General features: G+C 34.3%; 44 protein-coding genes and 4 pseudogenes. 19 read left to right on the top strand and 29 right to left on the bottom strand.

The window, feature by feature from the left end:
• Positions 1 to 130 precede the first annotated feature (130 nt).
• The 3 genes from ABH966_RS23265 (at position 131) to ABH966_RS23255 (ending at position 1,366) form a co-directional block, all read left to right on the top strand.
• Positions 131 to 367, top strand: coding sequence for a LytTR family DNA-binding domain-containing protein (locus tag ABH966_RS23265; RefSeq protein WP_370082621.1), 237 nt, complete (start codon positions 131 to 133; stop codon positions 365 to 367).
• A gap of 81 nt (positions 368 to 448) precedes the next feature.
• Positions 449 to 964: a hypothetical protein gene (locus ABH966_RS23260; RefSeq protein WP_370082615.1), complete on the top strand. Its 516-nt coding sequence runs from the start codon at positions 449 to 451 to the stop codon at positions 962 to 964.
• 15 nt (positions 965 to 979) lie between these two features.
• The gene (locus ABH966_RS23255; protein WP_370082613.1) at positions 980 to 1,366 is read left to right on the top strand and encodes a DUF3021 family protein; all 387 of its coding nucleotides are present in this window, start codon (positions 980 to 982) and stop codon (positions 1,364 to 1,366) included.
• Positions 1,367 to 1,476: 110 nt separating this feature from the next.
• On the opposite strand, the gene ABH966_RS23250 is transcribed toward ABH966_RS23255, so the two are convergent.
• Positions 1,477 to 2,496 (bottom strand): DUF418 domain-containing protein, encoded by a 1,020-nt coding sequence (locus ABH966_RS23250; protein ID WP_370082611.1) that lies wholly within the window; start codon positions 2,494 to 2,496, stop codon positions 1,477 to 1,479.
• Between the two features lie 239 nt (positions 2,497 to 2,735).
• Between ABH966_RS23250 and ABH966_RS23245 the strand changes: the two are divergent.
• Positions 2,736 to 2,852: pseudogene (locus ABH966_RS23245) on the top strand (RNA-guided endonuclease TnpB family protein); the annotation flags it as partial.
• 109 nt (positions 2,853 to 2,961) lie between these two features.
• Here ABH966_RS23245 and fic read toward each other — a convergent pair.
• From fic to ABH966_RS23205, 8 genes are all read right to left on the bottom strand, one after another.
• Entirely contained in the window at positions 2,962 to 3,564 is a 603-nt protein-coding gene (fic, locus tag ABH966_RS23240) for a protein adenylyltransferase Fic (RefSeq protein ID WP_370082609.1), read from the bottom strand.
• A 201-nt stretch (positions 3,565 to 3,765) separates the two neighbouring features.
• On the bottom strand, positions 3,766 to 5,004 hold the full coding sequence (locus ABH966_RS23235; protein WP_370082607.1) for a HAMP domain-containing sensor histidine kinase: 1,239 nt from the start codon (positions 5,002 to 5,004) through the stop codon (positions 3,766 to 3,768).
• A 1-nt stretch (position 5,005) separates the two neighbouring features.
• Complete coding sequence (locus ABH966_RS23230; protein ID WP_370082605.1) at positions 5,006 to 5,704, bottom strand: response regulator transcription factor; 699 nt, start codon at positions 5,702 to 5,704, stop codon at positions 5,006 to 5,008.
• Between the two features lie 85 nt (positions 5,705 to 5,789).
• A complete protein-coding gene (locus ABH966_RS23225; protein WP_370082603.1) occupies positions 5,790 to 7,769 on the bottom strand; it encodes an ABC transporter permease in 1,980 nt (659 codons plus the stop codon).
• Between the two features lie 2 nt (positions 7,770 to 7,771).
• Positions 7,772 to 8,479: an ABC transporter ATP-binding protein gene (locus ABH966_RS23220; protein WP_370082601.1), complete on the bottom strand. Its 708-nt coding sequence runs from the start codon at positions 8,477 to 8,479 to the stop codon at positions 7,772 to 7,774.
• A gap of 264 nt (positions 8,480 to 8,743) precedes the next feature.
• On the bottom strand, positions 8,744 to 8,911 hold the full coding sequence (locus tag ABH966_RS23215) for a hypothetical protein (protein WP_370082599.1): 168 nt from the start codon (positions 8,909 to 8,911) through the stop codon (positions 8,744 to 8,746).
• Positions 8,912 to 8,960: 49 nt separating this feature from the next.
• On the bottom strand, positions 8,961 to 9,632 hold the full coding sequence (locus tag ABH966_RS23210) for a lipoprotein BA_5634 family protein (RefSeq protein ID WP_370082597.1): 672 nt from the start codon (positions 9,630 to 9,632) through the stop codon (positions 8,961 to 8,963).
• A gap of 639 nt (positions 9,633 to 10,271) precedes the next feature.
• Positions 10,272 to 11,363: a CotH kinase family protein gene (locus ABH966_RS23205; protein WP_370082595.1), complete on the bottom strand. Its 1,092-nt coding sequence runs from the start codon at positions 11,361 to 11,363 to the stop codon at positions 10,272 to 10,274.
• Between the two features lie 233 nt (positions 11,364 to 11,596).
• Between ABH966_RS23205 and ABH966_RS23200 the strand changes: the two genes are divergently transcribed.
• Complete coding sequence (locus ABH966_RS23200) at positions 11,597 to 12,115, top strand: CotG/ExsB N-terminal domain-containing protein (RefSeq protein WP_370082593.1); 519 nt, start codon at positions 11,597 to 11,599, stop codon at positions 12,113 to 12,115.
• 1,066 nt (positions 12,116 to 13,181) lie between these two features.
• Here the strand turns inward: ABH966_RS23200 and ABH966_RS23195 are convergent.
• A complete protein-coding gene (locus tag ABH966_RS23195) occupies positions 13,182 to 13,550 on the bottom strand; it encodes a hypothetical protein (protein ID WP_370082592.1) in 369 nt (122 codons plus the stop codon).
• On the bottom strand, positions 13,522 to 14,007 hold the full coding sequence (locus ABH966_RS23190; RefSeq protein WP_370082590.1) for a hypothetical protein: 486 nt from the start codon (positions 14,005 to 14,007) through the stop codon (positions 13,522 to 13,524). The genes ABH966_RS23195 and ABH966_RS23190 overlap by 29 nt, the downstream gene beginning before the upstream one ends.
• Positions 14,008 to 14,503: 496 nt before the next feature.
• Here ABH966_RS23190 and ABH966_RS23185 point away from each other — a divergent pair, with 496 nt between their 5' ends.
• On the top strand, positions 14,504 to 14,626 hold the full coding sequence (locus ABH966_RS23185) for a hypothetical protein (RefSeq protein ID WP_370082588.1): 123 nt from the start codon (positions 14,504 to 14,506) through the stop codon (positions 14,624 to 14,626).
• Positions 14,627 to 14,817: 191 nt separating this feature from the next.
• Here the strand turns inward: ABH966_RS23185 and ABH966_RS23180 are convergent, their stop codons facing one another.
• Together ABH966_RS23180 and ABH966_RS23175 are read right to left on the bottom strand one after the other, a co-directional pair.
• Positions 14,818 to 15,315, bottom strand: coding sequence for a S4 domain-containing protein (locus ABH966_RS23180; RefSeq protein ID WP_370082586.1), 498 nt, complete (start codon positions 15,313 to 15,315; stop codon positions 14,818 to 14,820).
• Between the two features lie 349 nt (positions 15,316 to 15,664).
• Positions 15,665 to 16,675: a quinone oxidoreductase family protein gene (locus ABH966_RS23175; RefSeq protein ID WP_370082584.1), complete on the bottom strand. Its 1,011-nt coding sequence runs from the start codon at positions 16,673 to 16,675 to the stop codon at positions 15,665 to 15,667.
• A gap of 157 nt (positions 16,676 to 16,832) precedes the next feature.
• Between ABH966_RS23175 and ABH966_RS23170 the strand changes: the two genes are divergently transcribed.
• On the top strand, positions 16,833 to 17,339 hold the full coding sequence (locus tag ABH966_RS23170) for a MarR family winged helix-turn-helix transcriptional regulator (protein ID WP_370082582.1): 507 nt from the start codon (positions 16,833 to 16,835) through the stop codon (positions 17,337 to 17,339).
• Positions 17,340 to 17,501: 162 nt separating this feature from the next.
• On the opposite strand, the gene ABH966_RS23165 is transcribed toward ABH966_RS23170, so the two are convergent.
• A complete protein-coding gene (locus tag ABH966_RS23165) occupies positions 17,502 to 18,962 on the bottom strand; it encodes a sensor histidine kinase (RefSeq protein WP_370082580.1) in 1,461 nt (486 codons plus the stop codon).
• Complete coding sequence (locus ABH966_RS23160) at positions 18,955 to 19,617, bottom strand: response regulator transcription factor (RefSeq protein WP_370082578.1); 663 nt, start codon at positions 19,615 to 19,617, stop codon at positions 18,955 to 18,957. Before ABH966_RS23160 ends, ABH966_RS23165 begins: the two co-directional genes overlap by 8 nt.
• A 341-nt stretch (positions 19,618 to 19,958) precedes the next feature.
• Between ABH966_RS23160 and ABH966_RS23155 the strand changes: the two genes are divergently transcribed.
• Entirely contained in the window at positions 19,959 to 20,111 is a 153-nt protein-coding gene (locus ABH966_RS23155) for a hypothetical protein (RefSeq protein ID WP_370082576.1), read from the top strand.
• Between the two features lie 385 nt (positions 20,112 to 20,496).
• On the opposite strand, the gene ABH966_RS23150 is transcribed toward ABH966_RS23155, so the two are convergent.
• The 6 genes and pseudogenes from ABH966_RS23150 to ABH966_RS23125 form a co-directional block, all read right to left on the bottom strand.
• Entirely contained in the window at positions 20,497 to 20,811 is a 315-nt protein-coding gene (locus ABH966_RS23150) for a hypothetical protein (protein ID WP_370082574.1), read from the bottom strand.
• A gap of 44 nt (positions 20,812 to 20,855) precedes the next feature.
• A complete protein-coding gene (locus ABH966_RS23145; protein ID WP_370082572.1) occupies positions 20,856 to 21,542 on the bottom strand; it encodes an ABC transporter ATP-binding protein in 687 nt (228 codons plus the stop codon).
• A 10-nt stretch (positions 21,543 to 21,552) separates the two neighbouring features.
• Positions 21,553 to 22,980 (bottom strand): ABC transporter permease, encoded by a 1,428-nt coding sequence (locus tag ABH966_RS23140; RefSeq protein WP_370082570.1) that lies wholly within the window; start codon positions 22,978 to 22,980, stop codon positions 21,553 to 21,555.
• 604 nt (positions 22,981 to 23,584) lie between these two features.
• A pseudogene (locus ABH966_RS23135) lies at positions 23,585 to 24,175 on the bottom strand (IS110 family RNA-guided transposase); the annotation flags it as partial.
• The gene (locus ABH966_RS23130) at positions 24,100 to 24,537 is read right to left on the bottom strand and encodes a hypothetical protein (RefSeq protein WP_370082619.1); all 438 of its coding nucleotides are present in this window, start codon (positions 24,535 to 24,537) and stop codon (positions 24,100 to 24,102) included. The pseudogene ABH966_RS23135 and the gene ABH966_RS23130, both read right to left, overlap by 76 nt.
• Positions 24,538 to 24,744: 207 nt before the next feature.
• A complete protein-coding gene (locus ABH966_RS23125; RefSeq protein WP_370082568.1) occupies positions 24,745 to 25,167 on the bottom strand; it encodes a hypothetical protein in 423 nt (140 codons plus the stop codon).
• A gap of 415 nt (positions 25,168 to 25,582) precedes the next feature.
• Here ABH966_RS23125 and ABH966_RS23120 point away from each other — a divergent pair, with 415 nt between their 5' ends.
• Positions 25,583 to 26,038 (top strand): VanZ family protein, encoded by a 456-nt coding sequence (locus ABH966_RS23120; RefSeq protein WP_370082566.1) that lies wholly within the window; start codon positions 25,583 to 25,585, stop codon positions 26,036 to 26,038.
• 401 nt (positions 26,039 to 26,439) lie between these two features.
• Complete coding sequence (locus ABH966_RS23115; protein WP_370082617.1) at positions 26,440 to 27,219, top strand: alpha/beta fold hydrolase; 780 nt, start codon at positions 26,440 to 26,442, stop codon at positions 27,217 to 27,219.
• A 222-nt stretch (positions 27,220 to 27,441) separates the two neighbouring features.
• Here the strand turns inward: ABH966_RS23115 and ABH966_RS23110 are convergent, their stop codons facing one another.
• Together ABH966_RS23110 and ABH966_RS23105 are read right to left on the bottom strand one after the other, a co-directional pair.
• The gene (locus ABH966_RS23110; RefSeq protein WP_370082564.1) at positions 27,442 to 27,885 is read right to left on the bottom strand and encodes an SRPBCC family protein; all 444 of its coding nucleotides are present in this window, start codon (positions 27,883 to 27,885) and stop codon (positions 27,442 to 27,444) included.
• Positions 27,886 to 28,237: 352 nt separating this feature from the next.
• The gene (locus ABH966_RS23105) at positions 28,238 to 30,217 is read right to left on the bottom strand and encodes a cation:proton antiporter (protein ID WP_370082562.1); all 1,980 of its coding nucleotides are present in this window, start codon (positions 30,215 to 30,217) and stop codon (positions 28,238 to 28,240) included.
• Positions 30,218 to 30,863: 646 nt separating this feature from the next.
• On the opposite strand from ABH966_RS23105, the gene ABH966_RS23100 reads away from it, so the two are divergent.
• Entirely contained in the window at positions 30,864 to 31,712 is an 849-nt protein-coding gene (locus ABH966_RS23100) for an MBL fold metallo-hydrolase (RefSeq protein WP_370082560.1), read from the top strand.
• Between the two features lie 321 nt (positions 31,713 to 32,033).
• On the opposite strand, the gene ABH966_RS23095 is transcribed toward ABH966_RS23100, so the two are convergent.
• The 3 genes from ABH966_RS23095 to ABH966_RS23085 all read right to left on the bottom strand — a co-directional run bounded on the left by ABH966_RS23095 (position 32,034) and on the right by ABH966_RS23085 (position 36,407).
• Positions 32,034 to 33,512 (bottom strand): Lsa family ABC-F type ribosomal protection protein, encoded by a 1,479-nt coding sequence (locus ABH966_RS23095; protein ID WP_370082558.1) that lies wholly within the window; start codon positions 33,510 to 33,512, stop codon positions 32,034 to 32,036.
• 594 nt (positions 33,513 to 34,106) lie between these two features.
• Positions 34,107 to 35,846: an MFS transporter gene (locus tag ABH966_RS23090; protein WP_370082556.1), complete on the bottom strand. Its 1,740-nt coding sequence runs from the start codon at positions 35,844 to 35,846 to the stop codon at positions 34,107 to 34,109.
• 24 nt (positions 35,847 to 35,870) lie between these two features.
• The gene (locus ABH966_RS23085; RefSeq protein ID WP_370082554.1) at positions 35,871 to 36,407 is read right to left on the bottom strand and encodes a PadR family transcriptional regulator; all 537 of its coding nucleotides are present in this window, start codon (positions 36,405 to 36,407) and stop codon (positions 35,871 to 35,873) included.
• Positions 36,408 to 36,849: 442 nt separating this feature from the next.
• Between ABH966_RS23085 and ABH966_RS23080 the strand changes: the two genes are divergently transcribed.
• The 4 genes from ABH966_RS23080 (at position 36,850) to ABH966_RS23065 (ending at position 41,356) form a co-directional block, all read left to right on the top strand.
• Positions 36,850 to 37,791 (top strand): DMT family transporter, encoded by a 942-nt coding sequence (locus tag ABH966_RS23080; RefSeq protein WP_370082552.1) that lies wholly within the window; start codon positions 36,850 to 36,852, stop codon positions 37,789 to 37,791.
• A gap of 802 nt (positions 37,792 to 38,593) precedes the next feature.
• Complete coding sequence (locus ABH966_RS23075) at positions 38,594 to 39,043, top strand: LytTR family DNA-binding domain-containing protein (RefSeq protein WP_370082550.1); 450 nt, start codon at positions 38,594 to 38,596, stop codon at positions 39,041 to 39,043.
• Positions 39,044 to 39,055: 12 nt separating this feature from the next.
• Complete coding sequence (locus tag ABH966_RS23070; protein ID WP_370082548.1) at positions 39,056 to 39,487, top strand: DUF3021 family protein; 432 nt, start codon at positions 39,056 to 39,058, stop codon at positions 39,485 to 39,487.
• 567 nt (positions 39,488 to 40,054) lie between these two features.
• Complete coding sequence (locus ABH966_RS23065; protein ID WP_370082546.1) at positions 40,055 to 41,356, top strand: alpha/beta hydrolase; 1,302 nt, start codon at positions 40,055 to 40,057, stop codon at positions 41,354 to 41,356.
• Between the two features lie 394 nt (positions 41,357 to 41,750).
• On the opposite strand, the gene ABH966_RS23060 is transcribed toward ABH966_RS23065, so the two are convergent.
• Positions 41,751 to 43,199 carry an alpha/beta hydrolase family protein gene (locus ABH966_RS23060; protein WP_370082544.1) on the bottom strand — a complete coding sequence of 483 codons (1,449 nt, stop codon included), beginning with the start codon at positions 43,197 to 43,199 and terminating at the stop codon, positions 41,751 to 41,753.
• Positions 43,200 to 43,944: 745 nt separating this feature from the next.
• Here ABH966_RS23060 and ABH966_RS23055 point away from each other — a divergent pair.
• Positions 43,945 to 44,098 (top strand): annotated as a pseudogene (locus ABH966_RS23055) (MarR family transcriptional regulator); the annotation flags it as partial.
• Positions 44,099 to 44,199: 101 nt separating this feature from the next.
• Here ABH966_RS23055 and ltaS read toward each other — a convergent pair.
• The gene (gene ltaS, locus ABH966_RS23050) at positions 44,200 to 46,137 is read right to left on the bottom strand and encodes a lipoteichoic acid synthase (RefSeq protein WP_370082542.1); all 1,938 of its coding nucleotides are present in this window, start codon (positions 46,135 to 46,137) and stop codon (positions 44,200 to 44,202) included.
• A 615-nt stretch (positions 46,138 to 46,752) separates the two neighbouring features.
• Entirely contained in the window at positions 46,753 to 48,285 is a 1,533-nt protein-coding gene (locus ABH966_RS23045; RefSeq protein ID WP_370082540.1) for a thiol-activated cytolysin family protein, read from the bottom strand.
• Positions 48,286 to 48,459: 174 nt separating this feature from the next.
• Here ABH966_RS23045 and ABH966_RS23040 point away from each other — a divergent pair.
• From ABH966_RS23040 to ABH966_RS23030, 3 genes and pseudogenes are all read left to right on the top strand, one after another.
• Positions 48,460 to 48,531 (top strand): annotated as a pseudogene (locus ABH966_RS23040) (YjcZ family sporulation protein); the annotation flags it as partial.
• Between the two features lie 225 nt (positions 48,532 to 48,756).
• Positions 48,757 to 48,876 carry a YjcZ family sporulation protein gene (locus ABH966_RS23035; RefSeq protein ID WP_370082538.1) on the top strand — a complete coding sequence of 40 codons (120 nt, stop codon included), beginning with the start codon at positions 48,757 to 48,759 and terminating at the stop codon, positions 48,874 to 48,876.
• 293 nt (positions 48,877 to 49,169) lie between these two features.
• On the top strand, positions 49,170 to 49,445 hold the full coding sequence (locus tag ABH966_RS23030; RefSeq protein ID WP_370082536.1) for a gamma-type small acid-soluble spore protein: 276 nt from the start codon (positions 49,170 to 49,172) through the stop codon (positions 49,443 to 49,445).
• Positions 49,446 to 49,705 lie beyond the last annotated feature (260 nt).

Raw genomic sequence — 49,705 nt, 5'->3', positions numbered from 1 at the left:
GTCATAGGGCATTCACCTCATTCAGTATGTTAGTTTCGTCGCTACCATTATACCGAATTTGGGGAGGTGCCCGTTTTTTATTGTTTCAGAACCCCTGATGCTAAAGGGATTAGAATTATGAAATTAACTCATTTTTGAAACAAAAAGCCCTTTATATAAATTGGAGCATGATCTTCCCAATAACTTCATCAGAATCTCAAAAACGATCCTGATTAATATTCATTTTTTAAATAAATTTTCGGTTAAACCTAACGGTAATCTTGAAGCAATTCTATCGAATGAAGAGAAAGTAATTGTGTCAAGAAAATATGTATCTTCTTTGAAAAAGACACTAACAAGATATTCCAAAAGCCCACTTATGTATTGATTTTCACCACATATGTTTAGACGTATTTCTTTATTCCCTCTTTGATGCCATTATGAATAACATCAAAGGAGGCAATAAAGAATGTATAACATCATTAGAGAAGTAGTTTTAAGAACGCCATTGTCAGTATGGATATTATTAATTATTTTAACAAAAAGAGGTATCGCTATTTCCCAGGAAAGGCCAATCAATTTATCTAAAATGTTTTTAGTTCCTTTCATATTTATGATATGGGGATTTGAAAAAATGATCTCTCAATTTTCTCACTTAGAAATTTGTTTGATTAGCTATTTCTTTTTCATATTTCCTGGGACTTTAATTGGTTATTTGTTGTACAAAAAATATCAAATGTTCTTCAAACAGGAATCAGTAATCATCAGAAAGAAGTGCTATCTTCCATTAATCATTATTCTAATAAATTTTTTAGTGAAGTATCTCTTAAATGTAACTTTAGGCATCTCGCCATCATTTTATAATGACCTTTCATTTAATATCATTTATTCTGCCATAAATGGACTATCTATCGGACTTTTCTTCGGAGGAATTCTTTATACATATTATGTACAAAAAGAATTAAACAAGCCTATCTTATTTTGAGAGGAAGACATTTCGTTGCAATTAAAAAACAGACTATTTTCAGGTTTAGGCACTGGTGCATTTATTTATATGATGGTTTTACTATCGAGAAAAAATATCATTTCTTCAGAAGCTGAGATTATTAGTGTATTCATAATCTCAGCTTGCGCAGGTATTTTTACAATCATTTTTGACATTGAAAAAATGAACTATTTGTTTGCTTTAGTCATTCATTTTATCATGATGTTTCTAGTAGTCTTTTCTATATCTTTATATAACAAGTGGTCAGATCATTTTCTAAGCGTAGATTTCCTTGGTGGTTTTTTATTACTCTATTTGTTTGCTTGGATCATAACACTGATTAAGACTAAAAAAGAGGCGAATGAACTCAATTCCTTACTAAAACAGATAAGAAATTTTTAAAGGGATGCATTGGGTCACATTTAGTCTAGTGACCCCTTAATGCCCTATCACGCAAACGAATATAAACTTAAACTTTGTTTTTTCAGCATATTTTACGGTAATTAGGTAAATCAAGCTTCATTAAAACTCTCTTTAATGATTTTTTTCTTATTCGGAACTTTCGCCCAATAAGTAAAGTATCGTAATAACAATTCAACTGGCCCCATTTTAAAATACTTTAACCATACTATACTAAAAGTAATTAAAATAGCGTGGATTAAGAAACACACTATTAATGAATGAATAGGTGTCATACCAATTAGGAAGCTAAATACAATTAGTAAGGCACTTTGCGCAAGATAATTTGTTAAAGACATTTGTCCATAAAATTTTAATGGAGATAATATCATTTTTGCTCTATCCCATTGTAAAATAATAAGGAAACTGCTCATCATCATAAAAGGAACAATATAATCTTCTAGCATTTCTGTTCCTGCAGGAGTAATGTCAATTGACAGCTTTATATAAAATAAAGATACATAAGTACAAATATTAACTATAAAAAAAACCGAAATATACCTTAATCTCCCATGCATATTTTCAAAAAAATTAAATTGCCCCATCGTAAAACCTAGCATCATCGGTGCAAACCATTTACTTATGTTGGATAGTAAATCTAGCCATACTATTCTCTCACCATAATACGGTTGATAAAAAGCTGTAACAATAGATAAGGCTATTAGTGAAATCGTTATTATTAAGTTGTTCCATTTACTTCTTTTAAAAAATATTGCCATAAACAGGCCAAGTACTGCATACACCATTAATACATCGGTAATCCCTGGCGGTGCATATAATGTATGAATCAGTCCTAGTACAAATAAAAAACCGATTCTGCGGAAATACAAAAGGTATCTATTGTTTATTTTTTGTTTGGATCGATTCATAAAAAGATAACACCCAAATCCAAATAAGAAGAATAAAATAGGGTAAAATTCCCTGTTGAATATAGAATATAATACTCCGTGTAATTCATTATAGTTGGACGAATCCATAACCTGAAAGCTATTCACAAGAAGTACCCCCAGCAAGGCAAACCCTCGTAAGTAATCCATAGTGTCTATTCTTTCATACGTATTTAATTTATTCATTCAGAATCTCCTAATAGAAAACTATATTTTTTAGCATTAATACATAAAAAAGCTACTGTTTTTTTCATTTTGCCAGCTCCTTATTTTTGATACTTTAAACATAAACGTTATTTTTTGATAAATGAATGACTGTTCCCTTACAATATGACTTTTAATCTTACTAAATTGTAAAACTTGATTTTCCAAACGGGAAAGCCTACTCCTTCAGGTGTGGGATGTGAGTGAGGTCGGATACGGTTAAAAGTGTGTTTAAGAAAGTGAAGAAAAATAAATACAAGGTTGTTCCTGTGTTAAAGAAGCCAGTGTCTTTTCGGAATAACCAAAACTATTCTTTTGATTTCGCGCACATTTCAATCAAAGATACCTAACATCTTAGTTTTAATCATAAATAAAAGGAGCTATTTAGTTAGCTCCTTTTTTGCCCCTATTAAAAAGTAAAAAAGGACTGAATTTCAGCCCTTTCTATTATAAATCTTCTATATCATATTCAGTATATCCCTCATAATAGTAGCTAATATCAATACCCATCATGAAAACTTCACGGCTATTAATTTCATCTAATAATGCTTGTTGGAGCAATTGCTTAATTTCAACGTCTCTAATCGGACTACGTTCCATCGCCAACAAGTAATCTTCCTTATCAATCTTATTCCATTCAACAACCCTTTGAAGTTCTTTTTTAAAGATTAAATCTAGCCAAATTCTAGTAGCTCTACCGTTCCCCTCTCTGAAAGGGTGAGCGATATTCATTTCAACATACTTTTCAACAATTTCATCAAAAGTTGTTTGTGGCATCGTATCGATATGCTCTAAAGATGCTCTAAGATACATGATTGGAGCAAATCGGAAATTCCCTTTTGCTATATTGACCTCTCGAACCTTTCCAGCAAAGAAATAAATATCCTCAAATAGATAGCGATGAATTTCAGAAAGACCCTTGAAAGTGCCTACTTCTAAGCTATTTATTTTCCCTGAATCGTATAACTCTTTAGCTTTCTTCTTTGAAAGCCGTTCTTCTGTTCGATTCAAATCAAGTTGATTTGTGATACCTAATTTATTTTCAAGCATCGTCATACTCCCCTTAATTCTTTTTTAATTTTCGCACTTTCTAGAAAGTATAAGCAAATTATGACTGCCTACAATATTGCAGCCATAAGAGATATTTCTTTGTATGATTGTTTTTGATTATAGCATAAATAGCATAGATACCAGCTATAGCACTAAAAACGAAAATAACCCATGAGATTATTGTAAGTATACTCATTCATTCTAAAATTTTATGAAGCTTATTGTAAATTTTGTATAGGCATTTTTCTCACTTTCAACTTTTATTAAGGCTTGATGCGCTTCAATAATTGCTTTTGTTAACGCCAAGCCAATCCCCGTCGAATCATGTTTTTTAGAACTACTTGCTTTGTAGAATCGATTAAAGATATGCGGTAATTCCTCAACTGCAATCCCCTCTCCAAAGTCTTGAATCACAAGTTCCGTATAAATGGGTGTATCTTTGAGTTGAAGTGTGATTTTATCACCATTTTTGGAATGCTCAATCGCATTCTTTAACAAGTTCACCAAAGCTTCTTGCATCCATAATTTATCGTGGAAAACTACTATTTCTTCCGGCTCATCCCAGTCAATTAACAAATCTTTTTCATTGATCATATTTTCCAAACGATTTAAAACTTCATGAATCGTTTCCACCAAGTTTAACGGCTCTTTATCAAATGTAATAGCTCTGGCATCAATTTTCGCGACTTTTAACAAGTTTTGAATCAAGACATTCATTCTGCTGATTTGAACTTCATTATTTTGCAATAATTGAACTTGCTGCTGACGGGGCAAGTCTTCATTCAATAACAATTCATTGTAGATGGATATCGTCGAAAGTGGTGTTTTTAACTGATGGGATATGTCTTGTAATACTTGACCTAAAAACTTCTTTTCTTCAAGCAAATCACTCATGCTTTTTCTAATAATATCTTTCATGGAACGCAAAGAAATTACTAGTTTGGCAATATCGCCTTCTTTATTTTCATTTATTGTAACCGAGTAATCCCCTTCGATTATTTTTTTGGCAGTCGAAGTAAGTTGTTTGATTTTATTGAAGAAAATAGTGTATTGTATGTAATTTGCCAAAAACAATAGACATCCGAAAATAATCAACCCCAAAAAAATTGATTGATTATGGCTAAAAATATTGTTATTTAAAAGTGGAAAAAGTTCTGTCTCCAAATCTTCATATAATCCATATTGTTTAAAGATTTCTCTTCCTTTTTCCTGATACTCATTGGAATCAGAAGAATTGCTTGTTAAGACTTTCATAATTTCTGCTTCATTCTCAGGATTTTGTTCAACCAATCTGGCGGTAATTTCCCCCCAGGTTGTAATCGAATCACTTTTTAAATGATCGTAAAATAGTTGATGTGTCATATACTGATAGATAATAAATAGAAAAAATAAAGCGAACATTATGATCATATAGCCTTTTATCTCAGTATTTTTTATCATGTTACTGTCTGTACACATCCTTATCCCAACGATATCCTAATCCTCGTTGGGTGATGATAAACTGTGGATTTTTTGGATTATCTTCGATTTTGTCTCTTAAACGCATAATATATACAGATAACGTATTTTCATCAAAAAATACTTCATCACCTTCCGTAATTTCCAGAAGAATTTCATCTCTTTTTAATACTTTGTAAGCATTCTTCATAAAAGTTAACAGAAGCTTATATTCTAAATTCGTTACTGGGACAAGTTCTTGATTTTTATAAACCTTGACTTGATTCATATCAATTTTTATATTCTCAGATGTTAAAATCAATGAAGCTTCTTCTAACTTAGTTTGTTTACGTAATTGCACTCTTACTCTCGACATAAGTTCTCTAACTCGAAAAGGTTTTGTTATATAATCGTCTCCACCAATATCTAATCCCATTACTACATTCACTTCTTCGTCAAGGGCGGTTAAGAAAATAATAGACATGGCATCGTTTTGTTTTTTAAAGTGCATGCATAGATCATAGCCATTTCCATCTGGAAGGTTGATATCTAATATAGCCAACTTAAAAATAGTATGATCAAACTGGTTTCTCGCTTCTTTTACACTAGAAGCTCTAATCACCTCATACCCTTCGTTTCTTAATGAAAACTCGATGGCTAAACCAAGAGCCTCATCATCTTCAACCAGTAATATTTTATTCAAAAATACCCTCTCCTTCCTCTAACTCCATATTAGCAGTTACCGCCAAATCAGAATAGCCTGACTATAAATAGCCAGGCCTTTCGTATTATTCTTCCCTTATCGTATCTATAATATTATCCTGCTGGATTCTTCGGAGCGGTAGCAAAACAGATAAATAACTAATGAACAAAGCGGCAGCAAACGTAATGAAACAAGCCTCATAGGGAATCGTCCATGCAACCTTCAAGACACCGGAGGCAGCCAAATAAATAATATATGAAAGTATGCATCCGAAGAAAATGCCTTGCAAGCTTCCAGAAAAACCATAAATCAGTGCTTCATAGATAATCATTTTTTTCAAATCCCTTTGGGACATGCCTATGGATTTTAATGCAGCCAGTTCTTTTCGTCTAATCATGATACTTATAGTAATCGTATTGAGGATATTTAAACTGCCAATTAAAGCAATGACCACAATAAAAGCATAGACAAGAATTTTGGTCACGAGAACGGATTCCTTCTTGGCTTTATTCTCTTCTAAGTGATTAACCACTGTAATGGAGTGTTTATTTCCAAAAGTCTCCTGGATGTCCTCAACAGTCGCGAGAGATTGAGCTGTATCCTTCAATACAATTTCAAAACTTAAGTCCTGTTCGTAAACTTCGGATACATTTTGAATTAACTTTAACTGATCCATAATTTGCAGGTTCTCAGAAGATGCTTGATTGTCATTTGGAAGATAGATTGTAAGATCCGATTTAGTGGAAGAATCGTTCATAAAATTGGATGAAAATGCGATATCCATCAACGATGAAAAAGTAATAAACAATACACTGCTTATAATAATTGATAAAATGGTAACCATATAACGATTTTTATTTCTTTTTACATTTTTCAAGGCCATGCTCAATGGGAAAGATAAAGGCTTTTTCAGAGCGGTATTCTTTTGTTTTTTGATTGCCTCTTTTTTAATTGACAGTCTGCTGCTGATTGCTAGCAATGGAGATATTTTGCCTGCAAAAAAAGCAGGGTAATAACTAGACGCTAAAACAGTTATCAGGGTAAGAAGCGAACTAATTAAAATTATCTTCCAATCGACATTGAATATCGAAATATCCTGACCATTTTCTAATACAATCAAGAAAATAGTTTGGAGAATAGCAAGTGCCAATAAGCTGCATACAATCCCAATTGGTATAGCGATGACAGCCAGCACAACAGCTTCTTTCATAACAATTTGTCTAATTTGCTTTCGCGTAGCGCCGATGCTTCTCAGCAAGCCAAACTGCTTCATCCGCTCTACGACACTGATTTGAAAGGCGTTATAAATGACAACAATTGTAGAAATGACAACTATACTGACAACAATAACAAGAATGGCCAGGAGCGATTGATCCGATTCCGGTTTCAAAGCTTGAATCAATTGAGTATTAATATCAATGTTATTGTCTTCAGTCATTGATTTAAGTTCGTCTAAAACCTCGTTAAAGTCTGCTTTCTCGTTAATTTCAATTAATATCCTTCCTTCTCCAATAGCAAACTCACTTTTATATGTTAATAATCGTCCCTCTTTATTTTTCTGTGTAAACTCACTATTATTCAGTAAACCAACCAGTTGATATGTTTTTCCATCCAGTTCAAATGAATCACCGATTTGAAGATCTTTTTTTATATAAGATAGTACCCAGGAATCTACAGCTGCCTCATCGTCATTGGTTGGTAATTTGCCATCAAGAAGGCTATAGGTTAAAAATTTCAAGGCGTCATGATCCGCGAAATTCATTTTCACAGAAACATCTCCTACAGGAACGATGTCTCCCTTAGACATTAAACCAAACGATTCAATTTGGGGATTAAATTTGACTTTATTTAAAAGCTCTTCGTCATAATCTGAAATACCTACATGAAAAGAAACTCCGCTTAACTTCTTGTTATTCTCAATATGGGTAAGTTGTGATCCTTTCATAAAGAGGCCAATCGTTGAAATTAACGCTACAGAGAGTATGATGCCAACCAAGGTCAAAATAGTTCGTTTCATATTCTTCTTTAAATACCTGGTACCTAATTGCTGATAACTATGAATCAAAATCATTGTCCTCCAGTCTGAAACTTTTTCTCAGTCAGTCGCTGATCAGAAATGATTTTACCGTCTTGTATTGTGATGATCCGATCCGAAGCCGATGCTATCGTTAAATCGTGAGTAATCATGACAATGGTTTGATTGTATTTTTTTGCCGTGAATCTTAATAAATCCATCACTTCTTTCGTATTTCGAGTATCCAAATTACCAGTAGGCTCATCAGCAAGAATCAAATGCGGACGATTAATAAGCGCCCTGCCAATTGAAACCCGTTGCTGTTGCCCTCCAGATAGTTCGGAAGGCAAGTGATTCATACGTTCTTGAAGCCCAAGGATATTAATAATTTCATTTAGATATTCCATATCTATAGATTCACTATCCAATAATGTAGGCAAAGCAATATTTTCCTGGACATTTAATACTGGTATCAAATTAAAGAATTGAAAAATAAACCCGACTTTTCTTCTTCTGAATATGGAAAGCTCATCATCTGTATATTTATAAATATCACTGTCCCCAATGAACACCTTTCCTGAACTAGGGTGATCCAACCCACCTAAAATATGTAGTAGTGTACTTTTTCCAGAACCAGAAGCACCGACAATTGAGACGAATTCGCCTTGCTGAATTGAAAGATCAATCCCTTTTAATGCATCTACCCTGTTATTACCTTCCCCGTAACTTTTCACTACATTTTCCATACGTACAACTTCCATATAACCCAACCTCTCCTCAATCAATTATGCCTCGGATTAATTGCGTCTAGAATCGGCTTTGTGCTTAGGTCTGCGTGAGGACCGACACGATGTCGGTCATTTCGGTAATGCCACAGGACGTGGCGTTTTTACCGATGCAGGTCAGTTAGCCGTTATCGCATGGATGCGATGATTTTAGGCTAACATCCTTTATTAACTCCTATCCGATTCTGTGACATCCGCCGGAGGCTTTAACTTCTTTCAGTAGCTGATGCTTTGCTTTCGCTACCAAAACATTTGTACCTGCCGCTTCGCTTTCGCTACATAAAACATTTGTACCTGCCGCTTTGCTTTCGCTACATAAAACATTTGTACCTGCCGCTTTGCTTTCGCTACATAAAACATTTGTACCTGCCGCTTCGCCTGCCGCTTTGCTTTCGCTACATAAAACATTTGTACCTGCCGCTTTGCTTTCGCTACATAAAACATTTGCTGAAAGAAGTTAATCTTGTATGTCTACAAAATTTACTTTGTCTTCGCTATCTGGATAGACGCTCTCTATTTCTTTGAAAACTTGGTTTATCTTTTCTTTATCTTTATAATCGAATTTACTACCACCATTTAACTGAAACAATGTGAGCATAGACTCAGAATCGGCTAATTCATCATAAGTTTGGTCATTTAGAATAACAAGATCCTTGGGAATATATCCTATCCATGCTTGATGTTTAAGATAATGTACAGGTATCATTTGTCCATTCAAATCTATTTGGTTAAATTCCATATCCCCATCGCTATAAGAATAGAACAAATTCAGTGAACCGGGTAATTCTTTAATTTCATGAACAGGTTCTGAAATGATAGACGTACTGTTTGGATCTTTTCTCGCCCTAATAATTCCTTTCTTAACTAATGGTTCAGCAGTAGTTTTGTTAATAACTGCATACTTTAAATTTGATTCACCTTTTTTTGTTACTATGAACTTCATTTTGTAGTCAACTGTTTGTTTAGTTATATTTTTATACAACTGCTTAACTTTATTGACATCCTTTTCTGTGCCGATCACTAAAATTCCATTGACTGATTGTGGTGGACCTTCAATAAGACGTTTTACTCCAAATCCTATACCAATAAAAATGGCGATAACTAAAACTAAGCCTATAATTTTTTTCATTTTTTTATTTCTCCTCGTTTACTTGATGTCTAAATTATAGACTAGATATTCTTTATAATTGAATAACTGTTGTCTAACTATTTATCTTCTATGTATATTAGAAAATGTATTTATTTTTTGCAGGAGGAATTAAGATTGAAAGTGCTATTATAGATACTAACATCCTTAAGCCACTAAAAAGTTTTACTAATATCCAAACATAAAAGGCATACTTCATATCGTTTTATTTGATAAAGAGTTTCCTTCATCCTTTATTTAAGGGCAAATGCAAAAAACTCCATTTTGAAAAAAATTTAATCAAAATGGAGTTTTATTAAATTTTTATAAACGGTACGACTTTATTTTCAATTCACGGGTAGAGGTCGTATAAAAGCAAAAAAAATTGATGTGGTTATTCAGGGTACGGTACAGTTTAGTTGAAGAAAGGAAGCTAAAATGACTTCACTATTACACGGGATAACCTCCGTGTAACTCGCTTAGCTGATGAACTAAAACTAAAATTAAATAATATGACCACATAAGAAGAACACCACTTAAACGATTTTACTATATTTATAGTACAGATAATTGTGTGCTAATTCAAGGGACAACAACCCTCTTATCACATGGAAAGAGGGTTTTGTAAGATGATGTAACAACTTAATCTAATGAATCTAATTTCCCTCTTATATATTTCGCCCGTGCTTCAATATAATCCAATATATACTCTGGTTCCTTATCAAATAAATGGATATCGTCTTTTTTATAAGGATCTTTTTGAATATAAGGTCTTATTAAATTATGCATACCTTGTATTTTTGGTTTCAAATAGTTTACATTAAATTGGTTGTTTAAAATAACTTTTAGCAAGTTTTTGTATTGACGTCGAAATGTTTTTACGTCGAGAATTCTTGCGGTAAGCGTATTAAATCCTTCGATTCGTAAATAGTCTTCCTCCATCACTTTCCCGTTTACATCCCTTCCCCATGTTGCATCGTAATCCCACGGGATGACTTCGAATTGCCTAGTTTCGCTATTTTGGTATAATGCGTAATTATGAACAAAACCATCAAAATTTTGGGTGAAAACAGCGCCAGCCAACCAGCTAAGATACTGATTAACATTGAAGTATTTCACAATTTCATTTTCAAATTCTGCCCTTGAAATGGTATTAATTTCAATAATCATTTTTTGTAAATGAAATTCATCTTGTTCTGTCCCATATTTTAGTTCATAGCCAGCCTTAAGTGATTTCTTTACTTCTTTGTCAAGATCACTCATCAACGAAAAGTTAGCATCGCCATCAATCGCATAGAATATTGGCCCTTGCGGTAGTTGTCGATTCTTAAGGAAATACTCATCCACTGATTCTAATTCCAAATAAAGCCCCTCATTTTTCCCATTCAATTTCATATTTACAAATTGGGACTTTGGCGATAAGCACCCTATTTCGTTGAAAAAATCGAGCGATAGTTTATTTCTTAATAGAGAAGGATCATTATATTCTGCGTTGATATGAATTTCTTTAGTATTTCTATACGTACTTGGCTTATTAAACGAAATGTGATACGACTTCTTTCGAAAATCCCGGATATGGTTCCCACGATAGGCGATATCAATATCATACTTTCTTTTGTTAATCGTTAGCTTGGCAGCGATAGGATCGTCACACCATATATCTTTCCTAAGTTCAATTAAATCTAAAGGATGAATAAAAAGATGATATTCAGGTATTATTGTGCCGTTATCCACGCGAATTCTTTCCTTTCATTTTTAAATTATTCGTATTAAAACAAAATGTAAGATTCCACAAAAAGATATAGAGTTTATATTTTCCTTTCGAAAACTATGTGATTGACTCTAACGTCTTTAGTGCAACCTCATATATTACGATTAGGGAAAGAATGTGCAGAGGCATGGGTTTGATTCTTTTTGAATAAGGAATCTACCTTCTTTCTCTAATAAAGTTGAAAGGAGGTTTGAATATGTCACTTATACAGAATGCAGTAGAAATGGCTAACAACTCAGGGTTAGGTCACTTCATGCACCAAGATCCTATTAGTAACGAACGATGCACGAGCAGGAGACGTCGTACTTCGCGAATCCAGCGACGCTCTAGCAAGGTATTTCATCCTTCACGAAACCAGCGTCGCACAAGTAGAGTTCGTCGTACTTCGCGAATCCAACGACGCACAAGCAGGGTTCGTCGTACTTCGCGAAACCAGCGTCGCACGAGCAGATTACGTCGTACTTCGCGAAACCAGCGTCGCACGAGCAGATTACGTCGTACTTCGCGAAACCAGCGTCGCACGAGCAGATTACGTCGTACTTCGCGAATCCAACGACGCACGAGCAGATTACGTCGTACTTCGCGAATCCAACGACGCACGAGCAGATTACGTCGTACTTCACGAAACCAACGACGCACGAGCAGATTACGTCGTACTTCGCGAATCCAACGACGCACGAGCAGAAACTCCTTTTGGAATGACTTATTTTTTTAAAAACTTCAGGTGATTTTCCGCTATCTGAAGAGTATGACACTTAATGTTATTCAATGGACTATTGAGTGCGTCTGTATAAAAAGTTAACTAGTCTTACTAGTTAACTTTTTATATGTTATTCCTATCGAAGTCCAAGGTTGAAAGAAAAGTGAAAGGGACAGCTGGGGTGGGTTCCGTCTGATCTTTTCTTTTATGTATATTCTTCGGGGTGAATTGTTATCGTTGTGTATTACATAGCATCTATCAGAATTGTTTAACCGTCACGGGATCCTCCTATTCCTTTGTATCTATGAAAACCGGGAAACATTTGATGTCCTATATTAAAATGCATTGAATTTAACACTTTTCACCTCCATTCTGAGGATTTAGTAAAGGATATGTTTAATTAATGAAGAGGCTTAGACTAAGACCCATATTTGAGATCTTTGCATGGTTTGTATGTAATGATTTTGGAATGTTCCTCAAATCGCTACCTATATAACTACTCTCCAATTGGCATCTAGAACCAAGTATTCATTACCATGTCTGTTGTTATGTAAACTAAAAATATATGCGATTTCGATTATAGTTGAAAATTCTTCCTGAACGAAGGGGCAGCATTCCTGTAATAAATAAAACTAAAGAAGATATGCATATAGAAGAAATAAATGAATTATTACACTTAAACTCCAATGAAAGAACTTTTCCTGTGGTGAAGTGCTTATTTTTGCGCTTCATGGATGGCTAATGGTGGCTTTATTCCTTACATACACATTCGTTAATAAACCACTTCATGTTTTATATATATTGGATTAGCATGTGTTGCAGCATATGTTCTGATGTGGCGAAATCTTAACTTGATCTTGCAATACCCACTACTGCAATGACGCTAGTAGCTACCATAATTTTCCATACAACTTAACTAATTAGTAATAACGGTGTAATGTACTTTTTGCAAGTTGCTATAGGCAATACTCAACAAAAGAGCCTGAGTCGATTCAACCTCAGGCGCTTAACATAAATAAAAGAGTTTTAATACATAGCATCCGTCTTTGCGAATTTATCTAGCACCAAATTTAGAATACTATTAATGATAAAAACCTGCGGCAATTTCAAGTGCTTTTAGTGGCTCTTTGATTGAATCAAGCGTATAGACAAGTTTTTCGTCCTGCCAAACAATTGTATTTCCTGATTTATAAACATCTAAGCGCGCAAAACCATTTTGTTTTGGAATAGGAAGCATATGTGTTTCTAAAAATTGGACTGCCTGTTTAGCAAGCTTCACACCTGCTTCTGGATTGTCTGTTCGTGTATGTGTCGCTAATGCCCATCTTCCCACATTCCAACCAGTCCATAACGAACCCGCTCCAGCATCCTGATAACCTTTAATGTTATAGCCAAGATCAACCTTTTGACCACCATTTTGACTAAAGTTCTGATATAAAATTTTGCTCATTTGCTTCTTTAGCATTCGGATATTGCTTTACTACTAGTCTTGCAATAATCATAGCTGTCTGTGAATTGTTAAGCTTCTTATCATTGATTGGCAAAACCTCTTTACTTTCAAAAAATTGTACTTCAACTTGATTAGCTTCTTTCTTCGTTGTTGCCGTTAAAAATGTACCTTTTGTTATCGGAAGCCCTTTTGGTAAAATTATAGGTAAATTAGTTTTAAGCTGGTCCTTAATATTTTTTAATGCCCCAGCCTGTGTATTAGATGCTACTGTGTTTCCCGTATTTGTTTTGGACGGTTCCTGCTGTTTTTCATGTGATGGACGCTCTTCTTCTTGTGGCTTGTTTGGCACGTTAAGTTGTTGTTCTTCTTGTGACTTGTTCACATGCTCTTCTTTATCAGAGCATGCACTTATTATACTGAAACTTAAAAGCATGAAAGTGAATAGTATTTTTTTCATGGCATTAGCCCCCTTCAATTTTTCCCTATCCTTAATCAACTAAAACTTTTTGTTATTTTAAACTTTTGGCCAAGCATATCGTAATACTTATCCTTTGCGGTAAGAAAACTAAGCTTACCTTTTATTTTCAAGCCAAGAAAAGCAGCTTTGTCATCAATTAATCTATTAAACACTGAAGTTGTTAGATTTTTTTAATTCACATTTTTACCTCCTAAAATTATGATTCGGTTAGTAGACGCGAATTATTACAATAAGTTTCATCGTTTTTCAAAATATTCCAATTTAAGGATAATCACTGATACCTCGGCATATTACGCCCGGAATCGGCTTTGTACTTAAGCCGGCAAATGTTTTTTGTGCGGAAGCGAAGCCTCAACAACAACACGATGCAGATCAATTAGATAAAACTAAATCTATAATTTTTTTCATTTGATTTCTCTTCTAATACTTTGATGTCTGAATTATAGACAAGTTTTCCTTTACAGGTGAATGACTATTGTCTAACTATTTATTATTCTATTCTAACTATTTCGTAAGAGTAGAGATTTACGGCTTACCTTTAGATTTAACTGAATTCCCGATGATAATCAGCGAGCAGTTGAAGTCGTTAGGTAAATAAACAAGGTTGTAAAAAAATTTAGAAAAAGTCGATCCTTGCTCCATGTAAACAATTGATATTGAACTATTCAAATAGCCATTAAGATTGAATGACTCTACCCTGTTACGATATCTCCTTCACTCAAACAAAAAGGTCACAACCGTGTAGGGAATGTCTCCCTTCACCATGTTGCGACCTTGAAAAAAATTTATTTAGTCAATGAAAATGGAAATACGTTCGCCCTTTGACAATATTGTACTAGGTTTAATGATTTGATTATTTAATTGAATCGTTCCATTTTCAATTTTCTTTATGATCTGTGATCGACTCCAATCCTCTATTTGGATTGCAAGCACTTTATCAATTCGATGTTTTCCAATCACATCATCTAATACAATGTGTATCACCTTTATTCCTCGTTCTACTAAGCTGATTATCGGAATCGTTGATAATATTGAAGATTCTTCTTTCTGCTCCTCAACTTCAGCCACATGCTCTGAGAACGTTTTATAAATAGCTAACTTTTTATTCCACGTATGATTTTTTTCGCATTTATATATTGCAAATTGGTATATATTTTTTCCGTTTGCGTTATGCCTTCGTACATTTGTATCCATAAAAACAGATAATTTCCCACACATTTTGCAGTGCTTCTTGACAGTTCGTTCTGGTATTTGAGAAAGCCTCCAGCGGAATGTAATATTTAACATTAATCCTTCACCTCTTAAGATAAAGGTACGCAAGCATCTATTTGGATATCTCGCAGTACAATGTAAAATTTATTGTATAAATAAAAAAGAAGATCCTACACAAGGACCTCCTGACGCATTGAGACTACAGGGTTGCTCGGTTCCTTTGTAATGAGAAAAATGGGCATACTACCCCCTTGAAAAAAACATTGTTTTTTTGAGGGCAATGCTATCCAGTTTATTGATCATCACAAAGTAAATGTTGGCATACGTGTTCTCCTGTATCCTTTCCATCCAAATAGATTTATCCTATATTACCATATAATTACACAAAAATACAAATGGAATACCCTATTTCATTATCAATTACTTAAGGCTTTAACAAAATTCGCCCAACCGAGTTTCTATCTTCCATTTCAGAATGTGCCTTAGCTACATCTTTTAAGGCATACACATGGTCTATTTTTATTGAAAAATCGTCATTTGCTACCCACTTTTGGAAATTCTCCATATATTCGGGCCAATATTTCATATACGGAAGTCCATTTGTTCTTGTTAAAAACAGAGATCCTTTTTCTTGAAGTTTCATTATATCAAGTGGCGGAACATATCCACTTGACTGACCATACATCACTAGATAACCTCCTAAACCAAGACTGTTCAAATTTGATTCAAAGGTATCCTTTCCAACCCCATCATAAACTACACGGACACCCTCTCCATTTGTTATTTCTCTTACTCTCTCAGGAATGTTCTCTTTTGAGGAAATCAAAACGATATCTGCACCAGCTTCAAGCACAAATTTCGCCTTTTCTTCTTTTGATGTTACACCAATTACTTTTCCTCCTCGAAGCTTCGCCATTTGACATATTAAACTTCCAAGTCCGCCAGCTGCTGCTTGAATTAAACACCATTCTCCTTCTTGGATAGGATAAGCTTTATGTGTAAAGGCATAGGCCAAAAATCCCTGTGTCAGTCCGGCTGCTGCTTGTTGATCAGGAATATCTATATTTATTGGAATCATTCTCTTTGCTGAAGAAATTACATGGGTTGCATAGGTTCCCGCGCCTCCACAGATTACCCTATCTCCAGGTTTTAAATGGTCAACATTTTCACCTACCGCTTCAACAACGCCCATACATTGACTACCAATCGTAATCGGCAGGTTACTATTGAAACCTGCTTCCTTTCCGTAAAATTTTTGCTTTATCAGGTCACCCCGTCGCATCTGAATATCAAGGAAATTCACAGAGGCAAACTTTACTTTGACGAGCGCCTCATCTTTACCTATTTCAGGGATATCAAGCCATTCTAATTGCATTTTTTCGGGACCGCCATATTCATAAATACGAACAACTTGCATCTTTTCTTGATCTCTCATTTTATCCTCTCCCCCATATTGTTTCCTAGAAACCATATTACCATTTTATGAATTAATGTCAATATTGTTTCTAGGAAACTTTGTGAGATTGCTTTTTTCTTGTATACTATAGAAACAGGCTTATTTCTTAATAAATTTATGAAAAGGTGAATAAACGATGTACGATAACACAGAAAAGGATGCTCTTGTTTTTCAAATCATTAAATTAACAGAGCAAATTTCGAAAAGATTTACAGACGGAGATGACGAGGAAAAACAGTGGATGGCCCAAAAGATTAAAAATCCAATTTTAAGACAACTTTTGCCGAATATAACGATAATGATGTTACATGTTTTAGAAGCAGTTGGAAAATTCGGGCCTGTCAATGGCATTACAATTTCCAAAGAAATGGAAATCCCAAAAGGAACCGTTTCAAAAATTACGCGCAAGTTAGAGAGTTTGAACCTCATAAAAAAAGAGCAGTTGCCCGATAATAAAAAGGAAATTCTCTTTTCTATTACGCCACTCGGATATGAATTGTTTGAGGTTCACAAGGACCTCCATGAGCATATAGAAAAGAATGTAATTCATTTTTTAAATAAATACCAATCTAATGAATTGGATTTTTTAACTAGAGTATTAGAAGATATCTTAAAACAGTCATTGGTTCAAATAGAGGAGTAAACTCCCCTGACTTCCCTTCCTTATGGCTACCAGAAACGATTATGCGGCTTGAGTCCTTTAGAATTAGGACTCAAGCCGTTTAAAACATCTTTATTATTCTCGTTGTCTAATGAAGCAGTTCAGTGCCTGGTTATGTTGATAGAAAATTCCTCTATTTACGTCTTAACCTTTACAATCGAAACGAGGTATATGAACTAAAAATTGAACGCCATTTTCGATATTACTTATTGAACAGGTGACAGATAGAGCTTCAAAAATTTGTTTTACAATATATAGACCTAGTCCGCTTCCACCTGTATTTCGATTCCTTGACTTTTCGATTCGATAAAATGGCTCGAATAATTGTTGGATTTCTTCTTCTTTAATTTTAACACCTGTATTAATCACTTTTATTTCAATCTGACTTTCTTTTGAAAGCTCAGTTACCTCTATAAAGACAGTTTCTCCTTGCGGTGAATACATAATCGCATTATGAATTATGTTTTTAAAGGCTTTTTCTAATAAGTCATGATCTGTACGTATATTCATGTAAGAAGAAATTTGTTTTATTATCTGAATGTCTTTTTTAGAAGCAAAAAAACCGAGATCTTTCGTTATTGCATCAAATAATTCTAAAAGATTAACTTCTTCCAATTGCAGTTTAAAGGTATCTTGTTCAAGCTTTGACATACTTAAAATTTCTCGAACCAATTGCTCCATTCTCTCGATTATTTCGTGGTTTTTTTCTAAATAGAAGTCTCGATTTTGATAAGGACCGATATTATAAATCATCCCTTCTAAATATCCCTTCATCACAGTGAGAGGAGTTTTTAATTCATGTGCAACAGTTGCGAAAAATTCTCTACGTTTTGTTTCGATTTTTCGTTCTCTTTCAATATCGTCTTTTAATTGCTCATTTACTTTTTGTAGATCTTGCATTGTTTGTTGCAAATTATTCGACATTTCATTCAAGCTACTGGATAGTTCCTCTAATTCGTCATTTGAACGAACTACAATGTTTTCGGAAAAATCCAGGTTCGCCATCTTTTGCGCCCCCTCATTAATGTAGATGAGAGGCTTTGTAATGAACCTTGAATATAAATAGGCACTCCCCAATCCAATAACTACTACAATGATACTTATAAAAGGTAGAAAACGTACTAAGACCTGCGACGCTTCATCAATAGGTTGAAATGTTGCGAATACAGTAACCGTTAAATTACTTTCATCTAGAAATTGAATCGGCAAAGTAACAAAATATGCATTCTTAGGTGTTTCTTCATTCTGTATTAATGCAGTTTTTGCAATTGCATTCGGTGGTTGCGAAATTCCCTGCATCAAAAAATTAGGCGAATATATAATAGTTCCTTCTTTAGTTTGTAGGTAAATGAAGGCATTGTTATTTTTGATGTAGTCGTCAAAAAGCGGTATCGCATTTGTTAATGTTAAATTTTTAGAATTATGGATTATTTCCTCTATTCCCGATTGGAGCTGATTAGTTTTATATTGTTCATGAAATGTTGGAAGGAAGAAATATAAAGTTAAATAAATCAAGACTGCAAAAGATAACAAAATGAGAGAAGTGATCATAAAGAGTTTATAGGTTATTTTTTTCATCTTCATGATGTTAACAATCCTATTCATCGATTTTGTATCCAATACCCTTTACTGTTTTAATGTAGGGTATATTTAATTTTTTTCTTAAATTTTTTATATGTGTATCAATCATTCGTGTTTCTCCTGAATAATCATATCCCCAAATTTTTTCAATGATGATTTCTCTAGTAAGCACCTTCTTTTCATTATGAAGTAGTAGTTGTAGAATTTCGAATTCTTTTGTTGTTAATGGTACTTCAATCTTATTTACAAAGGCTTTATATCCATCACGATCGACATTTAGTTCATTAAAACTTAAATGATTCTCCTTATTATTACAATAACTTCTTCTTAGAACCGCTTGTACTCGTCTAATCAATACATGAAATGAAAATGGTTTTGTTATATAATCGTCAATCCCTAGATCAAAACCTTTCATTTGATCTTGTTCTTCTTCTAAAGCTGTTAACATAATAATTGGAATACTTGACTCACTACGAATCATTTTGGCAACTTCAAACCCGTTAAGGTTGGGCATCATTACATCAAGAAGAATTAAATCAAACGATTGTGTATTAAATCGCTTCATTCCCTCTAACCCATCTGATGCAACCTCTATGGAATAATTTTGTGTCATTAAAAACTGTTTAATTAATTCTTGAATTTCTAAATCGTCTTCTACTACAAGAATATGATAGTTCATCGATAGATCCCCCTTGTAGCCATTATAACCGTTCAATTTGTAGTTTATGTGAAGATGCCTCACCTTTTAAAATTATATTAGACAATCTCATTTACAAATATGGAGGTTCTTTGCGACTTTGTTTTGTAACATCAATGTGATTACCACAATCGACTGGAAGGAAAGCTTTTGAGTTTAATTTCTCTACATAAACACCTCAATATCTTCACACAAATACCAGATTGGTCATGTAAATTAGTTGTTAGGAAGAAAATTGATACTTTCAACAGGATGGGCACGTCTAGATTTATATGTCTATTCAACAGTTTTCTTTCAACTTATTCAACTAAGGAGAAGCTTTTATGTATAAAATTGATCTACGTCCATTGATGTTATTGGCCGTTTTTACATTGTTATTGTGTTCGTGTTTAACATACGTATCGCTTAAAGCATTAGGAGCAGAGGATATCTTCTTTAAGAGTATGAAGTCACTTATCAATATGATTAATGATTAAAAACTCTTAAAAACTTTATTAATATGATAATGATAATAATAAGAATCCATTTTGAAAAAAGATGGATTCTTATTTTGTAATTTAAAGATTTATTTATAAAATTAATAAGGATTATAATTCCAGCCTTTATCATAGATTTTTATACATCCTCCTTCATTGCTTTCCTACCGATAAGGATATTGTCTTTTTAAGAGCTTCAATTCTAAAAATCTCTACTGGTAGATTTCTTAGAGAAATTTTGATTAAAACAAAAAGTTCCCCCTAAGATAAACATGTTTTAATCTTCACCTGTTTATCCTAGGGGAAACGTTATTTATAACCGATATTTAGGAGGCAGTTCATTTCTACCTGAAGGTAAATCTGTCGGGCCACGCATGCAAGAATTTCAAATAGGAGATGTAGAACCTTGTATCATATCTTCTTCTGAATTAGATGAGAAAGGATCCCGCTGATCTGGTGTACGTTCACCTGGTTTTGATGTGAACTCCTCCCACTGCTCTGGCGTCATTTCTCCTCTTGGATTTGGAGATTCCCACTGCCGCTGATCGGGAATCTTTTCTTCTGAATACGTGTTTTTGTCTTGAAACATATTGGTTTCATTTTGATCCGAGTCACCACCTAAATTCGCCAAATTTGCAAATAAACCAATTGCTATTCCGATAGATACTAAGCCAATGGATGCTGCTATTTTTGTCCACATTTTTTCCACTCCAATTTTAATATTTGACTTCACATTTTTACAAACTATTTCTTCTTCACATTTTTACAAACCAAATTTCGTTGTTCAAGATAAACTACCTTATCAGACTGTTTAGCGACTTCCTGGGAATGAGTGACAACGATGATACATTTATTTTCTTTATGCGCTAGTTCTTTGAACAATTTTACAATTTCATCCGAAGTTTTCTCGTCTAGATTACCAGTCGGTTCATCCGCAATTAATAAATCTACCTCACAAGATAATGCACGGGCTATGGCTACACGCTGTTGTTGACCGCCACTAAGCTGTAAAACCTTTCTTTTTGCTTCGAGTTCTGACAAGCCTACCATTTCTAATAAATCAAGAGCTCTTCTCTTTTTATCTTTTATGTTAACCCCTGTAATTTCCATTGCCGTGACGACATTTTGAAGAGCCGTCATATACGTAATCAGATTATAAGATTGAAAGATTATTGAAACATATTTATTTCTATATTTATCTAAACCAATTTTCCGTATATCTTTTCCTTTGTAGAGCACATGTCCTTCTTTAGGGTTATCTAATCCACTTGCTAAAGTAAGTGCTGTTGTTTTTCCTGAACCTGATGGACCTAAAATGCTATAGAAACATCCTGTTTCAAAGGTAAAGTTAACATTCTCTAATAAAGTGTTCTTCCCATTATTACTTTGATAATAGTAATTTAAATTTTTAAATTGTAATATGATGTCCATATGACTCCTCCTACTCATCTTTTAATAGTATTTCTTTTGGATTTAAACGAAGTATTGATAATGCTGGTAGCAGTGTTGATAAAATCGCAATTAATAGCCCTAATCCACCTAAATTCAACACATCTTGAGTTGATATACTTACATCAATATTGTCGATAGGTTCAACATCTTTATTTTGTTTATTCATCATTCCAAACGAGAATCCTAAAGTATTTGATTCTTGTTGTTGATCTTCAGCAGCAATAACTTCTTGCTGTAATAAACTGTCTCCCATTTTTTGCGACACTGTTTTACCTGTAATGATAGAAATGCCAAATGCTAGTACAGCTATACAAAGTACTTCTACTAACAGTTGTCCTATTAATTTCCTCTTTTTTTCACCGATAGCCAATAGAATACCTAATTCCTTACGTCGCTCTTTTATGGTCAACATAATAATAAGACCTAATATAATGGATCCTGCAATGGATACTAAATAGACAATCATTTTAGAAGTAGCGGCAATATTCTCGATAGGGCCTACCATTTTTTGATATAAAGCGTCATGCGCATCTAACTTAAATAGATTGAAATCAATATTTGTTTTCTTTGCGTCTGCTTTAAAATCCTCAATATTTTCTGGATCATTTAAATAGTAAATTACTTCGTTAATAGATACATCCTTTTTATCATTTTCTTTCTCCATTTCTTTCGTCGAATCATAAGTAGTGTATATTTTATTCGATGGATGCATCATAGCTGGTAAGTTTTCCTCGAAGTCAGTTATCCCGGAATTTTTGTATATCCCTATTATTTCTAAGTCAACCTTCGCTGTTTCATCAGGTGATTTAATCTTTAACTTATCACCAACTTGAAGCTCGTTTTGTTCGGCTAACCGTTTTTCAATCAGAGCTACTTTCTTATTCGCATCCTCTGATGTAACTGGACGACCGTCAATAATTTCATTCGTTCCATCTGTAAAATCTTGCATTAAATCAGAACTTCTTACACCTTGGATAAATGTATTAGGCATTTTCATATTTCCAGGGTTACTACCACCTACTGTTCCAATTACCCCTTCTTCATCTTTTTCACTATTAATAGGTGCAAAATCATCTGCTACAAGCATGTCACTTTTTAAATAGTTGTAGTCTATTACATAGGGCGATTTAGCTAACTGGTCTGCTTCTTCTACCAAAAGTTCCGGATGCTTTATTTTTCCACTCGGATTCTCTTCTCGCTGTTTTGCCACATTTTCCATAAGCTTCTCTTCATCGATTCTAAGACTTACGTCTACACCTAATGTTTGTCTAGCATGATCATTCGCCTTTTGTGAGACATTTTGAATTGCAAAACCCGCTAATACTAGATTAGAAACTACTAGAAATACAGTAAATAATATTAGCGATTTCCCTTTCCTTGCTTTTACACTTAAAAATGCACGTTTGATAAAATTCATTTTTTATTACCTCCTTGATAGTTCAACTATAGAAGGATAATCTGTAGTTTATATGGAGATACTGCGAAGTTTATCTAGAGAAATACGGGAGTTTAAGTGAATCAATTTCCGAGCTATATTTTGGGAGAAACGATTATATATAATAAAAAAGTAGCAATTCGATTTTATTAAAAGTCAATAGTTAACGTATTATCTATACACCAGTATTCTTCATAAAATGTGTAACATTATAATAGGTATTTTTAGGCTGAATAATTCAAACAAATTAGTTCAGCTTTTTTATGAGCAAAAATGAAAATTGGAATATTTAAGTGTAGCTTTGTAAAAAAGTTTGATTGTTTATAATAAAGTTTGATAATTTTAATAAAGTTTGATAAAAATGACCTCTTTAGTTGTTCTTAGAGGTGATTCATTACTGGATATTTATGTTAAAGTTAATGTAAATATTGTGAAGAAATGTACTTAAACTAAACCAGCTAATAGTTTGTCAATAATTTTCTGTTAAAAGTTTAATAGGCACGTGCTATACTAAAAAGTGCATGACAAATAACCTTCCTAAAGTTTGTTTTTGGAAGGTTTTGTTTGATTTAGTTGTACTTACTTATCAAGCTAAATCTTGGTACGTAGTTCTATTTTTTAATAAGGGAAAAATCCAATGTAATAGTTTATTAATACAAGCTACTATCGCTACTTTAAAAGGTTTTCCTTCGTCACGTTTTTTATCATAAAACTCACGCAATTGCTTGTTTCGAGGAATGATTTTATCGTCTGTTTTAGTTTTCCTGCAATCTCGTATTGCACAACGAACAGCCATGAACAAGGCATGACGAAGTCTACTTGAACCTCGTTTTGTAATTCGATTTTTGGTCGCTGAAAACTTACCTGATTCGAAAACACTTGGGTCAACTCCAGCGAAAGCCACAAGCTTTTTAGGGTTGTTAAATCGATCTATTTCACCAATCTCAGAAATAATCGTTGCAGCGATTTTTTCACCGATACCGGGAATAGATTTGATAATACTATATTCTTCAATTTCTTTTGCGAGGGCATCTATTTCTGACTCTAACTTTGATAGATGCTCTTTGTATTGAAGAAGGATCTTTATATACATATCAAGACTTAAAATATGACTCTGGTAAACGGTCTTTTCAAAAGGATTACGAGCTGCAGCGGCTTTAAGCTGTAAAGCTTTTTCATGTTTCCGGTCACCTGGCCGTCGCTTAGGGTAAGGGTGGAGCCACTGGAGAAGTAAATGCCACCGCCTTGATTTGAGCCGGCTATAACACTGACTGCCTTATTTTCAGTAATTAAGCAGTTTGTAATTGAAAATTCGCCTAGAACACCCTGTACCCTAATACCTCCGCCGAAATTTCTTATACTGTTGCCAATTATTGTGCTGTTCATGATAACAAGCGCATTTGCATTGCTACCCAAAGATTGTGGCATTGAATAGATGCCGCCGCCATTGCCGTCGGCCGAATTGTTGCTTATTTCACTGTTTTGAATTGTAACGATGGTGTCAAACGCGTTTATACCTCCTGCGTCACCGAAAGCCACCACGGTAGAATTAGCGGTGATTATTCCTCCGTCAATGGTAAGGGTGGAACCCAGTCTGTTCCCTCCCGCTATTGGTAATACCGCCACCGCTGTTGTTCGCACGGTTGCCTGTTATTTCCCCACCGTTCATCACGATGTCACAGTCAGCACCAAAGACACCGGCACCACTACCAGCAAAACAGTTTTCTATGAGCGCGGCGTTCATGATCAGACTGCTTCTACTAATATTGCCCTGAACCAGGATGCCGCCACCTTGCCACTACTCCTGCAATTGGTAATTGTGCTGCCATCAAGCGTTAGGGAACAATTGGAACCGAAAATTAATATACCTCCGCCCGTCCCTCCGCCATCAAGGATGATACCTACACCTACATTCATCGACACTCCGGTTAAACTGCCGTTTGTTAACGTTGAAAAGTGACGAAAGCTTCCTCCACTTGTAATCGCAAGTGTAACACTACTACTGCCGCTGCTATTTATCAGGTTAATTGTGATATTTTTTTGTATCAAAACAACACTACTGAAATTGATATCATTTATAATAAAAAAATTGAATACATCTCCGTCTTGTGCGCTCACTAATGCTGTTGTGATATCAGTAAAGTTGAAAACATTAACATCTACAATCATATATATATCCCCTTTATATTGCTTTTTATAAAATAACCTTATTAAAATTATATGCCAGAGTGGAAAAACGTGGCTGGGTTAAGGGGACGGTTCTTGTCGTTGGGGTTGGAACAAGGGGCTCTAGCGGTTTACTTTGTATAATCCGCCTTGGGGTACAATGTCCCTCCGAAAATTAACTTCTCTTTTTAAGCTAATGGGTGCTTTACTTAAAGATGGGATTCCATAGAGATTCCATCTTTTTCTAATTCAACTAACGGCGCAGGATAGTTGAAGAGTGTTTTTTAACTTGTTGTTCAACAATCGGGCCATATTGTTGAATAACATTTTTTTATGAAATGTTACCAAACGGCGCTTTGGAAGGTTATACTTCAACCAATGATGTAGTACATAGGCTGAATTGAGGTGGTTTCTAAGTATGAATAACAAAAATTGGAGGATTCTTTTTTCAATATACATATTATTAGTGCTAAATTTTATAGTGATTAAGTTCAATGGAGACATACAAGATGTTATCAATACTATACAATCGAATATGGAGCGTAGGGACCAATGGGGATTAAGTGCAAACTTAGTTCCTTTTAGAACAATCGAAACTTATATAAGTGATTTGAGTTTTAGTATAGCTTTTATGAATATTTTTGGTAATATCATTCCTTTTATACCAATGGGATTTCTAATACCAATGGCTTTTACCTCTCAAAGAAATATAATCAAAACGATGACTTCTTGCTTTTTACTCATACTCAGTGTAGAAATCCTCCAACTAATCTTGTTTTTAGGTAGTTTTGATATAGATGACATTATTCTAAACCTACTAAGTTGTTTTATAGGATTTATACTTTTTAAAGCGTATAAGAATATCTTAGAGTAGTTTCTTGAATTTAGTTAATCTTCTTATAAAGTTCTTGATTTTAACTACAGGGGCTTTAGTTGAATGACGATCTTCAACAATCGGGCGCGATTATGTAACAAGAATCAGCGCTCGTTTTCTGGTTTGTTGCTTAACCTTTTGAAGCGAATTCAACTGTTGAAATCGCGTTATTATAGAGCGAAAATATCAATACTAATATGCTGCTTCAACGAGGAAAGGGGCTTTCCGCCATTGCATTAAAAATCGAAAAATCCCCCTACCATCCTTGGGCGTTTCTTAAGTTTGTATTCATCAGAACTTCGCACTAGCTCAACAAAGTTTAACGCCGATATTAGGCATACACTCTGCCTTAGGTGAATATCTTAATGGGAAATTACTTTTTAATAAATGGGGTGATACACTTGGGATACTTTGTAACTGTCGAACCAGGCGTCAACGTATTTATCGAGGACATCAATCCAAAGGGAAACAAAACGATTCTGTTTATTCATGGGTGGCCGCTAAACCATAACCAGTTCGAATATCAGTTCAATTTCCTTCCAACGCTTGGATATCGTTGTATTGGAATGGACTGGAGGGGATATGGCAAATCGGATAAACCTTTTAGCGGGTATTCTTTCGATAGATTAGCAGATGATGTCCGCATGGTCATCGAGACGTTACAGCTAAGCAACATAACACTGGTAGGGCACTCTACAGGAGGTGCAATCTCGATCCGTTACATGGCTCGTTACAAAGGGTATAGGGTATCTAAACTCGTCCTGGTCGACGCTGCCTCTCCATCTAGCGTTCCAAAAGAATTTACAAATAAAATCATCGAGGATACAAATCATGACCGACCGCAAATGCTGCAAGACCAAACGCGAATTTTTTTCTTTCAGTATATTTCCGAACTGAAATCCGATTGGTTCGTTTTAATGGGATTACAAGCGGCGAATTGGGCGACTTCCGCCATTATGGTCACGCTTAGGGATGAAAATGTTTACAACGATCTTGGTCAGATCGATGTACCCACATTAATTATTCACGGAATTCACGATAAAGTCGTTCCGTTTACTCAAGCTGAGGAAACAAATAAGCTGATCAAAAATTCAACGCTAGTTCCGTTCCAAAACAGCGGCCATTGCGCTTTTTTAGAGGAGCGCGATAGATTCAACCAATTATTATCTTCTTTTGCATAACGACTCGGAATAGCAACATTGTCGCAAATAATTCGTAAGCGTCAAATAGCCCCCATCTTAAATAGATGAGGGCTAATTTGAGGAGCAGGTGAGATTATTCGGGGCTTTACTTGTATAACATTGAGTTGCATATGCAGCTCTTTTTTACTTATTGAACTCCCATGAAAGAACGTAATAATCTTTCATTTTCTGTGGTGTAGCAATGACTTTATGCAACATTTTTTAATTAAGCTCCTCCAATTTTGTAGAGATCCCAATCGTCATTTCTTCTGTTACTTTAGGAAGATAAGACTTTAATACCTCATTAACCAGCGGTCCCAATGCACCACCAGCATTGATCTCAAGAAAACCTGTTATCCTCGTTTTATTTTTAGCTATTACTTCTGCCAGGAAATAGCCACCGCCTGAAAGTTCCTCATTTAAACCCTTTAAATTAAAAGTAACCCTTGTCGGTTCAATCCATTCTTCTATAGTGGCCATTAGATTAATCTTTTTCTTTATGAATCCGATGTTACTATAAAATTCCCAAGTGGACTGGCGGTTAGTAATTTTTCGGTGTTGAATATATCCAGGAATAAGTGGAGCCCAGTTATCCATATCCTTAACAAAATCCCAAATCTTATTTATCGGTAACTCCACCTCTACCTGATGCGTTCCGCGCGGCATTGATTTTCCCCCTTTCCATCTCAATAGTAAGTACTTTATATATGTATATGTTAGTTCCAACAAAGCGGGATTTGTCCGTCATGCCTGGCTGTATGACAACCAAATAGTTTCTAATCGTAACTGAACTGAATACTATAAAAATACAATTAATCATTTGAGGTGAAATATGGATTTCAATCCTTTATGTTATCTGGGGATAGGCGATTCTCTTACGGCTGGTATCGGGCCTATCCAGGCAAAAATACCTCTGAACCAGTAGCATTACCAATTGCATTATTGACTGATTAACCGTAGCTAACTCAAAGTAACAAAACACATAAAAGCCCAGCAAATTATGCTAGGCAGTCACCATTTATTCTTCCTCTTCAAGTAAAATAACACTTTCCAAATTATTCACAAATCTTCTTAACTCTTTAGCTAATTCATTATTTATATCACCGGCCAGATACCATTCATTTATAAGATTTCTTTGTGCTTCAATGGCTATTAAAGCTAAGTATTCTTTTTGTTCTTCTTGCTCTGAAGAATCCATTTTATAAGATGAGTATTGTAAGTGACGATAGTACATTTCCACTTTTTGAGCAATATCTATAGAATATTCATTCGTTTCTTGAACATGCTTGATAATTGATGATGTCACATGATCTTTTAAATCTTTTTTTACTTTATTAATTTGTTCTACAACATTGGCTGGTAGTTTGCTCATCTTCCGTTCACGTAAAAAATGACGTAAACTACGTTTTAATAAAGTAAATGTTCGATTATTTAACATATCTTTTCTTTCTTTAAGAATATAATCAATTTCCTGTTGAATTGATTCGTTTAATCCAAGTTCAGTCATATATTGCTTCGTATAAATTATTTCTAATTCCATCCCAATTTTTCTAACTTCCAACATTTGTTGCCTATATGCTTGAAATGCTTCTTCTGACTGTTTTCGCTCAACATTCATTAACATTGCGTTATATTGATTCATTAACTTTAGAGCTATAGCAGCATTTTCTTCAACTGTTTCACGTTGAATACTACGAATCGCATGTTTTAACATTTCTCTTTTTTCATTCATTATATTTGGCTGTTGGGCTTTTTCTTGATCATTTAATAAAGGTAAAAATATGGTTGCCATTATCAAGGTGAATAAAATAACACCTGCAGCTAAAAAGATAAGTAATTGACGATCCGGAAATAATTCTCCTAGATCAGTTACTAGAGGTAATGATAATATACCTACCATCGTGATCGTACCTCGAACGCCAACAAGCGTTGTCACAATATGATCTTTCATTGTCACTGTATCTTCGTTCTTAAATATTTTTTTATCTACTACATGAAAGAACATCACCCAAACAAAACGGATGACTAACACCATCAAACCAATTGCTAGCACATATAAAATAAGGATACTATTATGAATTTCCTCGCTTACTAGTATTGAATTTGTGGCAGAAGGTAGCATTAGCCCAAGCAGGAGGAAAATAACCCCATTTAATGTAAAAGTCACAATTGACCAAACATGTTCTGTTACCACCTGTTCCTGTGCAATGAAACTTTCGGTCTTTTCTTTAACAATTGCCGCAATAATTCCACCTGTTACAACTGTAATTACCCCTGATGCATGAAATACTTCTTCTGCTATCAAATATAAAATAAATGGTGTTAGAACTTGTAGCAAGACGTAAAATGTTGAATCCACTATTCCTATACGGCGAAGATGAAGTCGAATCCAATATATTGCTAATGCACCTAAAATCCCTATAAGTAAACCAACAAAAAACATATAAAGAAAATCACTTGTTGCTGTTTTCAATGAAAAATAACCGGTTACAATCGCCGCTACTGAATATTTAAACGTGATTAACCCCGATGCATCATTGATTAAAGATTCCCCGCGAACTAAATTCATAATACGATCTGGAATATGAACTCTTTTGGCGATGCCATTTACCGCCACTGGGTCAGTAGGTGATAAAATAGCCATTAAAGCAAAGGCAGCCGCTAAAGGAATCGACGGAATCATCCAGTGCACAAACAGACCACCAACAATAGTCGTTAAAAGTACTAATACAATCGCATTGCCTAAAATCGGTAATCGCATTTTCCATAATTGTTCACGAGGAAAATGTGCGCCATCATGATAAAGTAACGGTGCAATAAACAATAGCAAAAACCATTCCGCTTCAATTTCAATGGTAAAATTCTTTGCTACTAAAGCAACTATAATTCCAACTGCAATTTGAATTAAAGCAATCGGGATGAAAGAAATATAATGTGCCAGTACATTTGTCACTAATAATAATACAAGTAGAATCAATATCGATATTAAGAGCTCCATGTACGACCTCCTTTTCTAAGAAATATTGTTTCTTAAGGTCAACCAAATTTTACTCTACTAATTATAAATAAATAAGGTTTGCTGTTCTATAAAATACAGCCTTTTCACAGTTAGTATTTGTCCACTGACTCAATTTAACCCTTATTTCATCAACAAATGAAAGATTACACGGGTGGGACGCTAACAGGCGCCGGTTTTATATGGCTGGGTTTTAGCCTCCTTATTTCCTACAAGAGTTTTGAAGCAACTAGAAATACTGCTGTCTATCAAAGATAAAATTATTCCTATAGAATAACCTCCTTCCAAACAGACCTTGTTTTTATTGGATAACGGAAAGAAATTATTTTCACATGGGGTATCCCATTCCCCCTCCCTATCCAGTGCTTATTATTACAAAATAGAGAGTGCTTGTTTTGTCTGTTATTTTGACGAAGTGTGCACTTTAAATAAAATATGGGTGCCACTATTCCGAATTTTCGCAAAAATCCGTTTATTGTGTTATACTTTTCCTTAGTAAAAAAAGGAGGTACAGTCCAATGGTAAAAAAGTAAAATGAGAAAATCTTAAATTATGTTTTAGTTTTTTACAACAAACATGTAGATTTTCTCTTTCATAGAATTAATATCTAAAGTAGAGGAGAAATAACATGTTAAATAAATTAAGTGATACTATTTATTATTTACCAAATCAAGAAGATAACGAACGGCCAACATTAGGTTTGGTATGTGGTGACCAATTTAGTCTAATTATAGATGCTGGCAATTCAACTCAACATGCTAAAGACTTTTTACTAGAAATCGAGAAACTAAGTGTACCACCTATCAAATATTTGGTAATTACACATGCGCATTGGGATCACTTCCTTGGAATGAATGAATTTGAAGCAACTGTTATAGTTAATAGTCGAACAAACGAATTGTTAAAAGAATGGCAAAGTTATAGGTTTGATGATAATTCACTGCAAAAGTATGTGAAAACTAATCAGATGAATGCTAAGTGTATAGAGATTATACAAGCTGGTATACCTAACAGAGGTAGTTTTAAATTGAATTCTCCAGATGTAATTTTTGAAAATACATTAACTATTGATTTAGGTAATAAAGTTTGCCTAATTGAAAGAATCAGAAGTACTCATACAGACGACTCTACAATTATTTATATTCCTGACGAAAAAGTTGTTTTTTTAGGTGATTCTGCATATTGTACAACTACAAATTCCCTATTTCATTTCAAGCAATCATTGTTATTGCCTATGATTAATGACATTAAAAAATATGATGCTGAAATGTTCTTACTTGGTCATGAATCGATCTGTGATTCCAATGAAATGACTATATATTGGGAAGAGTTAACAACAGCAAGTCGAGCTGTAAAATCCACCTCACTAGAAAATGCTATTAAGTGCTTTAAAGTAGAAAATAAAAGAGACCCCAATGATGATGAATTATTTTTCTTAAAAGCATTTGTTAATGACCACATCATTCAATCACAATAATTGATTAATAGCCACTTCCTTCAGCCTTTTGGTATACCAGTTTTCTCACCATACTGAATTGTTGTTAATTTGATACCTTTATCACCCATTCCTTTTATTGTTGCTTTAAAATAAAGTTTGTTCAAAAAACCTCATAATCCAGTATTTTACGATAAATAAAAGAATCCATTTTGAAAAAAAGATTGATCAAAATGGATTCTTCTCTATATATTTATGTTTAGGTCTTCACAAAGAGGTTGATTATTTTATCTACGTTCTTTAACTAATGCACCATAGTTTAATACCTGATTAACTGATTATATTTTCAGTTCTTCATATTAACTACATAGATATAATTTTGGTTGCAACTGTTTGTTGAAATGCCTGATCATGCTCAACAATCACCATTGTGGGATTAAATTCTTGAATAAGCTCTTCAATCTGCATGCGCGAATAAATATCAATAAAATTCAACGGTTCATCCCAAATATAGATATGCGCTTTTTCACATAAACTTTTGGCTATAAGCAGCTTTTTCTTTTGTCCACCAGAATAATGAGAAATATCTTTCTCAAATTGAATTCGGTCAAAGTCCATCTTACGTAGAATAGATTTAAATAACGTTTCATCAATCCCATGCTCTTCAATAAAGTCCGATAACATTCCCTTCAAATGAGAAGTATCTTGTTGGACATAGGAAATAACGAGACCTGAACCTACATACATCGAGCCTGTATGCTGTATCGGTTTTCCTAGAATTAGTTTGAGGATACTACTTTTTCCGCTTCCATTCTTTCCATCTAGCACAATTCGTTCACCTTGTTCCAGTTTAAAGCTTATTGGCTTATTCACAATTTGGTCATCGTATTTAACAGACACATCAGCCAAAACAATCAATTCATTTGAATGAAACGCCAATGATTCTAATTTTAATGACTCCGTTTTTTCCACATTTTTTAGCAGTTTTGACTTTTCCTCAATAGCTTTTAGCTGCCTTGATTCAATGTTCTTTGCTCTCTTCATCATCTTTGCCGCTTTATGTCCTACAAAACCCTTATCCAACTTAGAACCCGAATTTGTCGTCCCATTTTTGGAAGCTTCCACTTGATTTGACCAACCTGATGTACGCTTTGAAGACTGTTTTAATCTCCCTATGTCTTTTTGTAGACGCTCATTAGTTGCCTCTTCGTGTTCCTGCTGTCTATCAAAATTTAATTTCCAAGAAGAATAGTTACCACTTTGAACTTCAATATTGGCCCTATTTATAGATAGGATATGGTCAACGCATCCATCTAAAAAGTTTCGGTCATGTGAAATTAATATAAACCCTTTTTTCTTCCTTAAATATTCAGAGACCATCTTTCGTGCTTCCGTGTCTAGATGGTTAGTTGGCTCATCAATTAATAGAAACTGACCCTCCGTCAAAAAAAGTGCAGCAAGCAACACCTTTGTTTGTTCTCCATTTGACAATGTTTTAAAAGGTCGATACATGACCTCGGCATCAACGTCTAGATAGGAAATTTCACGAAGAATTTCCCAATCTTCTGCTTGGGGGCAAATTTCTTCCATGATTTCATGAGTATACTTGTTTTTATCCGAAACTGGATAAGGGAAATAATTAAATTCCACCGAAGAATTGATTTTCCCACTATACTCATAATTCCCTAATAATAAATTAAAGAATGTTGTCTTTCCTCGTCCATTTCTACCGATAAATCCAAGTTTCCAATCCGTATCTATTTGAAAGTTTACATTTTCAAAAATATTGTCAAAGCTACTTGGATAAGAAAAAGTTAAATTTTGAACTTGTATCATTGACATGATAATTCCTCCTTTGTATATCAATACTTTTTACTTTTTATACAAAGTCGGCATATCCATCCATTCTAAATTTCTCCGTATAAGTGATGGATATTAACGACTTGTACGGAGTAATACATGCGTAACAATAGTGTCTGAATCGCTCATTTTCCACTCCCCTTTATTTATTAAATTAAGGTACAGAAATCAATAGATTTTAACCATGAGAGAATAAAAAATCCTCCCAATTTGTAAATTGGAAGGATTAGTCTTTTACTTATATTAAATAAGCTCTTTATTTGCCATTGGAACCATGACAAATAAAGTGTAAACTGATTTATAAAAATGGACAGACTAATCCTATATTTTGTAGTTTGAAGTTTTTCATTTCAAATAAAAATACAGATTAGTTAATCATGTCCATCCATCAGTCCTCTCATCATTGTATTTGTATATTAACAAATTTTTCCCTGAAATACAATTCAAACATCATCTTTACCCAAAAGTACTGTTTCTGACACAAGTAGCATCTATATCGATTCCAAATTATTTCTGTAACCCCTTTAAAGTTATAAGATTGAAACTTCGTTGCAAAATCATGGGGCAACAATTTTACTATACATTTTGTCTTTTTCTGTTATTAACTTCAAATTTTCTATTGCGAAACATAAAAGACACTAAACTACAGAGCAAAATAATTGGTACACTTACTTTATATAAATCTGTGAAACTTTTTGCCATCTCTTTTTCAGCATAATGACTAATATCATTCGAGAATGTATTAATTTCTCTATTTATGTCCTCTATTTTTTCTCCAACCGCTTTTGTTACTTGGTTTGTAATTTCTACCCGTTTTATTTCTCTGTATTCTACCGGAACCTCATTTAAAGCATTATTTACTTTCTCTTTAATCATGCTTTCCTTTTGTTGTTGATTTATGCCAATATGATCAGCTCCCTGATTCTTTTCAATATTCGACTCTAAGTCTTTGTTTTGTATTTTTTCCTTTGTTACTGTTAATATTTGCTCTTGCTCCGCTTGATCAACATGAAGTTCATGCACCTTTTTTTCCGCATAGTGATAAACATTTTCTTTATTTATGGATAAATTATGAGTTAAGCCTGAGACAAAAATAGCCACAGCCAAGACAATTCCAATTTGTCTGAGCATGGATACAACACTTTGAGAAGCGGTTAATAATTCCCCCTCAAATGTGGAGGCTGTTAACATAGTAATTGGCCCAACAATTAAACCAAATCCAACACCTAAAATCATACACGGAATGATAATTTCTTTATTTGTTGATTCAGCTCCTATCATCTGTAAACAATAATAAGCAAAACTCATAACTATAAACCCCACTAAAATAACCTGAACCTTGCCAAGTTTCTTCATAGCGAGTGAAGCAAACGGAGAAACTAAAAATATCATAGCAGAAATAGGTGTCACTAAAAAAGCTGCTTCCATTTCTGTTCGGTGTTGTATTTTTGTGAGAAACGTTGGAAGCAAAACAGTTACACCAATTAAAAATAAATTACTAAGTATAACTACAATAGAAGCTCCAACAAAAATTCGATCTTTAAATAGCTGCAAATTTACCATCGGTGATGTAACTTTTCTTTCAACTAAGATAAATAGAATAAAAGAAGTAGCACTGATGATATAGCACATCCATGCAAAGTTACTCATCCACCCCCATGTATTCCCTTTAACTAAAACAAGTGTGAAAAAGAAAATAGCAAAACTAGAAAGTACTAATCCAGTCCAATCAATTTTAGCAACTACGCGTTCCTCATTCTTTATCTTTAACATAATGAAACATAACACAATACCAATTACACAAATCGGAATATTCACAAAGAATACCCATCTCCATCCTAAATTTTGTGTAATAACTCCACCTAGTACAGGACCTATAGCTGCCGATACCCCTTGTGTCACCCCTAAAATCCCCAACGCAACATGCCTTTTTGCCAGCGGAACTGCCGAGACGCCAATTACCATACTTGTTGGAAACAAAACAGCAGCTCCTATACTTTGAACAAAACGAGAAAAAATAAGAAAATCCCCCGTATTTGCAAATGCACATAACGCTGAACCAACTCCAAAAACTATTAAGCCTATAATATATAATTTTGCCTTTCCATAGATATCAGCGACTCGCCCTAGTGGTATCGCTAATACCGCAATAGACATCGTATAGACATTCAATATCCAAGACATTTTCTCCAAAGATGTGTTCACATCAGTCTGTATTGCTGGTAAGGCAATATTCATAATTGTCGTATCAATCATACACAAGAAAATCCCTAAACACATTAAGAAAACGATTTTGATTCCTTTTGGTTGTTCCATAAATCCCCCCACTTTCACGAAACTTTACAATTCATCTCTTTTTTCTTGTATTACTAATTGCGCTAATTTATCTTTTAATGTTTTAACTTGAGCCATATAAGATGCAATCCCAACCTCTAATGAAATCTCTTCCGCAAATGTAATGCCTTCTTTCCATTTTTCATATTTTAAGAGAAGATCTGCAACATACGCCTCTTTTCTCTCAATTTCTTCTTCAATCCACTTCTTCATTGAATTGCTATCGCTATAATTCCCAAAATACATCCTCATTAAAAAGTCAGAACGTAGAACATCCTTTTCTACATCTGTCTTCATGTATTGATAAAACTCTTCTCTTCCTTCATCTGTTATGAAATACATTTTTTTATTTGGCTTACCTTCTTGCATGACAACCTCTTTTTTTATTTTCCCCTCTTTTTCCAACTGTCTTAAAGTCGGATAAATCATTCCAAAACTGCCATCAAAAAAATGCGTGAATACATCTTCAAAAACAATTTTTATATCATAACCAGATAATTCTTTTTCCATAAGTAATCCTAAAACAACATCTCTTCCTTTCAAAATAAGCACCTCACATAATAAATATAATCAACAACCATATAAACATTGTTAATATGATTGTTGATTATATATTTTATTTATCCGTTTGTAAAGTTTATCCATTAAATTTAAAAGCAGAAAGATACATCCCCTGAATATAATGAATTTAAAAAGTTCTGTTTAACAAAAAAAGACTGAAACCAATATTCAGTCTTTTTTCACTTCATTAAAATGTGTAATCATTTTATAATCTTATTACATGAACAATCATAGATTAACTATTACCTTTTAATAAAATGGATTTTAGTAAAACAGCTGAACTTTCGTGCCAAAAATTTATTCAATATGCCAAACGGCGGTTTTGATTAGTCGATACCGGCGTTTTTCATTTTTAGTGATGAGAAGGGCAATATCTCAGTAAAATAAACTAAATTTTATTCAACAAGATTTGGGGTGAATTCTTATGTTTGCAATACTGCTAGCTATAAGCACTGGAGTTGTTTTTGCTATGCAAACAGCGATCAATGCTCAATTACGAAAATTCGTGATTTCCCCTTTTTTAGCTTCAATGATCTCCTTCTCTGTAGGGGTAATCTTTTTAGCGATTACAATATTAGTTAGTGGTTTACCATTAGGTATTCCATTTGATTTATTCTTAAGCCAACCTATTTTTATATGGCTAGGAGGAATCTGTGGTGCAGTTGCTGTAACTACCAATATACTTTTATTCCCTAAATTAGGAAGTGTACAAACAGCGATAATGCCAATCTTGGGAATGACTTTGATGAGTATGCTAATAGACAATTATGGCTGGATTAACTCTAGGCAATATTCTTTCGGTTTGAACCGAGTTTTTGGAGTATTATTAGTCATTATAGGCGTTTTTTTAGCTGTGGCTTTACCGAGTATGAAAACTAACCAAGACCCTTCCGAAGCAACTAAGAAAAACATGTTAAATCAATGGATTTGGCGTTTAGTAGGAATAATGTCAGGAATATTACTGGCTATACAAATTGCTATCAATGGTCAGTTAGGAAAAGTTCTGAATTCTTCTTCCCACGCAGCCTTTGTTTCATTTTTGGTAGGTACCATTACGTTAATTATCGTCGTTGGGGTCATGGATCGTTCTTACACAAATATTAAAGAGCCTATTAAACAGTCGGCTCCTTGGTGGGTATGGATTGGAGGTATTTTAGGGGGGGCTTATGTTCTAATAAATGTATTTCTCGTTGATCAAATCGGAAACGGGCAAACTGTAGTCCTTGTTTTATTTGGTCAAATCACTGGTAGCCTGATGGTAGAAAAATTCGGATTATTTAACTCTTCGAAAAATCAAATTAAACCAATACAAATATTTGGTTTAATTGTTATGATAGTTGGTGTTTTTTTAATCAGGGTATTTTAAATCGAATTCTTATGGAAATAACGAATAAGTTCAATTGTTTTTTAAACTGTTAGTACCCCTCCTATCATTATTTAATTTCCTGTCTGCTTTCCCTCATAAGCAGACATTATTTATATTAATCAATTAATAATACTTTGTTTGAGATATTTACATCCTCTATAGGAAATGGTTTCAGTTCACTTCGAAGTAAATCCTTAAAGACAGCGGTTACTTTTTAACTTATTCCAAATATTGTTACTTAGTTTCCCTCCCACAAAAATAAATATATTCTTCAATCCTATCACGCTCTCCCCCTTCGTTCATTTATAAAACAAATACAGAACAATTCTGTATATTCATTTTACTTGCATGTTGTTGTTTAGTAATATTGAACTGTAAGGAGTCATTACTTAATATGTTTTTAAAAAAGTGAAAAAGTAAGAAAGGTATGTGATGTTAATGTTGGAGTCAATTATTATCGCAATTATACTGATTTTATTAATATTCGCTATTTATTTATCAATTAAATTCATAATAACTAAAATAAGAGATATAGAGCAATTAAAACGAAAAGTGGAGAACTTGGAGAGAAAAGATACTCATCATAACGAGTGAGAGTTTCTTTAATGAGCCCTTTCTCCTGCACTTGACTTAGCAGATTCTGGATACTATCATAAAATAAAATCAAAACGGTAACCTGATAAAATGTAAAAAAGGATTGTATATGAAGTTGTTATCATTAGAATAAATAAACCTTTTTTAGCTATGTTTCATTTGCAAATTTATACAGAATTCGAGTAAAACTGAAATAATTTGAATTTTTGTGGGTGATAATATCAAAATTTCAATAGAAGAAATAAGCCTAGAATTAGAAGAAGAGATTCTTATTAGGTGTCATGAGGTTGATGAAGAAATAAATGAAATCTTAAACAAGCTGAAATCTGAAAATCCTATTTTACTCGGACATCAGCAAGATAGTATTCACCGCATTAGGCTCAGTGATATCTATTATTTCGAGGCAGTCGATGGAAAAATTTTTATGTACTGCAGGAACAACGTTTTTGAGGTGAAACAAAAACTGTACGAGTTAGAGGAATTATGTAAAGGAAAAAACTGTTTTCGCGCATCGAAATCAACTATTTTGAACATCGCCAAAATTTCATCTGTTTATCCGACTATTAGTGGTCGGTTCGAAGCTGTCCTGGATAACGGAGAACGTACTGTTATATCAAGGCAGTATGTACCTGTCCTTAAAAATATGCTTGGTTTGTAAAGAGGGATACATATGAATTTTTTTGAATTTGTACAAAAGATAATTAAGAATTTCTTTATTATCTTCGGATCCATAATCATGATTATTACTATATTGCGACAAATTTATGATCCTGACATGGCCTTCGATTTGAAGTCAATTTATATCCTTATGGCATTTTCATTTTTAGGTGCATTAACGGGATTTATTTTATATTCTCCTGATGATCTAAGTGAGAAGAAAATGCGTATAAGGATTATTATTCATTTCTTCACTTTGGAGATTTTATTGATTGTCCTTGGCAGCGCTATGAATCTTGTAACTGGTACGGGGCTAATCATTCTTGCACTGCAAATTGCGGTAATCTATATCATTGTTCATCTACTGTCATGGCAAAATGATAAAAAAGATGCAAAAAAAATCAATGAAAAACTAAAGACATTTAAGAAAGACTTTGGTGAGTAGTCAAGAAATTCAATAAGCAGTACAGTAGTTGGCTGCAACAGATTATCTTCATTCAGTGAAAGACTCCCACCTCTATAGGTGGTAAGATGAATGCGATTTTAATTACTTTTTCAGTGGGTATCCAAACACCTATTGAATGAAGATAAAGCCTCCGGCGGGTGTCACGGATTTTCAAAGGAATGAATAAAGGATGTTAGCCTAAAACCTTCGCATCCTGCAAAAACGGCTAACTGACCTGCATCGGTAAAACGCCACGTCCTGTGGCATTACCGAAATGACCGACATCGTGTCGGCCCTCGTGCAGGCCTGGGCACAATTCAAAATCCGGACACATTGTTTATCGGTAGCGAAAGCAAAGCGACAGCTACTAATGTTTACTGCGCGAAAGCGGAGCGTCAGCGGCAATTACGCCAAGGCGAAATTGATCTTACGGTAAGCATTTGAGCTTACCGTTTTTTGCATCTTATTGGCTTATAAATACAACTTACCGTTTTTCCATATACATCCTTTCATCTGTTTATTATGATAATTTCATAAAAATTTTTCCAATGAGGTGGAGGAACGACTATGGGAATTTTACTATTATTAACAGCTGTGATTTTCGAGATTGCTTTTGCAATCTACTGCATAGCAACTAAGCAAAACCATAAAAAATTAAAGAATTGGATTAGGATTACTGTATTTATTGTATTTGTGATACTCACTGTTTCATCGGTGATTGTCTGGAGTTTTTCCTGGATAATGCTTGCTATCCTACTTTTCTTATTAGCCGTATATGGGACAGTATCTCTTATCCTTAAGAAAAAGAATATCAAACAATACAAAACTTCTACCATTGTGTGGAAGTCCATTATGATGATATTGATATTTGTCTTTGTACTTTCACCTGTCATTATTTTTCCACAGTATCAATCACCAAAAGTGACAGGAGAATATGAAGTCGCAACCGCTACTGACACATATATTGACAAGAGCCGTATTGAGGAGTTTTCTGACAAGGGGGACAACAGAATTGTTAATGTGGAATTTTGGTATCCCAAAAACGCAGATGGAACATACCCTCTATTAGTATTCTCACATGGAGCATATGGTATCAAGACAAGCAACAGTTCTACTTATACTGAGCTGGCAAGCCACGGTTATATAGTCGTTTCCATCGACCATCCTTATCATTCCTTCTATACTCGTTCAGAGGATGGGATAGTAACTATGATCAGTCCAGATTTTAAAAATGAAGTCGAAAATACGAATAAAGGTCTTTATTCGAACGAAGAACGGTACAATATCATTCAAAAATGGATGAAACTACGAACAGACGATATGAATTTTGTCATTGATACAATACTTACAAAAGCTAAAAGTGACAATGACCCTATTTATCAACATATCAATACAGAGAAAATTGGTGTGTTTGGGCACTCAATGGGAGGTGCTGCAAGTGTGTTGCTAGGTAGAGAACGCGATGATGTAAGTGCAGTAGTAAATATCGATGCCCCTTTCTTTAGTGAACTTATTTATAACAAAGCTGATGATAATTTTATGGCAAGCAGCAAAGCCTACACAACCCCTCTTTTTAACATTTATTCAGACGATGTTTGGCGTCAACTGAATCGTACTCCTGTTTATGTAGCGAACAAACTCAATAATAAACAGTTCGAAGGAGCATATACTACTCATTTTAAAGGGGCAAAACATTTAAGCTTAACCGATTTACCGCTTTTCTCCCCTATACTTGCAAATATTCTACAAGGAGGAAAAGCCGACATTGATAAATATTACTGTATTGAAACTGAAAATGAACTAATCCTTAAATTTTTTGACTTTGAATTAAAGGGAATCGGCCATTTCGCTCCCAAAGAGACATATTGAACACAAAGTTTTTTTCGTCGTTATATAGGATACGGCGCCCCCTGTCAAATACTTGTATACATTTTAATAGAGGAAGCCCATTGACAAAGTCTAATTGGGCTTCCTCTATCGAACTACTCTTATTAATGTCTTGTAGTGAAACTTATTATTATGCGCCAGTGCTCAAGCTTTTCTAGACCAAATTACAAATTGGAATCAAAATGTATTACACGGCATTTTTTGAATCACAAAAAAATAGATCACTATCCGTATAACACTCTTTCAGACAATTAAGATAGTAAAGACTACTTTCTTGTCTGACCTCACTTTCATCCCATGTCTAAAGACTGGCTACACCCCTGCAAGGTCTTTCTCGGTCGAAAAATCTGTAACGGCCTTTTTGTTTTGCTCATAGTCATGTTGTCCAACTAACGATTCCCAAGGTCGTGTGGAGCCAGTCGAAGATTGTCTGATGAAGCAAACGCATTGCGCCCATATGGCAGTGTTCACCTGCACCATCAGCGTTCCGCATCACGACATGCTTATGCGGAGCTTTTAGCTCGGACGCAAGCTTACTTGCCTGCCCCTTGAACACAAGATCGTTCTCTCCCTCTAGAATTAGAGCAGGGGACTTGATTTTATGCATGTCTTCGGTGGTGAGAGCAAACTGCTCGCTCTTACGGATGTATTCCGGTTCATTCGAAGCGCCAAACACCCATACACCATTCTGCAGTGCCCAACGAGCGTAGGTGTCGTGTTTCTTAATCCATTCGAGTACGGGTATCGCCTGCTCATCGTATCCGGCTTTGATCCACTCTACGAGGAATTCCGGGAGCGGAGGATAAGTCGCGAAAAAGCTCGTCAAACCGTCGTCAAGCACGATCGCTGCTGGACGATGATCAAAAGCCGCTGTCCGAGCGCACAGATATCCACCCATGCTATACCCAAATAGCACAATTTTGGACTTGTCGACCTCAGGACGTGTCTCAGCGTAATCCATTACAGGACCGAGTACCGCTTCCCAGTCCGGACGGTAGGGCACTTTCTTCTCGCGGATCATGCGACCCGTACCGGGACCGTCATACAGGATCACGTTGAAACCACGCCGCAACGCGGCTGCGCCAATGACGTAGTAGCCTTCCTCTGTCGTTGAGTCAAATCCATTAGTGTAAATGATCGTCGGCCGGGGTTTCCCACTGTCGTCCACGAGGAGCAGGTATCCGTGGAGCTTATCTTCGCCGTAAGGGATGGAGATCTCCTCGAAGGGGCCATCCAGCAGTTTGCCCGCCTTCACAAATGCCTCGCGAGAAAGACCGAACAGCTCGAGAACGTGCCGATCGTTTATTGGATCTTTGCGACGGTAAAATTCAGCGCTACGATAGTAGGCTGAAGCACGCAAGAATGCCTCTCGTGCGCTAATCTTGTCTCCATGCTCGAAGGAATCTTTCCCGCGTACATAAATTCTGTCTGCGATAGCTTTCCACTCCATCATCCATGCTTCTTCATCACCTTCGGGGATTGCCGCAGCGGTCAAGAACACTTCGTTTAGATCAGCGCCGTTGTCAACTGCGAATCCAGCTGCACGCAACGTTTCGAAATTAAATGATTTATCTTTGAAAAAAAAATTCTTTACAAAAGCTTCCTTTTGACAATCAATTTCCTTTTTAGTGGATGGTTCATACATCGAAGCATTTACTGGGGTTGTATACACCGGAAATACTGAGGATGGTACATACCTCCCAGCATTTACTGGAGCTCCATATGCCGGAGATACTGCTGATGGTGCATAAATATGAAGTGTTGGTTTCATAAAGCTAACTGGGTATTCATAATACCAATAGTGCTTGAGATATTGGTCGTACATGTTCTCCCCCTACTTTCCAAATATTTTTCTCATGTTACTCTATCAATTATGCCTCGGCGTCATTGCGTCCGAAATCAGCTTTGCACTTAGGCATGCAAATGTTTTTTGTGCGAAAGCGCAGTGTTAACGTAGCGGCAGCAAAAGATGTTTTTTGCGCGAAAGTGTAGCTACAGCGGCACCGATGCAGGCCAGTTAGCAGTTATCGCATGGATGCGATTTAGGCTAAAATCCTTTATGAACTCCTTGCCGATTTCCGTGACATCCGCCGGAGGCTTTAACTTCTTTCAGCGAATGTTTGAACACCTGCTGAAAAGTAAGTTTAAACCCGCTTCATCTCACAACTATAGGAATGGGAGACTTCGTACCTTTCGCTATGCTTTCGGTACAGAAAATAATTGTAACTGCCGTCGCACTTTCAATACAAAAAATATTGCTGAAAGAAGTTAATGAATAGGTTAATATCATGCACAGTTTATGAAATTGGGATAGAAAAGTGTTAGGTAGGTGCCTACTCTTTAATAAAAAACAGCTCAACCTTAAAATAAGTCTTTTAAAATACTTTGTGTAAACTGCTCAAGCTGAAATACTCTCTATTACTTATTTAATCTTTTCGAGTGTAACTATAAGTAAAGTTTAATCAAATACACCTCATAAACCCTTAATTTACGATAAATTAAAAAGAACCCCTTTGAAAAAAATTATTCAAAATGGATTCTTATCCAGCAGATTTAAGTTTCAGTTTTATAAAGTATACTGTATCGAATGTATTGAAAAAATGTAGATCCCAACGTGACAAAACTTACAGAGTCCTTATAGGAAGTGCCATAAGTAAAATAGCTAAGAAACTCATGGAAAAAGGCTTAATCAAAAGTTTTCAGAAACCAAACAAGAGGCTGGAATAAAACTGGTCAAAACCTTAAAAAGCGCGGGAAATCAATTTTAGAAACATTGATTTCCCGCGCTTTTCTGATGTAAAATTTCCTAATTCCGCTGTAAAAGTTTACTTATCTTTCGAGTAATTATACTTAGAACGATCAACCGGAGTATAATCTGTTGGCGTATAGAATCTCAATAAGTCACCATTCACAACTTTATCAGATAATTCTAATTTACGATCTACATTATTTTTAATAGTTTTCGCATACTCTAATTGATTATCATCTAGTAGTAAACCTGTTTTATTATCATAAAATTTCCCATTAACCGAATAAATAGTAGGACTGACAAAACCGCCATTTCTAAATGGTACAACTTCATCATGGTCTTTTGATAATAAGTCGGAACCAAATTGAACAAATTTTTGCGTATCAATTCCTAGTAAATGTAATAACGTTGGAAGAAGGTCTGTTTGGCCACCATAAGTATGGTTAGTTCCACCTTGCATTCCTGGAACATGGATAAATAATGGTACGCGTTGCAAATTAGCATTTTCATATGGTGTAATTTCTTTTCCAATGACTTGTTCCATCGCATCATTATGATTATCTGAAATACCGTAATGGTCACCATAAAGAACAATCATCGAATTATCATATAATCCTGATTCTTTTAATTGGTCGAATACTTGTTTGATCCCTTCATCTGCATAACGTGCTGTTTGGAAATAATTATCTACACTTGAATCTCCAGTATTAGCTTTATCAATTGTAACTAAGCTTTGATCCATTTTATATGGAAAATGGTTCCCTACCGTAATTAATTTCGTATAGAAAGGTTGTGGTAACGAACTTAACATACTTTCAGATTGTTTAAAGAATGGTTTATCTAACAATCCGTATTCAGCCATGTTTTCTGAAGAACCCGTGTCATAATAACTAGCATCAAAGAAGTGCTCGAATCCAAATGATTTATAAATCTCATTTCGATTCCAGAAGCTTCCGTTGTTACCATGGAATACAGCAGATGTATAACCATAATCTTTTAAAATACTAGGGGCTGCTTGATACGTATTTTGTGCTTTTGTAATATAAGCAGATCCTTGTGGTAATCCAAATAAAGAATTTTCCAGCATAAATTCTGCATCGGAAGTTTTACCTTGACCTGTTTGATGGAAGAAATTATCAAAATACAATGTATTCTTATCTTTTGTTAATGAATTTAAAAATGGTGTAACTTCTTCACCGTTTAACTTATAGTCGATAAGGAAGTTTTGGAATGATTCTAAATGTAAATAGATAACGTTCATTCCTTTTGCTTTACCAAAATATTCCGTATTAGGTTTGGCGTAGTTGGATTTTGTATAGTTCATCACTTCTGTAATATCACTACTATCCGCCAAAGCTCTCTGTGAAGATGCTTTCATCGTTTCTACTGAATCATAAATCGTATAGTTATACATTCCGAGATATTTCACAATATAGTTTCTATCAAAACCTCGAGTTAATAGTTGCGGACGATCAGCTTCAGCTAGTCCTAAATTTAGGATTGATATTGCTAATGCAAAAGTAATGATTGCCGTTGCTTTTTTATATCCAAAACGATTGCTATCTTTTTGTATTTTTCTTGAGAATCGTAAGTAAAACATTACGAATACATCCACAAAGAACAAGAAATCATAAGGCTTTATTAAAGTAAGAACACTACCACCTAAATCTCCGAAGTTCTGCGTTTGGGTAACTGTAGGTAATGTAATGAAATCACTAAAAAATCGGTAATATACAATATTGGCATATAAAAGAATAGACATCAGAGTATACACTACAACTAGTGATGTATATTTTCTCTTTCCTCTAAATAAAAATGATATTCCTAGAAACAGCATTGCTGAACCTAGTGGATTTAATAGTAAAAGGAAATGTTGAAGGAATCCTTCTACTCCTAGTTTAAATTGTGCTGTTTGAGCGATGTATGTTTTAATCCATAACATTAAAACAGCTAATAAATATATCCCTAAAAATTTGTTTAATAGGTTATCTTTTTTACTTAAAAAATTTTTCATTTTTGCACCTCGTTTACTTACTTTTAAATCTAGATGTATATTAACTTAGATTATAAGTATATATTGCATTCAAAATATATTATTTCACAGTATCTTTTTCGTAGCTATTGTATACTACTCCCCATATAGACTTCTGTCAAGTTGTAAAATATAATTGCAGACAGCTAGTACATTTCTCCCTACTAGTGTAAATCACCTTTCGTAAAAAACCTCCGCATATGCGTTTTTCAACTAACATTTACGGGGGATTTTAAACCATAAGAATACCTCATTATTTTCAACAATAGCAATTTTAAAACACAATTTTAGTTTTAACAATTAAATTTGGTTACATGAAACTTATAATTTTGTAAGCTTTAGTTTCAATAAATTTAAACAAGAGTTATTGAACATTTAAGGTTAAATATATCTCGGAGTAAATCTTTTGATAATAAATCGAGTATTAAATTCATATTCAGTTCATAGAAAAAAGGGATTACCATTATGGTGGAATTGCACTCGGTAGAGTCATTGGTGTTCATAAATCCGGCTAGATGTTTGAGGAAATAAAAACGGCGGAAGTTCTTGTGTAACAAGAGCCTCAGCCGTTTGTTTTTCCAGGGCGGAAGTTTATACCTAATTAATATTACCTGTTGGGTATAATGTAGTTCCTCCAATTGAAACATTTATTTCATTAGATAATGGAACATTGTATTCATCAATAATCGTTCTCCACCATTCCCATGCAAGACCTGTACATTCTCTTGCATAAATTCTTATATTTTTTGAATTAGGCGGAAGTGGTATTACTGTAGAGAAATGAGCTGTTTTGTCTTTCCAGCTTCCATCCCACGTTTTATGGGTTAGTACTTCTTTCCCGTTTTCATCATATGAAAATTCATCCCAAGCTACTTCAAATTGAGCAACATATGCACCATAATGATCAAGGATGATTTTGCCTTTAGAATATTCTGTAGCTGTCGTCTCGATATAATCTGTATTGTTATGGACAGCAGCAATTGAATTATCCTTTAAGAAAACACTTGTATAGGATATTGGGTATGCTGGATTTTTAAGACTAAATTCTGCATTATCCTGAATTATTTTTCTAATATCATTAAAGTCTTTTGAGACAACCTGGTTATGCTTTTGTGAATCTCCACCTAATACTACAGCAGTAAAGGAACTTTCTTCAAAAATATCTTTGTACTGTCCACTAGTTTCTACATTAGTATTGACATCCTTCAGTAAGGCTTTAAAAGCAGCTTGTACATCCTTACTCTTAGAGTTTGTTTCTAATTTCACATAAATTGTTCTGCCATACGCTACATTTGATACCATAACGGGAGGAGCATTATTACTTACCCCTTTACGAGTTAACTCTTCAAAAGAAACACTATCATCAAAAAGGTCTGATGGATTGTTAGGTTGTTCTGCACTTACGGTATAAAATATTTGTTTATATGCCGCAACCATCACTTTTTTCTCTCCACTCGCAATTGCATTAAAGTCAATTCCCAGAGAATTATCAAGAACTTGGGCGTTAACATTCAGAGCGCTTGCTATTTGAGATTTGCTATAAACCATAGATTCTGAATATTGTAGTCTTGCAGGTAAAGTATGGGTTGTTGAATATTTTTCACTCCAATTAGATACTAATTCATCTACTGCTCCAGATACATTACCATATGTTGGGTTTTCCACAGTCACAGTATTTTCCCTTTTCATGCCAGGTAAATCTATGCTAATATTTAGCGGTTTTCTTTTGGCCACCAATAAACTAGGTTGATTGTCCACAAAAGCTTTGTTGGCAAGTTGTAATGCTCCTGGATATGTACGATTCGCCATAGAGTCGATAATTGAAATATCTACCGGTGAAGTTGTAAGTGATTTTTTGTTACGTTCAACCACTATAAATTTATCATTTGAGTTAATACCTTCTTTTGGGACAAAACTATCAACCTTGTCACCATTCACCGCTAAAACTTCTCTGTTATTGTAGTTCAAGTTTGCTATACCAGTATCAATGTCATTAGAGTTGCTTTTTTCACTAGCTACATTAGGATCAAGTGTTGCAGCAAAGGAAATAATCGGGTAATTAATGATGCATAAACTAACAGATAAACATACTAGAATTTTTATTACTTTAAAATAATTTCGAATTCCCAAAAAACCACTCCTTTTTTAGGAAATTATACCACGAAATTAATTTTTAAAATACAGTAGTTTAGTTTCATACCCAACTTGCCGAAGAGTATATATATAGTAAAAATAGTATATTCTAATTTCCGATTTTAACTACTATAGACTTAACAATTACTGTGTGACATCTAAGATTATGGTGGCTCATCATTCGTTCTAATTGTCGTTCCATTTATTCTTTTAATTATTATCGGCGCTACTTTCTTGTATTAATCTAAAGAGCCATTGTTAATACCTATCACAAATAGCGAGAATAATGGGTAAAGCTTATTTAGCTTTAAATCACCTTATTTAAGGGTCACTTTTACAAGAGTGACCTCTTTATCATTAAAATATTTGAAAATTATTTTTAAAATTAAATTTTGTAAGTAGATAAATATCGCAATCCCTTTTGAAAACTTTACATATTATAAAATTATAGAGAGGAGGGAAATTACTATGTCTGAATACTATGGTAGTGGTAGTGGTTATGGCACAGGTTCAGCATTTGCGCTAATTGTTGTTCTATTCATTCTTTTAATTATTGTAGGCGCTACTTTCATGACTAAAGGTTATTAATACCTAACACCGCCTATAATGCTCATAACTATTGTAAGGTAATACTAATTATACCTTTCACCTTCGAATCGGTACTAAGGGTCACAATCCTCCGGTGACCCTTTAATATTTCCTCTTTCAATATCATTCTCAACCTCCCAAGACATAATAAAAAGCCAAACTTTATGTGACTAAGTTTATAGTTCTCATTATGATCTTTAATTGTTTAAGTCTTTTACTTTTAAATACAACTCCATGGTTGAAAGTTATATATCAAAGATGATACCGCTATTAAATAATGCTTGGAGAAATCCATGAATAACAACAACCAAAACTTTAACAAAAAAACCCCAAATGCAATGAACTCGATGAACCAAGAATTCGGGAATGAGACTGATGTTAATCAGATTAAACAACAAATCCAACAAGCAGAGGCTAACAAAAAACAAGCTTCTGGAGCAATGAATTCGATGAACCAAGAATTTGGGAATGAGACTGATGTTAATCAAATTAGACAACAAATCCAACAAGCAGAAGCTAACAAAAAACAAGCTTCTGGTCGATATGGAAACGAAAACGGTACAAAATAAGTTAAATTATCATCCTCAACCGGCACCCTTTTTTCCCGTTTTTTTCTATCTTTCTCATCATCCCTATATCAACCCGAAGAATATTAATTTTTCTGTTTACTTTAGTATGGTTAAAATAAAATTTTTGTAATGCCTATCCGTAACGAACTCGCCGTAAAGTTTTATTATTTGAATCAATTTCATAAATCACTTTTTTCAAGAGCTTAGACTGCTCCTATTAAGAAAACTTACGTTTTTAAAAATTATGCTGCTTGAGTTTG

Source organism: Lysinibacillus sp. RC46 (assembly GCF_041262385.1).
Classification (GTDB): Bacteria; Bacillota; Bacilli; order Bacillales_A; family Planococcaceae; genus Lysinibacillus.
Note: the sequence above shows the minus strand (reverse complement) of the source record. Positions and strands in the feature narration are given on the sequence as shown.

Coding starts and splice junctions, on each gene's coding strand:
- ABH966_RS23260 (WP_370082615.1), top strand. CDS start 449: ATGTATAACATCATTAGAGAAGTAGTTTTAAGAACGCCATTGTCAGTA.
- ABH966_RS23250 (WP_370082611.1), bottom strand. CDS start 2,496: ATGAATAAATTAAATACGTATGAAAGAATAGACACTATGGATTACTTA.
- fic (WP_370082609.1), bottom strand. CDS start 3,564: ATGCTTGAAAATAAATTAGGTATCACAAATCAACTTGATTTGAATCGA.
- ABH966_RS23235 (WP_370082607.1), bottom strand. CDS start 5,004: ATGATAAAAAATACTGAGATAAAAGGCTATATGATCATAATGTTCGCT.
- ABH966_RS23220 (WP_370082601.1), bottom strand. CDS start 8,479: ATGGAAGTTGTACGTATGGAAAATGTAGTGAAAAGTTACGGGGAAGGT.
- ABH966_RS23215 (WP_370082599.1), bottom strand. CDS start 8,911: ATGTTTTATGTAGCGAAAGCAAAGCGGCAGGCGAAGCGGCAGGTACAA.
- ABH966_RS23210 (WP_370082597.1), bottom strand. CDS start 9,632: ATGAAAAAAATTATAGGCTTAGTTTTAGTTATCGCCATTTTTATTGGT.
- ABH966_RS23200 (WP_370082593.1), top strand. CDS start 11,597: ATGTCACTTATACAGAATGCAGTAGAAATGGCTAACAACTCAGGGTTA.
- ABH966_RS23195 (WP_370082592.1), bottom strand. CDS start 13,550: ATGAGCAAAATTTTATATCAGAACTTTAGTCAAAATGGTGGTCAAAAG.
- ABH966_RS23190 (WP_370082590.1), bottom strand. CDS start 14,007: ATGAAAAAAATACTATTCACTTTCATGCTTTTAAGTTTCAGTATAATA.
- ABH966_RS23180 (WP_370082586.1), bottom strand. CDS start 15,315: ATGTTAAATATTACATTCCGCTGGAGGCTTTCTCAAATACCAGAACGA.
- ABH966_RS23175 (WP_370082584.1), bottom strand. CDS start 16,675: ATGAGAGATCAAGAAAAGATGCAAGTTGTTCGTATTTATGAATATGGC.
- ABH966_RS23170 (WP_370082582.1), top strand. CDS start 16,833: ATGTACGATAACACAGAAAAGGATGCTCTTGTTTTTCAAATCATTAAA.
- ABH966_RS23165 (WP_370082580.1), bottom strand. CDS start 18,962: ATGAATAGGATTGTTAACATCATGAAGATGAAAAAAATAACCTATAAA.
- ABH966_RS23160 (WP_370082578.1), bottom strand. CDS start 19,617: ATGAACTATCATATTCTTGTAGTAGAAGACGATTTAGAAATTCAAGAA.
- ABH966_RS23155 (WP_370082576.1), top strand. CDS start 19,959: ATGTATAAAATTGATCTACGTCCATTGATGTTATTGGCCGTTTTTACA.
- ABH966_RS23150 (WP_370082574.1), bottom strand. CDS start 20,811: ATGTGGACAAAAATAGCAGCATCCATTGGCTTAGTATCTATCGGAATA.
- ABH966_RS23145 (WP_370082572.1), bottom strand. CDS start 21,542: ATGGACATCATATTACAATTTAAAAATTTAAATTACTATTATCAAAGT.
- ABH966_RS23140 (WP_370082570.1), bottom strand. CDS start 22,980: ATGAATTTTATCAAACGTGCATTTTTAAGTGTAAAAGCAAGGAAAGGG.
- ABH966_RS23125 (WP_370082568.1), bottom strand. CDS start 25,167: ATGATTGTAGATGTTAATGTTTTCAACTTTACTGATATCACAACAGCA.
- ABH966_RS23120 (WP_370082566.1), top strand. CDS start 25,583: ATGAATAACAAAAATTGGAGGATTCTTTTTTCAATATACATATTATTA.
- ABH966_RS23110 (WP_370082564.1), bottom strand. CDS start 27,885: ATGCCGCGCGGAACGCATCAGGTAGAGGTGGAGTTACCGATAAATAAG.
- ABH966_RS23105 (WP_370082562.1), bottom strand. CDS start 30,217: ATGGAGCTCTTAATATCGATATTGATTCTACTTGTATTATTATTAGTG.
- ABH966_RS23100 (WP_370082560.1), top strand. CDS start 30,864: ATGTTAAATAAATTAAGTGATACTATTTATTATTTACCAAATCAAGAA.
- ABH966_RS23095 (WP_370082558.1), bottom strand. CDS start 33,512: ATGTCAATGATACAAGTTCAAAATTTAACTTTTTCTTATCCAAGTAGC.
- ABH966_RS23090 (WP_370082556.1), bottom strand. CDS start 35,846: ATGGAACAACCAAAAGGAATCAAAATCGTTTTCTTAATGTGTTTAGGG.
- ABH966_RS23080 (WP_370082552.1), top strand. CDS start 36,850: ATGTTTGCAATACTGCTAGCTATAAGCACTGGAGTTGTTTTTGCTATG.
- ABH966_RS23070 (WP_370082548.1), top strand. CDS start 39,056: ATGAATTTTTTTGAATTTGTACAAAAGATAATTAAGAATTTCTTTATT.
- ABH966_RS23065 (WP_370082546.1), top strand. CDS start 40,055: ATGGGAATTTTACTATTATTAACAGCTGTGATTTTCGAGATTGCTTTT.
- ABH966_RS23060 (WP_370082544.1), bottom strand. CDS start 43,199: ATGTACGACCAATATCTCAAGCACTATTGGTATTATGAATACCCAGTT.
- ltaS (WP_370082542.1), bottom strand. CDS start 46,137: ATGAAAAATTTTTTAAGTAAAAAAGATAACCTATTAAACAAATTTTTA.
- ABH966_RS23035 (WP_370082538.1), top strand. CDS start 48,757: ATGTCTGAATACTATGGTAGTGGTAGTGGTTATGGCACAGGTTCAGCA.
- ABH966_RS23030 (WP_370082536.1), top strand. CDS start 49,170: ATGAATAACAACAACCAAAACTTTAACAAAAAAACCCCAAATGCAATG.